The 56,455-nt window shown below is 72.1% G+C and carries 49 protein-coding genes and 2 pseudogenes (2 of these 51 cut by a window edge); 28 read left to right on the top strand and 23 right to left on the bottom strand.

Annotation, left to right across the window (positions count from 1 at the left end; translation table 11 throughout):
* On the top strand, window positions 1-127 hold the 3' portion of the coding sequence (locus ACFVYS_RS23315) for a transglycosylase family protein (RefSeq protein WP_389504797.1). 596 nt of this gene lie to the left of the window's left edge; only the last 127 of its 723 coding nucleotides appear in the window; its start codon lies off the left edge, out of view; it ends in the stop codon at window positions 125-127.
* 84 nt (window positions 128-211) lie between these two features.
* Complete coding sequence (locus ACFVYS_RS23310) at window positions 212-1,252, top strand: helix-turn-helix transcriptional regulator (RefSeq protein WP_389504795.1); 1,041 nt, start codon at window positions 212-214, stop codon at window positions 1,250-1,252.
* Window positions 1,253-1,292: 40 nt separating this feature from the next.
* Here ACFVYS_RS23310 and ctaD read toward each other — a convergent pair.
* Window positions 1,293-2,825, bottom strand: a pseudogene (ctaD, locus tag ACFVYS_RS23305) (cytochrome c oxidase subunit I); the annotation flags it as partial.
* Window positions 2,826-3,188: 363 nt separating this feature from the next.
* Between ctaD and ACFVYS_RS23300 the strand changes: the two are divergent.
* Window positions 3,189-3,404: an I78 family peptidase inhibitor gene (locus tag ACFVYS_RS23300; protein WP_054237935.1), complete on the top strand. Its 216-nt coding sequence runs from the start codon at window positions 3,189-3,191 to the stop codon at window positions 3,402-3,404.
* A gap of 115 nt (window positions 3,405-3,519) precedes the next feature.
* Here ACFVYS_RS23300 and ACFVYS_RS23295 read toward each other — a convergent pair whose 3' ends face one another.
* Window positions 3,520-4,566 carry a phosphatase PAP2 family protein gene (locus ACFVYS_RS23295; RefSeq protein ID WP_389504793.1) on the bottom strand — a complete coding sequence of 349 codons (1,047 nt, stop codon included), beginning with the start codon at window positions 4,564-4,566 and terminating at the stop codon, window positions 3,520-3,522.
* A 205-nt stretch (window positions 4,567-4,771) separates the two neighbouring features.
* Window positions 4,772-5,968, bottom strand: a complete 1,197-nt coding sequence (locus ACFVYS_RS23290) for a mannosyltransferase family protein (protein ID WP_389504791.1) — start codon at window positions 5,966-5,968, stop codon at window positions 4,772-4,774.
* A gap of 327 nt (window positions 5,969-6,295) precedes the next feature.
* Between ACFVYS_RS23290 and ACFVYS_RS23285 the strand changes: the two genes are divergently transcribed.
* Together ACFVYS_RS23285 and ACFVYS_RS23280 are read left to right on the top strand one after the other, a co-directional pair.
* A complete protein-coding gene (locus ACFVYS_RS23285) occupies window positions 6,296-7,897 on the top strand; it encodes an MFS transporter (RefSeq protein ID WP_389504789.1) in 1,602 nt (533 codons plus the stop codon).
* Between the two features lie 206 nt (window positions 7,898-8,103).
* Complete coding sequence (locus ACFVYS_RS23280; RefSeq protein ID WP_389504787.1) at window positions 8,104-9,294, top strand: acyl-CoA dehydrogenase family protein; 1,191 nt, start codon at window positions 8,104-8,106, stop codon at window positions 9,292-9,294.
* Window positions 9,295-9,336: 42 nt separating this feature from the next.
* Here the strand turns inward: ACFVYS_RS23280 and ACFVYS_RS23275 are convergent, their stop codons facing one another.
* Complete coding sequence (locus ACFVYS_RS23275) at window positions 9,337-9,774, bottom strand: cell division protein SepF (RefSeq protein WP_389504785.1); 438 nt, start codon at window positions 9,772-9,774, stop codon at window positions 9,337-9,339.
* Window positions 9,775-10,086: 312 nt separating this feature from the next.
* Here ACFVYS_RS23275 and ACFVYS_RS23270 point away from each other — a divergent pair, with 312 nt between their 5' ends.
* The 11 genes and pseudogenes from ACFVYS_RS23270 to ACFVYS_RS23220 all read left to right on the top strand — a co-directional run bounded on the left by ACFVYS_RS23270 (window position 10,087) and on the right by ACFVYS_RS23220 (window position 25,987).
* Window positions 10,087-11,289 (top strand): DUF5685 family protein, encoded by a 1,203-nt coding sequence (locus ACFVYS_RS23270; RefSeq protein ID WP_389504783.1) that lies wholly within the window; start codon window positions 10,087-10,089, stop codon window positions 11,287-11,289.
* A 183-nt stretch (window positions 11,290-11,472) separates the two neighbouring features.
* On the top strand, window positions 11,473-12,075 hold the full coding sequence (locus ACFVYS_RS23265; protein WP_389504781.1) for an ATP/GTP-binding protein: 603 nt from the start codon (window positions 11,473-11,475) through the stop codon (window positions 12,073-12,075).
* 427 nt (window positions 12,076-12,502) lie between these two features.
* A complete protein-coding gene (locus ACFVYS_RS23260; RefSeq protein WP_389504779.1) occupies window positions 12,503-14,287 on the top strand; it encodes an FAD/NAD(P)-binding protein in 1,785 nt (594 codons plus the stop codon).
* A 43-nt stretch (window positions 14,288-14,330) separates the two neighbouring features.
* Window positions 14,331-15,404 carry an LLM class flavin-dependent oxidoreductase gene (locus tag ACFVYS_RS23255; protein ID WP_389504777.1) on the top strand — a complete coding sequence of 358 codons (1,074 nt, stop codon included), beginning with the start codon at window positions 14,331-14,333 and terminating at the stop codon, window positions 15,402-15,404.
* On the top strand, window positions 15,401-16,774 hold the full coding sequence (locus ACFVYS_RS23250; protein WP_389504775.1) for an NtaA/DmoA family FMN-dependent monooxygenase: 1,374 nt from the start codon (window positions 15,401-15,403) through the stop codon (window positions 16,772-16,774). Before ACFVYS_RS23255 ends, ACFVYS_RS23250 begins: the two co-directional genes overlap by 4 nt.
* A pseudogene (locus ACFVYS_RS23245) lies at window positions 16,771-17,612 on the top strand (DUF1684 domain-containing protein). Before ACFVYS_RS23250 ends, ACFVYS_RS23245 begins: the two are co-directional and overlap by 4 nt.
* A 226-nt stretch (window positions 17,613-17,838) precedes the next feature.
* A complete protein-coding gene (locus tag ACFVYS_RS23240; protein ID WP_267020680.1) occupies window positions 17,839-18,750 on the top strand; it encodes a S1 family peptidase in 912 nt (303 codons plus the stop codon).
* A gap of 200 nt (window positions 18,751-18,950) precedes the next feature.
* Window positions 18,951-19,799, top strand: coding sequence for a slipin family protein (locus tag ACFVYS_RS23235; protein ID WP_389504773.1), 849 nt, complete (start codon window positions 18,951-18,953; stop codon window positions 19,797-19,799).
* 246 nt (window positions 19,800-20,045) lie between these two features.
* Entirely contained in the window at window positions 20,046-21,128 is a 1,083-nt protein-coding gene (locus ACFVYS_RS23230; RefSeq protein WP_389504771.1) for a S1 family peptidase, read from the top strand.
* 258 nt (window positions 21,129-21,386) lie between these two features.
* The gene (locus tag ACFVYS_RS23225; protein WP_389504769.1) at window positions 21,387-24,986 is read left to right on the top strand and encodes a DNA polymerase III subunit alpha; all 3,600 of its coding nucleotides are present in this window, start codon (window positions 21,387-21,389) and stop codon (window positions 24,984-24,986) included.
* Window positions 24,983-25,987 (top strand): hypothetical protein, encoded by a 1,005-nt coding sequence (locus ACFVYS_RS23220; protein WP_389504767.1) that lies wholly within the window; start codon window positions 24,983-24,985, stop codon window positions 25,985-25,987. The genes ACFVYS_RS23225 and ACFVYS_RS23220 overlap by 4 nt, the downstream gene beginning before the upstream one ends.
* Before the next feature lie 22 nt (window positions 25,988-26,009).
* On the opposite strand, the gene ACFVYS_RS23215 is transcribed toward ACFVYS_RS23220, so the two are convergent.
* Window positions 26,010-26,384, bottom strand: coding sequence for a cupin domain-containing protein (locus ACFVYS_RS23215; RefSeq protein WP_389504765.1), 375 nt, complete (start codon window positions 26,382-26,384; stop codon window positions 26,010-26,012).
* A 138-nt stretch (window positions 26,385-26,522) separates the two neighbouring features.
* On the opposite strand from ACFVYS_RS23215, the gene ACFVYS_RS23210 reads away from it, so the two are divergent.
* Window positions 26,523-26,966 carry a MarR family winged helix-turn-helix transcriptional regulator gene (locus ACFVYS_RS23210; RefSeq protein WP_389504763.1) on the top strand — a complete coding sequence of 148 codons (444 nt, stop codon included), beginning with the start codon at window positions 26,523-26,525 and terminating at the stop codon, window positions 26,964-26,966.
* Between the two features lie 174 nt (window positions 26,967-27,140).
* On the top strand, window positions 27,141-28,010 hold the full coding sequence (locus ACFVYS_RS23205; protein WP_389504762.1) for an esterase/lipase family protein: 870 nt from the start codon (window positions 27,141-27,143) through the stop codon (window positions 28,008-28,010).
* 91 nt (window positions 28,011-28,101) lie between these two features.
* Here ACFVYS_RS23205 and ACFVYS_RS23200 read toward each other — a convergent pair whose 3' ends face one another.
* Window positions 28,102-29,160, bottom strand: coding sequence for a lytic polysaccharide monooxygenase (locus ACFVYS_RS23200; protein ID WP_389504760.1), 1,059 nt, complete (start codon window positions 29,158-29,160; stop codon window positions 28,102-28,104).
* Between the two features lie 152 nt (window positions 29,161-29,312).
* On the opposite strand from ACFVYS_RS23200, the gene ACFVYS_RS23195 reads away from it, so the two are divergent.
* Window positions 29,313-29,774 (top strand): GNAT family N-acetyltransferase, encoded by a 462-nt coding sequence (locus ACFVYS_RS23195; RefSeq protein ID WP_389504759.1) that lies wholly within the window; start codon window positions 29,313-29,315, stop codon window positions 29,772-29,774.
* A 12-nt stretch (window positions 29,775-29,786) separates the two neighbouring features.
* On the opposite strand, the gene ACFVYS_RS23190 is transcribed toward ACFVYS_RS23195, so the two are convergent.
* On the bottom strand, window positions 29,787-29,921 hold the full coding sequence (locus tag ACFVYS_RS23190) for a hypothetical protein (protein WP_020128204.1): 135 nt from the start codon (window positions 29,919-29,921) through the stop codon (window positions 29,787-29,789).
* Window positions 29,922-30,061: 140 nt separating this feature from the next.
* On the opposite strand from ACFVYS_RS23190, the gene ACFVYS_RS23185 reads away from it, so the two are divergent.
* A complete protein-coding gene (locus ACFVYS_RS23185) occupies window positions 30,062-30,676 on the top strand; it encodes a class I SAM-dependent methyltransferase (RefSeq protein ID WP_389504757.1) in 615 nt (204 codons plus the stop codon).
* 80 nt (window positions 30,677-30,756) lie between these two features.
* On the opposite strand, the gene ACFVYS_RS23180 is transcribed toward ACFVYS_RS23185, so the two are convergent.
* Window positions 30,757-31,260, bottom strand: coding sequence for a DUF402 domain-containing protein (locus ACFVYS_RS23180; RefSeq protein ID WP_389504755.1), 504 nt, complete (start codon window positions 31,258-31,260; stop codon window positions 30,757-30,759).
* Window positions 31,241-32,167 (bottom strand): GNAT family N-acetyltransferase, encoded by a 927-nt coding sequence (locus tag ACFVYS_RS23175; protein ID WP_389504753.1) that lies wholly within the window; start codon window positions 32,165-32,167, stop codon window positions 31,241-31,243. The genes ACFVYS_RS23180 and ACFVYS_RS23175 overlap by 20 nt, the downstream gene beginning before the upstream one ends.
* Before the next feature lie 94 nt (window positions 32,168-32,261).
* Between ACFVYS_RS23175 and ACFVYS_RS23170 the strand changes: the two genes are divergently transcribed.
* A complete protein-coding gene (locus ACFVYS_RS23170) occupies window positions 32,262-32,630 on the top strand; it encodes a GntR family transcriptional regulator (RefSeq protein ID WP_389504751.1) in 369 nt (122 codons plus the stop codon).
* Here ACFVYS_RS23170 and ACFVYS_RS23165 read toward each other — a convergent pair whose 3' ends face one another.
* The 6 genes from ACFVYS_RS23165 to ACFVYS_RS23140 form a co-directional block, all read right to left on the bottom strand.
* Complete coding sequence (locus ACFVYS_RS23165; RefSeq protein WP_389504749.1) at window positions 32,631-33,410, bottom strand: DUF72 domain-containing protein; 780 nt, start codon at window positions 33,408-33,410, stop codon at window positions 32,631-32,633.
* A gap of 16 nt (window positions 33,411-33,426) precedes the next feature.
* The gene (locus tag ACFVYS_RS23160; RefSeq protein ID WP_389504747.1) at window positions 33,427-34,521 is read right to left on the bottom strand and encodes a DUF5925 domain-containing protein; all 1,095 of its coding nucleotides are present in this window, start codon (window positions 34,519-34,521) and stop codon (window positions 33,427-33,429) included.
* 144 nt (window positions 34,522-34,665) lie between these two features.
* Window positions 34,666-35,451, bottom strand: a complete 786-nt coding sequence (locus ACFVYS_RS23155) for a polysaccharide deacetylase family protein (RefSeq protein WP_389504745.1) — start codon at window positions 35,449-35,451, stop codon at window positions 34,666-34,668.
* A complete protein-coding gene (locus ACFVYS_RS23150; RefSeq protein ID WP_389504743.1) occupies window positions 35,448-36,446 on the bottom strand; it encodes a glycosyltransferase family 2 protein in 999 nt (332 codons plus the stop codon). The genes ACFVYS_RS23155 and ACFVYS_RS23150 overlap by 4 nt, the downstream gene beginning before the upstream one ends.
* Window positions 36,443-37,273, bottom strand: a complete 831-nt coding sequence (locus ACFVYS_RS23145; protein ID WP_389504741.1) for a glycosyltransferase family 2 protein — start codon at window positions 37,271-37,273, stop codon at window positions 36,443-36,445. Before ACFVYS_RS23145 ends, ACFVYS_RS23150 begins: the two co-directional genes overlap by 4 nt.
* 500 nt (window positions 37,274-37,773) lie before the next feature.
* A complete protein-coding gene (locus tag ACFVYS_RS23140; RefSeq protein WP_389504739.1) occupies window positions 37,774-38,982 on the bottom strand; it encodes a S8 family peptidase in 1,209 nt (402 codons plus the stop codon).
* A 312-nt stretch (window positions 38,983-39,294) separates the two neighbouring features.
* Between ACFVYS_RS23140 and ACFVYS_RS23135 the strand changes: the two genes are divergently transcribed.
* Window positions 39,295-40,101, top strand: a complete 807-nt coding sequence (locus ACFVYS_RS23135; RefSeq protein WP_389504738.1) for an SGNH/GDSL hydrolase family protein — start codon at window positions 39,295-39,297, stop codon at window positions 40,099-40,101.
* 22 nt (window positions 40,102-40,123) lie between these two features.
* On the opposite strand, the gene ACFVYS_RS23130 is transcribed toward ACFVYS_RS23135, so the two are convergent.
* From ACFVYS_RS23130 to ACFVYS_RS23115, 4 genes are all read right to left on the bottom strand, one after another.
* Window positions 40,124-41,749: a serine/threonine-protein kinase gene (locus ACFVYS_RS23130; protein ID WP_389504737.1), complete on the bottom strand. Its 1,626-nt coding sequence runs from the start codon at window positions 41,747-41,749 to the stop codon at window positions 40,124-40,126.
* Window positions 41,750-41,809: 60 nt separating this feature from the next.
* The gene (locus ACFVYS_RS23125; protein WP_389504735.1) at window positions 41,810-43,498 is read right to left on the bottom strand and encodes a sulfite exporter TauE/SafE family protein; all 1,689 of its coding nucleotides are present in this window, start codon (window positions 43,496-43,498) and stop codon (window positions 41,810-41,812) included.
* Window positions 43,495-45,510, bottom strand: coding sequence for a tetratricopeptide repeat protein (locus tag ACFVYS_RS23120; protein WP_389504734.1), 2,016 nt, complete (start codon window positions 45,508-45,510; stop codon window positions 43,495-43,497). The genes ACFVYS_RS23125 and ACFVYS_RS23120 overlap by 4 nt, the downstream gene beginning before the upstream one ends.
* 175 nt (window positions 45,511-45,685) lie before the next feature.
* On the bottom strand, window positions 45,686-47,194 hold the full coding sequence (locus ACFVYS_RS23115) for a DUF4331 domain-containing protein (RefSeq protein ID WP_362528355.1): 1,509 nt from the start codon (window positions 47,192-47,194) through the stop codon (window positions 45,686-45,688).
* A 210-nt stretch (window positions 47,195-47,404) separates the two neighbouring features.
* On the opposite strand from ACFVYS_RS23115, the gene ACFVYS_RS23110 reads away from it, so the two are divergent.
* The 3 genes from ACFVYS_RS23110 (at window position 47,405) to ACFVYS_RS23100 (ending at window position 49,170) form a co-directional block, all read left to right on the top strand.
* Entirely contained in the window at window positions 47,405-47,947 is a 543-nt protein-coding gene (locus tag ACFVYS_RS23110) for a sigma-70 family RNA polymerase sigma factor (RefSeq protein ID WP_054239311.1), read from the top strand.
* Window positions 47,944-48,762 (top strand): anti-sigma factor domain-containing protein, encoded by an 819-nt coding sequence (locus tag ACFVYS_RS23105; protein WP_389504732.1) that lies wholly within the window; start codon window positions 47,944-47,946, stop codon window positions 48,760-48,762. Before ACFVYS_RS23110 ends, ACFVYS_RS23105 begins: the two co-directional genes overlap by 4 nt.
* 126 nt (window positions 48,763-48,888) lie before the next feature.
* On the top strand, window positions 48,889-49,170 hold the full coding sequence (locus ACFVYS_RS23100; RefSeq protein WP_389504730.1) for a hypothetical protein: 282 nt from the start codon (window positions 48,889-48,891) through the stop codon (window positions 49,168-49,170).
* Window positions 49,171-49,205: 35 nt separating this feature from the next.
* Here ACFVYS_RS23100 and ACFVYS_RS23095 read toward each other — a convergent pair whose 3' ends face one another.
* Genes ACFVYS_RS23095 through hmgA form a run of 4 tightly spaced genes read right to left on the bottom strand, consistent with a single transcriptional unit; the run spans window position 49,206 to window position 53,724 of the window.
* On the bottom strand, window positions 49,206-50,414 hold the full coding sequence (locus tag ACFVYS_RS23095) for a CaiB/BaiF CoA transferase family protein (RefSeq protein ID WP_389504728.1): 1,209 nt from the start codon (window positions 50,412-50,414) through the stop codon (window positions 49,206-49,208).
* A 10-nt stretch (window positions 50,415-50,424) separates the two neighbouring features.
* Entirely contained in the window at window positions 50,425-51,570 is a 1,146-nt protein-coding gene (locus ACFVYS_RS23090) for a type ISP restriction/modification enzyme (RefSeq protein ID WP_389504726.1), read from the bottom strand.
* A 25-nt stretch (window positions 51,571-51,595) separates the two neighbouring features.
* Entirely contained in the window at window positions 51,596-52,345 is a 750-nt protein-coding gene (locus ACFVYS_RS23085) for a GntR family transcriptional regulator (protein WP_389504724.1), read from the bottom strand.
* 26 nt (window positions 52,346-52,371) lie between these two features.
* Window positions 52,372-53,724 carry a homogentisate 1,2-dioxygenase gene (gene hmgA / locus ACFVYS_RS23080; RefSeq protein WP_389504722.1) on the bottom strand — a complete coding sequence of 451 codons (1,353 nt, stop codon included), beginning with the start codon at window positions 53,722-53,724 and terminating at the stop codon, window positions 52,372-52,374.
* 176 nt (window positions 53,725-53,900) lie between these two features.
* Here hmgA and ACFVYS_RS23075 point away from each other — a divergent pair, with 176 nt between their 5' ends.
* The 3 genes from ACFVYS_RS23075 to ACFVYS_RS23065 all read left to right on the top strand — a co-directional run.
* On the top strand, window positions 53,901-54,422 hold the full coding sequence (locus tag ACFVYS_RS23075) for a hypothetical protein (RefSeq protein WP_389504720.1): 522 nt from the start codon (window positions 53,901-53,903) through the stop codon (window positions 54,420-54,422).
* Window positions 54,423-54,515: 93 nt separating this feature from the next.
* On the top strand, window positions 54,516-55,133 hold the full coding sequence (locus ACFVYS_RS23070) for a TetR/AcrR family transcriptional regulator (RefSeq protein WP_057602080.1): 618 nt from the start codon (window positions 54,516-54,518) through the stop codon (window positions 55,131-55,133).
* 83 nt (window positions 55,134-55,216) lie between these two features.
* Window positions 55,217-56,455 carry the 5' portion of a molybdopterin oxidoreductase family protein gene (locus ACFVYS_RS23065; protein ID WP_389504718.1) on the top strand. Its footprint extends 999 nt past the window's final position, so the window shows 1,239 of its 2,238 coding nt (coding positions 1-1,239); the start codon lies at window positions 55,217-55,219; its stop codon lies beyond the right edge, outside the window.

Genomic DNA, 56,455 nt, shown 5'->3' with positions numbered 1-56,455 from the left:
GGGCGACACCCTCAGCACCATCGCGACCCGCCACGGGCTGAGCTGGCAGCGGGTCTACGCCGCCAACAAGGCCGTCGTGGGCGGCGACCCCGACCTGATCGTGCCCGGACAGCGCCTCACGCTCTGAGCCGTTTCCCCTCCGGGACACGGTGACCCCATCCGGCGGGACGGCCGGGTGGGGTCCACCCACCTCGTGGGACACACTGGGCGCATGCTGGAGACCTCCGCCCGACTGCTGCGCCTGCTCTCCCTGCTCCAGGCCCATCGCGAGTGGTCCGGCGCCCAACTCGCCGACCGGCTGGGAGTCACCTCGCGCACGGTGCGCAGGGACGTGGACCGGCTGCGCGAACTGGGCTACCCGGTCAACGCCAGCCCCGGCACCGGAGGCGGCTACCAGTTGGGCGCCGGTGCCGAGTTACCGCCGCTGCTGCTGGACGACGACGAGGCCGTCGCCGTCGCCGTGGGGCTGCGGACGGCCGCCGGGCAGGGCATCGAGGGCATCGGTGAGACCTCCGTACGGGCCCTGGCCAAGCTGGAGCAGGTGCTGCCGCACCGGCTGCGGCGCCGGGTGGGCGCCCTGAACGCCTTCACCGTGCCGATGCTGCGCGGCCCGGGGTCCCCGGCCGTCGACCCGGCCGCCCTCACTGAGCTCGCCCATCTCTGCCGGGACGCCGAACGCCTGCGCTTCGACTACCGGGGGCACGACGGCACGGCGACCCGCCGCACGGTCGAACCGCACCGCCTGGTGTGTACCGAGCGCCGCTGGTACCTGGTCGCCTGGGACCTCGACCGCGCCGACTGGCGTACGTTCCGGGTGGACCGCCTCACGCCGAGGCCGCCGCACGGGCCGCGCTTCGCCCCGCGCGAGCCGCCCGCCGAGGACCTCGCCGCGTACGTCTCGCAAGGCGTCTCCACGCGCGCGTACGCCACCCGGGCCACCGTCCGGCTGTTCGTGCCGCGGGCCGAGGCCGCCGAACGGATCTCACCCTCGGCCGGCACGCTGGAGCCCGACGGCGACCGGGCCTGTGTGCTGCGCACCGGGGCCGCGAGCCTCGACGTGATGGTGATCCACGTGATGATGGCGGGCTTCGAGTTCGAGGTGCTGGAGCCCGTGGAGCTGATCGAGGCAATCAGGACGGCCCGTGACCGGCTTGATGGCGCTTTGGCTCGGGCTGCGGGGTCTCGGCCGCGTACTGCGGATGGTGCAGGTCGAAAGCCGGTGACTCCGAGCGGACCCTCGGCAGCGTCGTGAAGTTGTGCCGGGGCGGCGGGCAGGACGTCGCCCACTCCAGGGAACGGCCGAAGCCCCAGGGGTCGTCGACCTCGACCTTCGTGCCGTACTTGGCGGTCTTCCAGACGTTGTAGAGGAACGGCAGGGTGGAGAGGCCGAGCAGGAACGAGCCGATCGTCGAGACGGTGTTGAGCGCGGTGAACCCGTCGGCGGCGAGATAGTCGGCGTACCGGCGCGGCATGCCTTCGGCGCCCAGCCAGTGCTGCACCAGGAACGTGGTGTGGAAGCCGACGAACAGCGTCCAGAACTGGATCTTCCCGAGCCGCTCGTCGAGCAGCTTCCCGGTGAACTTCGGCCACCAGAAGAAGAAGCCGCCGAAGATCGCGAAGACCACCGTGCCGAAGACGACGTAGTGGAAGTGGGCGACCACGAAGTACGAGTCGGAGACGTGGAAGTCCATCGGCGGCGACGCCAGGATCACTCCGGTCAGGCCTCCGAACAGGAAGGTCACCAGGAAGCCCGTCGCCCAGAGCATCGGGGTCTCGAAGGAGATCGATCCCTTGATCATGGTCCCGGTCCAGTTGAAGAACTTCACGCCCGTGGGGACGGCGATCAGGAAGCTCATGAAGGAGAAGAACGGCAGCAGCACCGCGCCCGTGACGAACATGTGGTGCGCCCACACCACGATCGACAGCCCGGTGATCGCCATCGTCGCACCGACCAGGGTGAGGTAGCCGAAGATCGGCTTGCGGCTGAAGACCGGGATGATCTCCGTGATGATCCCGAAGAACGGCAGCGCGATGATGTAGACCTCGGGGTGCCCGAAGAACCAGAACAGGTGCTGCCACAGCAGCGCCCCGCCGTTGGCCGCCTCGAACACCTGCGAACCGAACCGCCGGTCCGCCTCCAGCACCAGCAGCGCGGCCGCCAGGACCGGGAACGCCATCAGGATCAGGATCGACGTGAAGAGCGTGTTCCAGGTGAAGATCGGCATCCGGAACATCGTCATGCCGGGCGCGCGCATCCCGATGATCGTCGTGATGAAGTTGACCGCGCCGAGGATCGTGCCGAAGCCGGCCAGCGCCAGACCCATGATCCACAGGTCGGGGCCGATGCCCGGCGAGTAGTGCCGGCTGTTCAGCGGCGCGTAGGCGAACCAGCCGAACGCCGCCGGGCCGTCCGGTGTCAGCAGTGAGCCCAGCACGGTCAGCCCGCCGAACAGGAACAGCCAGTACGAGAGCATGTTCAGCCGGGGGAAGGCCACGTCCGGGGCACCGATCTGGAGCGGCATCAGCTCGTTGGCGAAGCCCGCGAAGGACGGGGTCGCGAACAGCAGCAGCATGATCGTGCCGTGCATCGTGAACAGCTGGTTGAACTGGTTGCCGTCCACGATCTGCAGCCCGGGCCGGGCCAGCTCGGCCCGCATCAGCAGCGCCATGATTCCGCCGACGAGGAAGAAGGCGAAGGACGTGATCAGATAGAGGTGGCCGATCTTCTTGTGGTCGGTGGTGGTCAGCCAGTCGACGACCACCCGGCCACGGCCTCGGTGACCGATGTCCCCGGTTCGTGCCGCCGCCACGGTCTGCGTCCCCATCGCTCGCTCGCCCCTTCGTTCGCCCTGTCCCGGGCCCGCCGACGTCCCGGGTGCGTACGGAGGATGTGTGGGGGAGCCGTGTATTTCCTATGAGCAGTCAGCTCCCGCGGTCCCGCACGGAATCGTAATGCGGCGGGGTCCTGGGACGGTACCCAGCGAACTTTCCGACGGGTTATTCGGAGCGGCCGGACGACACGCGGGAATTGCGTTCGAATTCGCGCGGAAGGCGCACGAAACCGCTCGTCCGTGTGAGGGAGTTCGACCGAAACACGTGTCGTGATCCTGTGACAGAAGTGTGACCGGAGTGATCCGTATCGCCGGTCCGGGGTTCCCGGGGCGGGGCTCGCCGCCTAGCGTGGCGGTATGGCACCGAACCCCACTCCGCCAGCGGAGCCCCAGGACAATCCGGACGGATACGTCGGCCTCGAGGCCGCACGGGCCGAGCGGCTCGCGCGCGAACGGGGGTGGTCGACGGTACGTGAGCTGGCCCCCGGGACGATCATCACCATGGAGTACCGCTTCGGGCGGCTGAACTTCGAGATACGCGACGGGCTGGTGGCGCGCGCCTGGAAGGGCTGAAGCGCCCGAAGAGGCCGGGCGAACACGGCGAAGGCCCCGGTTCCCGTCTTCGGGAACCGGGGCCTTCGGGCGCGGAACCGGGTTGTGCGTACCGGGGTCCCGCTGTTCGGGGAGGTCAGCCGCCTGTCAGCGGTCGGGCCGCGGAGGTCGCGGCACCGCGTGGGAGGCGGTCGGCGTGCGGCGGCCGGCGGCTGCCGACCGGGGTGACCGGGGTGCGCTCCGAGCGGGTCGTGTGCGGGCCCGGCGCCAGATGGACCGGCGCGCGCGGTGAACGGGCCGGTTGCGCCGGCTCGCGGGCCGCGGAGGCCTCCTCCTGGGCCGGCGCGCCCGAGGCGAACGGCACGGGTACGGCGACGGGTGCGGCCGGGGCTGGAGCGGGGGCCGGAGCCGGGGCCGTACCGGCGCGGCGGTCGCGCCAGCGGTCGCGCAGGTCGAAGATGGCGACCTCGGCGCGCGCGATCAGCGGCTCGCACCAGGGCAGCGCCAGCAGGATCAGCAGACCCGCGGCCCAGCCGAGCACCACGTCACTGAGCCAGTGCGTGCCGAGGTAGACCGTGGCCAGGCCGACGCCGAGCGAGGTCACCGCGGAGAGCGCGGACAGCCAGCGGCGGGCCCTCGGGGTGGAGGCCAGATACGCCAGGATTCCCCAGGTCACGACCGCGTTGGCGGTGTGGCCGCTGGGAAATATATCGCCGCCGAGACCCATCTCGTTCGAGCCGATGGTGGTCGCGTAATGCGGTCCGAGCCGGCCCATGCCGAGCTTGGCGGCCCCGACGGTGAGGTTCAGCAGCAGCAGCGAGGCGCCGAGCGTGAGCAGCGGGCGCAGGGTGTGCTGCCGCCACGATCTCCAGCCGAGCCAGGCGGCGACCATCACGGCGGTCGGACCACGCTGGCCGAGGACCACGTAGTAGTCGACGAACCAGTGGATGCCGGACCACTGCTGGTACGGCCGGAAGAACATGACCAGCCAGTCGAGGCGGACCAGCCACGAGGTGATCACCACGAGCCACACGATCGCCAGATAGAAGGCCAGGGTCGCCAGGAACAGCGCGACCCGGTGCCTGCTCATCTTCGGCACATCGATGTGGGCCGGGCGTTCCGGCTCCCGGTCGAGCCTGGCGAACACCCGGTCCAGACGGGTGAGGTTTTGTTCGGTACGCACCTAAACGACGTTACAGCGAGTGAGCTCGAGACCCGGCCGATTCCGCTGGTTTGTGATGACGATGTGATGTGGGATTGCTCTCAGAAGGGCATTTATTCCTGTGGAATCGCTAATGGTCGAACAGTGTTCCCTTCAATTCCTTTGATCATTCCAGGGGATTGTTTTAGGGAACGTATGAAAGGGTTCACCGAAAAGGCGGATTCTCTTACGGCGGACCGCTGCCGTTCAGCCACCACGCCCCGTACACGGCCGATGCCGCCGCGAGGCACCCCACCACCAGCGCCGACCTGGACGTCCGCAACCTGGCCAGGGCCAGGGCGAGCGGCAGCAGCAGCGGGAAGGCGGGCAGCAGCAGGCGCGGCTTGGAACCGAAGTAGCTCGACGCGCACAGGGCGAGCGCGAGGACCACACCCGCGTACACCAGCGGCGCAAGGGGCTGGCGCTGCCGTACGCAGACGACGTACAGCCACAGCAGCAGGGCGACGCCGACGATCAGCCCGAGGCCGGCGAGGGCGGACGGGAATGACGTGAACTTGTCGGCGACGAAGCGGGCGAAGGCGTAGCCGCCGTCGAAGCCGTTGCGCCAGCCCGCCTGGACGTCGAAGTAGCCGAGCGGACCCTTGCCGGTGTGGTGGCCGACCCACAGGACGTATCCGGCGGCGCCGAGGGGCGCGAGGAGCATGCCGAGGGCGCGTGGCGCGAAGCGGGCAGCGGCCGTCCCGGCCCCGCGCCGGGGAGAGGTGTCGGCGGTCGGGGCCCGCCGGTCACGGACGAAGGACGCCACGGCCGCTGCCCACACCGCCGCGACCACCGCGAGCCCCACCGGGCGGGTCAGCCCGGCCAGCGACGCGAGCACTCCCGCGGTCACCCAGCGGCCGGTGAGCACCGCGTACAGCGACCAGGCGGCCAGCGCGGTGAACAGCGACTCGCTGTAGGCCATCGACTGCACGATCCCGACGGGCAGGACGGCCCACACCAGCACCGCGCACACCCCGGCCCGGCGCCCGTACACGTGGTCGGCGACCGCGAAGACGCCCCAGGCCGCGGCGAGTGACGCGAGCAGGGTCACGACGAAACCGGCGTCGGCGTACGACAGCGGGGTCACCGCGTGCAGGAGCCGTTCCAGCCAGGGCAGCAGCGGGAAGAAGGCGAGGTTGGAGTGGACGTCGCCGTTCGGCAGACGGACCTCGTAGCCGTATCCCAGCTCGGCGACCCTGGTGTACCACAGGGCGTCCCAGCGGGCGGTCAGCAGCGTGTACGCGCTTTTGTCGCGGGCGGCGCTCCACCCGGCCAGCGCGAGCAGACCGAGGGCACGCACGGCCACGTACCCCAGGAGGGCGGGGGCCGCCCGGCGCGGGGTCGCGGAGCCGGGGGGCGTCACGCGCGTCTCAAGATCGGTCACGGGCTCGATTATCGACGGCCCGCCCGCCGACCGGGTCCGCCGGGGCGGTCGGGCCTCGGGAGGAGGTGTACGGAGGCGGCACGGGGAGGGGCGCCGGGAAGGGGTACGGGGGGTGGCCCGGACATGTCGCGGGAGTGGCGTACGCCACATGGGTTGCCCGTGGGTGGTGAGAGGTCCGCCACGTGGCCCTGGCGCGAACTCGCGTACGCTGCGTTCCACTCGTGTTCGTCTGCGCGGGCCGGAGACACCGCTCCTCTCCGGCCGAGCCGCGGGGAGTCCCCACCCCGTGAGCCCGCCGAACCGGGGGATCACCTGGGAGGTGTGTACATGTCCGGGACGACCACGGCCGCCGCTGGGCTGCGCCGTCGGGCGGCCGGGGCCGGTGCCAACCGCTGGGTCGTCCTGGTGGTGCTGTGCGTCAGCCTGCTGCTGGTCGCCGTCGACGCGACCGTGCTGCATGTGGCGGTGCCGGCGGTCACCGAGGACCTGCGGCCCGGCGCGATCGAGCTGCTCTGGATCGTCGACACCTATCCACTGGTCTGTGCCTCGCTGCTGATCCTGTTCGGCACGCTCGGCGACAAGGTGGGCCGCAGACGCATCCTGCTGCTCGGCTACGCCCTGTTCGGCGTCGCCTCCGCGCTGGCGGCGTTCGCCGGGACCGCGCAGACCCTGATCCTGGCGCGGGCGCTGCTGGGCGTCGGCGGCGCGATGATCATGCCCGCGACGCTGTCGATCCTGCGCCAGGTGTTCCCCGACCGGCGTGAGCGGGCGCTCGCGATCGGCATCTGGAGCGCGGTGGCCGCGGTCGGCGCCGCGGTCGGCCCGCTCCTGGGCGGCTTTCTGCTCGAGCACTTCTGGTGGGGCTCGGTCTTCCTCGTCAACATCCCGCTGATGCTGGTCAGTCTCCCGGTGGGACGGCTGCTGCTGCCCGAGTCACGGGGCGCGGCGAACGGCCCCTGGGACGTGGTCGGCGCGCTGATGGCGGCGGCCGGTCTCTTCGGTGTCGTGCTGGGCGTGAAGCGGCTGGGCGGCGGGGAGCTCGGGCTGTTCACCGTGGCGCCGCTGCTGGTGGGCGCGGTGCTGATCGTGCTGTTCGTCCGCCGTCAGCGGCGGCGCCTGCATCCGCTGGTGGATCTGGGGATGTTCGGGCGGCCGGCGTTCAGCACCTCGGTCGGGTGCATCGTGCTGGCGATGCTGGCGCTGGTGGGTCTCGAGCTGATCGCGGCACAGTACCTGCAGCTCGTGCTGGGGCTGTCTCCGCTGGAGACGGGCCTGCGTCTGCTGCCCCTGACCTTCGCCGCGATGGCGGCCGGGCTGGCCGGGGCGCGGCTGCTCCGGCAGTTCGGGCCGCGCCGGATGGTGTGCGGGGGGTTCGTCCTCACGGCGCTGGCGGTGCTGACACTGACCGCGATGGGCGGGTCGGACAACACGGGGCTGCTGCTGTTCGGGTTCCTGCTGCTGGGCTTCGGCCTGGAGACGACCTTGTTCGCGGCGTACGAGTCGATGCTGAGCGAGGCGCCGCCGGAGCAGGCGGGCGGGGCGGCGGCGATCGGGGAGACGTCGTACCAGCTGGGGGCGGGGATCGGGATCGCGCTGCTGGGAAGCGTGATGAACGCCGCGTACGCGCCCGGGCTGAAGTCCGTGCCCGGGGTGCCGGCGTCCGCGTCGGACGCGGCGGGGCATTCGTTGGGGGAGGCGTACGAGGTCGCCGGGCAGTTGGGCGGGCCGGTCGGGGTCGCGCTGCGGCGGGTCGCGCGGGACAGCTTCGTGCACGGCTTGCATGTCACGCTGCTGGTGAGTGCGGGGTTGTTGCTGCTGGGGGCGCTGATGGCGTTGCGGTTGCCGCGGGTCATGCAGTGCGAGGCGCCTCCGACGGGGGTGGAGCTTCCTTCGCCCCGGGAAGTCACGGAGTCCCGCGTCTCCGCCTGAGGTCTCCGACCCACGCACCGTCTGTTCGGTGTCGGTCGAGGGGTGAGCGTTTCCGGTGGGAGCGCATCGGCGTCGGCCTCGGCGGCTTGCGGCTTGCGGCTTGCGGCTTGCGGGTCGCGCGGCGCGTACTGGACGTGCGCGACGGCGCGTCGTAACGTCTCGGGCGATGGTGTAACTAGCGGTGCTAGTTTTTCGGAGGCTCTCTCATGTCCGCGTCCTCGAAGTTGCCCCCGTTCGACCCCGCCGACCCCCTGGGGATCGACGATCTGCTGGAGCCGGAGGATCTCGCGATCCGTGACACCGTGCGGAACTGGGCCGCGGACCGGGTGCTGCCGCGGGTCGCCGACTGGTACGAGCGCGGGGAGCTGCCGGAGATCCGGGAGCTGGCGCGCGAGCTCGGCGCCATCGGGGCGCTCGGGATGTCGCTCAGCGGATACGGGTGCGCCGGTGCCAGCGCCGTGCAGTACGGCCTCGCCTGTCTCGAGCTCGAGGCCGCCGACTCCGGCATCCGGTCCCTCGTCTCCGTGCAGGGTTCCCTCGCCATGTACGCCCTGCACCGTTTCGGCAGCGAGGAGCAGAAGCGGACCTGGCTGCCGGGGATGGCCGCGGGCGAGATCATCGGGTGCTTCGGGCTCACCGAACCCGATCACGGCTCCGACCCGGCGGGCATGCGGACGTATGCCAAGCGGGACGGCTCCGACTGGGTGCTCAACGGCCGCAAGATGTGGATCACCAACGGATCCGTCGCCGGGGTGGCCGTCGTCTGGGCGCAGAGCGACGACGGGATCCGCGGCTTCGTGGTGCCCGCCGGCACTCCGGGGTTCTCCGCGCCCGAGATCAAGCACAAGTGGTCCCTGCGGGCCAGCGTGACCAGTGAGCTCGTGCTCGACGACGTGCGGCTGCCCGCGGACGCCGTCCTGCCGGAGGTCACCGGGCTGCGCGGACCGCTCAGCTGTCTGTCCCACGCGCGCTACGGCATCGTGTGGGGCGCGATGGGGGCGGCGCGCTCCTGTTTCGAGACCGCCGTCGAGTACGCGAAGACCCGCGAGCAGTTCGGGCGGCCCATCGGGGGGTTCCAGCTCACCCAGGCCAAGCTCGCCGACATGGCGGTCGAGCTGCACAAGGGGATTCTGCTCGCCCATCATCTGGGGCGGCGCATGGACGCCGGCCGCCTGCGTCCCGAGCAGGTCAGCTTCGGCAAGCTCAACAACGTACGGGAGGCGATCGAGATCTGCCGGACCGCCCGTACCGTCCTCGGTGCCAACGGGATCTCGCTCGAATACCCCGTCATGCGGCACGCGACCAACCTCGAGTCGGTGCTCACCTACGAGGGAACCGTCGAGATGCATCAGCTCGTGCTGGGCAAGGCGCTCACCGGACTCGACGCCTTCCGCTGACCCGGCCCGGGGGCCGAGGCAGGGCCGGTGAGCGGCCCTGCCTCAGCTCTGGTTGAAGAAACCGTCCGTCCGGTGCGCGGACGGGTCTCCGTTCACGATCTCCGTGTTGGCGGGGGACAGCAGGAACACCCGGGTGGACACCCGCTCGATCGAACCCCGCAGGCCGAAGATCAGCCCGGCCGCGAAGTCGACGACGCGCTTGGCGTCCCCGGCCTCCATGGCCGTGAGGTTCATGATGACCGGCACGCCCTCGCGGAACAGTTCACCGATCGCCCGCGCGTCCCGGAAGCTGTCCGGGGTGACGGTGCCGATCCGGCGGCCCTTCTCCTCGGCCGTGTCCGTCGCCACCTTCACGCGGGGGTCGGTGACCCAGGCCTCTCCGGAGTCGGTCCCCTCGGAATAGTCGTCGTCGTAGTAACGCTCGTCATCGTTGTCGTCGACGAGGCCAAGCCAGGCACTCGCCTTGCGCACCGATCCCATGGACGCCTCCTCTCACAGCGGTCTTTCTGCTTTCCGCATTCCCCATGGTCGTCCATGATGCGGATGTCGCGCCAAGTGGATAGACGCCGCGCGGGGGGTTTGTGACGGTACTGGTGCACAGCGAATACGTCGAGAGCCCGCGTCTCCCAAGGGTCGTACCGCATACGGCTGCTGACTGTGAGTGAAATATGATTCTTCGTGGCGAACGAGTGACGCACGGTGCGTCCGGGTGAACCGGGTGCCCCCGATCCGGCGTGACAATCGGCCGATAGCATGCCGCAGCTCAATGTCCCAAGGACGACGGGGGTTGTCGTGTTCGGAATAGTCAGGCCATGCAGTCACCGGCTCGGAGAGGGCCTCAAGACCCAGTGGATGGCGCACCTGTGCGGGCTGTGTCTCGCGCTGCGCGGCGACCACGGGCAGTTCGCGCGGGTCGTCACCAACTACGACGGCCTGCTGATATCGGTTCTGACGGAGGCTCAGGCCGACCGGGTGCCGGCCGACGGATGGCGGCGGACGGCGGGACCGTGCCCGTTGCGCGGGATGCGCACCGCGTCCGTCGCGCAGGGCGAGGGCGCCCGGCTCGCGGCCGCCGTCTCGCTGGTGCTCGCCTCGGCCAAGGTGCGCGACCACGTCGCAGACGGGGACGGGCTGCTGGCGCGGCGGCCCGTCGCCGTCGCCGCGCGCAGGGTCGCCGCGAGCTGGGGCCGGGCCGGGGAACGCGGCGGGGCCGCCGTCGGGTTCGACACCGCAGTCCTCGTCGACGCGGTGGAACGGCAGGTGGGCATCGAGGCGCTCGCCGGGCCCGGCACCCCGCTGTGCGCCGTCACCGAGCCGACCGAGAGCGCCACCGCCGCCGCCTTCGCGCACACCGCGGTCCTGGCGGGCCGGCCGGGCAACGCCGCGCCGCTCGCCGAGGCCGGCCGGCTCTTCGGGCGGCTGGCGCATCTGCTGGACGCGGTCGAGGACCGGGAGTCCGACGCGGCGGCCGGTGCCTGGAACCCGCTGACGGCCACCGGCACCCCGCTCACCGAGGCCCGCCGGCTCGCCGACGACGCCCTGCACGGCATCCGGCTCGCGCTGCGCGACATGGAGTTCGTGGACGGCAGACTCGCGCACCTGCTGCTGGCGCACGAGCTGGAGCGGTCGGTCGACCGGGCGTTCGGGACGCAGTCGTGCGGGCACGCGCACGCGCCGGAGGGCTCCTTCGGACCGCCGACCGGCCCGTACGCCCCCCGGGGGCCGGTGGACCCCCACGCGCCCGGCAACCCCTACGGCGGCAACCCCTTCGGCGGTGAGCCGCCACGGCCCGGGAAGCGGGGCTTCTGGGCCGGGTGCGCGGTCGCGCTCGGGCTGTGCTGCACCTGCCAGGTCTGCTGTGCCGACGAGTTCGAGGGGCCCTGGTCGCGCAAGAAGCACGAGGGCTGGTGCCGCGACGGCTGTGACGGCTGCGATTGCTGCTGCGACGGGTGTCAGTGCTGCGAGTGCTGTGAGTGCTGCTCCTGCGACTGCTGACGCGGCGTCATCGTTTCGGCCCGTGGCGCCCCGTGTGGGGCGCCACGGTGAGCGACGGGCATCCCCGGAACGTATCCCTGGTCGAGGACGCGGACTTCGCAGGGCCGTCCATCGGGACGGGCGGTCGGCCGTTCGCGTGCCGGCAACCCGCGGAGCCACCGCTCCGGATGCTCGAAAGGATCAATGATCATGCCCGGGCGCTCTGACAAAACCGTTCCGCTCGCCGTGAAGATCGTGGTGAGCGGTGGGCTCGGGGTCGGTAAGACGACCTTCATCGGGGCCGTCTCCGAGATCGACCCGCTCGACACCGAGGCGCCGATCACCCAGGTGTCGGTCGGGGTCGACTCGCTCGAGGGGGTGGAGTCCAAGACCACCACCACCGTCGCGCTCGACTTCGGACGGATCACGTTCGACCATGCCATCGCGCTGTACCTGTTCGGCACACCCGGGCAGGACCGGTTCGCCTTCCTGTGGGGCGACCTGGTGGAGGGAGCGCTCGGAACGGTGGTCCTCGCGGACACCCGGCGGATCGAGGAGTGCTTCCCGGCCGTCGACTACTTCGAGGCCCAGGGCGCGCCGTTCGTCCTCGCGGTGAACCGCTTCGACGGGGCCGAGCACTTCGAACTGGAGGAAGTCCGGGCGGCGTTGGGACTGAGCCCAGAGGTGCCCGTGCTGGAGTGCGACGCGCGCGAGCGCGGCTCCGTACGGGACGTGCTGGGGGCGTTGATGGATCGGGTGGTCGGGTTTCGCGCCGCTCCGGGGCGGCGGGCGGTCGGGGCGCGCTGATCGCCGTAGGGCGGACGTGAGGTGGGGCGAAAGCGAGGGAAAAGGCGCATATCGAGGGGAGAGCGCGGAGGTGAAGGCGGAGCTGGGGGAGGGGAGAACGCGAAGAGGGCGCCCCGGGAACGGGGGCCGCAGTGGGTCAGCTCAACAGGAACAGGACCACACGCGACCGAAGTCGATGTGGGAGCGGGTGACCAGACACTGCTGCGGATGCATGGGCCAAGTGGAACAGGTCTCCGATTACGCGTCAACCGACTTGAGACGTACGGCTCACAGTGTGGACGGCCTTGACAGTGAGGGGAAACGCCCACGTACTCTCGCTGCACGGCCCTGCTGAGGGGCTCGGCCGTATCTGCGCCGCGCGGCGCGCCCCATTCGGTGTGTGAAGGCACCTACCCGTGTTCGATCCCAGCTGTCACGGAGCCTTCGCATGTCTTCCGAAACCCTCGACCCCGAAGCGCCCGCCACCCTCGTGATCGTCGGGGCCGGGCCGCGGGGGACCGGCCTCATCGAGCGGATCGCCGCCAACGCCCCTGAGCTGTACGCCGGTTCGGGACTCGACATCCATCTCGTCGACCCGCATCCGCCGGGTGCCGGACGCATCTGGCGGGCCGCCCAGTCACCGCTGCTGTGGATGAACTCGCACGCCGAGGACGTCACCATGTTCACCGACGAGTCGGTGGAGATGGCCGGGCCGGCCCGGCCCGGCCCGACGCTGCACGAGTGGGCGGGCATCGACGGGCGTACCTTCGCCGACCGGCAGCTCCAGGGCTCCTATCTGCGCTGGGTGCACGAGCAGGCGGTCGCCGCCCTGCCCGCGGAGATCACCGTCCACCACCATCCGGGGCGCGCTCTGCGGGTGAGCGGCCCCCGTACGGGACGCCAGCAGGTGTGGCTGGAAGGCCGGGACCAGCCCCTGCCCGCCGATCTCGTCGTCCTCGCGCACGGTCATCTGGATGCCGAACTCGACGAGGAACAGCGTGAGTTGGCGGCCTACGCGGCGGAGCACGGGCTCGTCCACCTGCCGCCGGACTTCACGGCCGACAGCGACCTGTCCGCGCTGCCGGCCGGCGAACCCGTGCTGGTGCGTGGTTTCGGGCTCGCCTTCGTCGACCTGATGGTGCTCCTCACCGAGGGGCGCGGCGGGCGGTACGAGGGGGACACCTATGTGCCCTCGGGGCGGGAACCGGTGCTGTACGTCGGCTCGCGGCGCGGGGTGCCGTACCACTCGAAGATCGGCTACGACTGGACCGGCGAACGGCCGCCGCTGCCCCGGTTCCTGGGACCCGCCGAGATCGACGGGCTGCTCGCGCGGCCCGGGGGCTTCGACTTCCGGCGGGATGTCTGGCCGCTGGTGGAGAAGGAGCTGGGCTTCGCCCACTACCACCGGCTGTTCACGGTCCACGCCGAGCGGACCGCGATCGCCTGGACCGACTTCGAGGAGAAGTACGAGGCCGCGTCCGAGGGCGCCGAGCGGGAGGCCCTGGTGGCGTCCGCCGTGCCCGACCCGCGGGACCGGCTCGACCTGGCCGCCCTCGACCGGCCGTTGGCCGGGGTGACGTACGGATCCTTCGCGGAGTTCCAGGAAGGGCTGCGCGGCTATGTGGAGGACGACCTGAGCCGCCGTCACGACGCCGCACACAGCACCGACCTGGCCGTGTTCCTGGGACTGCTGTCCGTCTACGGACAACTGGTCCGCCTCGGTGACATCGGCTCCTGGTGGCACGGGTTCTTCAGCTACCTCGCCTCCGGGCCGCCGGGGCCCCGGCTGAGACAGCTGATCGCGCTGTCCCGGGCGGGGGTGCTGAAGTTCGTCGGCGCCGACATGGCCGTACACGCGCGGGACGGGGTGTTCCGGGCGTCGAGCGCCACCGTGCCGGGCTTCTCGGTCGAGGCGCGGGCGCTGGTGGAGGCCCGGCTGCCGGAGCCGACGCTCCGGCGCGCCCTCGACCCGCTGCTGCGGGAACTGCACGCCGACGGGGCCGGCGAGACCCCGGACGGGCTGCTGCGGGTGGACCGCGCCGACGGGCGGGTCCTGGACCGGGCCGGCCGGCCGCACCCACGGCGCTTCGCGCTCGGACCGCACACCGACGGCCGTACGCCGGGCGCGTTCACCCGGCCGCGCACCGGCGGCCCCGCGTTCCGGCAGAACGACGCCACCGCCCGGGCCGCCCTGGTGTTCCTGCGGGATCTGGGCGCCGATGCCGTCGGGTGAACCGCTCCACTTCGAAGCGTCACGGAAGAAAGGGTTCTCCCCCATGACCTCATCGCACGGCCGGGGCCCGCTGCACCTGGCGGCCGCCGTCGACCAGCCGGGGGTGTACGACGCCGGCCCCTACGTCGAACTGGCGCGGCTCGCCGAGCGGGGCGGACTCGACTTCGTGACGCTGGACGACACCTTCGCCCGGCCCGGGCCCGACGCGTCGGCCGTGCTGTCCCGGGTGGCGCCCGCCACGCACCGCGTCGGACTGGTGCCCACCCTCACCACCACCCACACCGAGCCCTTCCACATCCAGGCCACGGTCGCCACGCTCGACCGGGTCAGCCGGGGCCGGGCCGGCTGGCGGATCGACGTCTCCACCACGGAGGGGGAGGCCCGGCTCTTCGGCCGCCGGCACACCGCGCCGCTGGACGCGCTGTGGCGGGAGGCCGGTGAAGTGGCCCACGTGGCCGCGAAGTTGTGGGACAGCTGGGAGGACGGCGCCGTGGTACGCGATGTGCCGACCGGCCGTTTCCTCGACCGCGACAAGCTGCACCACGTCGACTTCACCGGCGAGGCCTTCTCGGTGCGGGGCCCCGCCCTGGCACCCAGACCTCCGCAGGGACACCCGGTGCGCGTGGTCGACGCCACCGAGGGACCCGCCCGGTCCACCGCCGCCCGCCACGCCGACGTGGCCCTCGTACGCGCGGCGAGCCCCGCACAGGCCCGCACCGTCCGCGACCGGCTGCGGGCCGACGTGGCCGCGGCGGGGCGCGACCCCAACTCCCTGCTCGTCCTGGTGAGTCTGCTGATCGACCTCGGGGACGGCGAGCACGCCGCCGAACCCGGCCACGGCGGAGGCGGCCCCCGGCAGACCGCGCAGGGCCCGCTCTACCGGGGCGGCCCCGTCGACCTCGCCGACCTGATCGCCTCCTGGTACAAGGACGGCATCGCCGACGGCTTCCACCTCACCCCCGTCGAACCGCGCCGTGATCTGGAACGGCTGGTCAACGGCACGGTGGCGCTGCTCCAGCACCGTGGTCTGTTCCGCACCTTCTACCCGGGCAGCACGCTCCGCGAGCACCTGGGGCTGGCCCGGCCCGCCAACCAGTACGCGGGGGGAGCGGCATGAGCGGACACCGACCCCGGGGCCCGAGGCCGCCCGGCAGGCAGTGCCACCTGGCCCTGTACTTCCCCGGCGCCGACACCACCACCGTCTGGACCGGCCCCGACGCGAAGTCGCCGATCGAGTTCTCCTCCTTCGAACACCTCGCCCGGACCGCCGAACGCGGTCTGTTCGACTTCTTCCTCCTCGCCGAGGGGCCGCGACCGCGCGACCACCAGGGCCGTATCCATGACCTGGACGTGGCCGGCCGCCCCGAGCCGCTCACCGTCCTCAACGCGCTCGCCGCCGTGACCGAGCGTCTGGGGCTGGCCGCCACGGCCGACGCCACGTACCACGAGCCGTTCGAACTCGCCCGCAGACTGGCCACCCTGGACCATCTCAGCGGCGGCCGGGCGGCCTGGCACGTGGTGACCTCCTCGGACGCCCGCACCGGCGAGGACTTCCGCCGAGGGGGCTACCTGGACCGCGCCGACCGGTATCCGCGGGCCGCCGAGTTCGTCGCCACCGCGAGAAGGCTGTGGGACTCCTGGACACCGGACGAGGCGCCCCGGCCGTTCGCGCACCGGGGCCGGCACTTCGACATCGCCGGGGAGTTCACCGTGCCGCGCTCACCGCAGGGGCACCCGGTGGTGATCCGGACGGGGGACTCGGGGGAGGGCCGGGAGGCCGCGGCCGCCACCGCCGACGTCGTCCTCGCGCGGCCCGGCACGCTGGAGGCCGGGCGCGCCTTCTACGCCGACGTCAAGGGACGGCTGGCCAAGTACGGCCGTACCGCCGACGATCTGAAGATCATGCCCGCCGTCACCGTCGTCCTCGGGGACACCGCCGCCGAGGCACAGGAGCGGGCCGCCACGATCAGACGCCGGCTGGTCTCCCCGCAGCGCGCCCTCCTCACCCTGGAGCGGCTCTGGGGCGTCGACCTGTCGGCCCACGACCCCGACGGGCCGCTGCCCGAGTTCGACCCGGTGGCCGACCCGCGGCGCACGGGGGGCCGCGCCCGGCACGGCGACGCGGTCGCGACCGCCGGGAAGCTGCGTGCGCTGTCGAGGGAGAAGGGGCTGTCCATCCGGCAGACCGTGATCGAGACGAGCGCCCGGCAGTCCCTCGTCGGCACACCCGAGGCGGTCGCCGCCGAACTGGCTCGGTTCGTGCGCGAGGACGCCGCCGACGGCTTCGTCCTCGTACCGCAGCTCACGCCCGGCGGGCTCGACGAGTTCGTCGACCGGGTGGTGCCGCTGCTGCAGGAGCGCGGTGCCTTCCGTACGGAATACGAGGGACACACCTTGCGCTCCCACCTCGGACTGCCCGACCCGGTGGGGACGGGCCAACCCCATGACGACAGGACAGATCCCATGACGACAAGGCCGACCCTATGACGGCGAAAGCGGCGAGCGCGGCAGACGTCGTGACGGTCGCGGCGGACGCCTGGCGGCAGTGGCACGGGCGCCGCCTGGAGACGGTCGCGGCGCCCTACGGCCCGCTCGCGCTCACCGGCACCCTCCCCCAGTGCCTGAAACGGCCTGGGGGGACCCCCAGCCCGAGGACTTTGCGGACGGTCGACTTCCGGACACCCCGGGGACCTGGGTGGCCGATGAGGACGCCGTGGTGCTCACCGCGACCGGCTCCGACGGGCTGACCGTGGACGGGAAGCCGTTCAGCGGGGAGGTACGGCTCGGCGCCGACACCGGACCGACGGGACGCGGCCCGGGTCGCGCTCGGTGACCGGCGGCTGGTCGTTCTGGTCCGTGAGGGGGTCTGGGGGGTACGCGACTTCGACCCGGACTCCGCGGCCCCGGCACCGCTTCCCGGGCATCGACGCGACCCCCTACGACGCGCGCTGGGCGGTGCCCGCCCGCTTCACCCCGTACGACGAGGACCGTACCGTCCGGGTGCCGAACGCCGACGGGCGTGAGCGCGGTCTCGGGCTCGGCGGGGAACCGGCGTTCGTCCTGGCCGGGCAGCGGCTCACCCTCCGCGTGAGCGTGCAGGGCGACGGTTCGCTGTGGGCCGTGTTCGCCGACGCCACCAGAGGGGTGACCAGCTACCGGTTCCTGTACTCCGGCGCACCCGACGCGGACGGACGCACGACGGTCGACTTCAACCGGGCCGTACTGCACTCCGTGCGCCTTTGCGGATGCTTTCCTCTGCCCCTTCCCGCCGCCGGGGAACACATATGACGTGGCGGTCGAGGCAGGGGAGCGCAACCTGGTCTGAGCTGGGGCAAGAGGCTGCAAGAGGGCTCAACTCACGCAGTTCGTTGAAGGTCTGACGGCCGAAAGGCGCCCTTGCGCCGACCGGCCGTTCGGCCGAATACTCCCCCTCAGCGCTTGTCAGGGTCACGGCGTGTCCGGAATCCGGACGAACGTCGGTCCCTGGCTGCGCCTCACGGGCCCCGACCCCACACCACGGGCCCCCGACTTCCCCTGGGAGGGAACGAAACGTGAGGATCAAGCGCACCACCCCCACCACCCCCACGAGCGGCATCTCGAGACGGACCCGGCTGACCGCCGTGACCACCGGACTCGTGGCCGCCGCCGCCATCGCCATCCCCCAGGCGAGCGCGGCCGACACCGCCACCTTCAGTACCGCCGAACTGAAGAGCGCCGGCGACTCGGTGCTCCAGGCGGACATCCCGGGCACCGCCTGGGCGGTCGACAGCAAGACCAACCGCCTCCTGGTCACCGTCGACAGCACGGTCTCGGACGCCGAGATCGCGCAGATCAAGGAGCAGGCGGGCGACAACGCCGGCGCGCTCACGATCAAGCACACCCCGGGCAAGTTCAACAAGCTGATCGGCGGCGGCGACGCCATCTACGGCGGCGGCTACCGCTGCTCGCTCGGCTTCAACGTCGTCAGCGGGAGCACCTACTACTTCCTGACCGCCGGGCACTGCGGCGAGGTCGCCTCGACCTGGTACTCCAACTCCGGTCAGACCACCGTGCTGGGCACGAACTCCGGCTACAGCTTCCCGACCAACGACTACGCGCTGGTCCGCTACACCAACACCTCGGTCGCCAAGGCGGGCACCGCGGGCAACACCGACATCACCAGTGCCGGCAACGCCACGGTGGGCCAGTCGGTCATCCGGGACGGCTCCACGACCGGTATCCACACCGGCCGGGTGACCGCCCTCAACGCCACGGTCAACTACGGCAGCGGCGACGTGGTCTACCAGATGATCCAGACCAACGTCTGCGCCGAGGGCGGCGACTCCGGCGGAGCGCTCTACACCTCCGGTGGTGTCGCGCTGGGTCTGACCTCCGGTGGCAGCGGCAACTGCACCTCGGGCGGTACGACCTTCTTCCAGCCCGTGACCGAGGCCCTGAGCCGCTACGGCGTCAGCGTCTTCTAGTCCTCACGCGAGCGTCCTGACGAAGGAGCCCTGACGAGGGAGTCCTCACGCGGGACCGCTTCACCCGGCCTGTGGCCGATCGCGGGCGAGCCCCCGTACGCAACCGGCGTGCGGGGGCTCGCCCTTGCCGGAGGGCGGGGTTACCGTCGGGGTACAGGCAGTGATGCGCGGGCAGTGCTGTGGACCCCTGGGGGCCGGCCATGGTCGAGGAGCTGGTGGTGGCGGGCGTCGCGCTGGTGTCCGCCGGAGCGGTGTACGTGGCGGCGGCGGCGCGGGTCGTCAAGCAGTACGAGCGGGGCGTGGTCCTCCGGCTCGGGAAACTCCGGCCCGAGGTACGCGGCCCCGGACTCACCCTGATCCTTCCGGGCATCGACCGGCTCCGGAAGGTCAACATGCAGATCGTCACGATGCCGGTGCCCGGGCAGGAGGGCATCACCCGGGACAACGTCACCGTGCGCGTGGACGCCGTCGTCTACTTCAAGGTGACCTCGCCGGCCGAGGCGGTCATGCGGGTGGAGGACTACCGGTTCGCCGTCTCGCAGATGGCGCAGACCTCCCTGCGTTCGATCATCGGCAAGAGCGATCTGGACGATCTGCTGTCCGACCGCGAAAAGCTCAACCAGGGGCTGGAGTTGATGATCGACAGCCCGGCCGTGGAGTGGGGTGTCACCATCGACCGGGTGGAGATCAAGGACGTGTCCCTGCCCGAGACGATGAAGCGGTCGATGGCCCGGCAGGCCGAGGCCGACCGCGAGCGGCGGGCCCGGATCATCAACGCCGACGCCGAACTCCAGGCGTCGAAGAAGCTCGCCGAGGCGGCGAAGGAGATGTCCGAGCAGCCCGCCGCGCTCCAGCTGCGGCTGCTCCAGACGGTGGTGGCGGTCGCCGCCGAGAAGAACTCCACGCTGGTGCTGCCGTTCCCGGTGGAGCTGCTGAGGTTCCTGGAGCGGGCCCAGCAGCAGCAACCGCTTCCCCCGACGTCCTCCACACCCCCGACGACTTCCACACCTTCGCCGCCCGAGGCGACGTCGGGTTCCGGCCAGGACTAGACCTCACCGCCACGTAAGTGGTTACTCACGCGTAGCGTTTGCAGTGCGAATTCTCCTGCGGTGGCCAGGGGATGTTCCGGGGTGGTGAAGGCGTGGAGGGCGCGCGGTGTTCACCCTGTGCGCGTCCTGAAGTCGACCTTGTGTGTCCCCTGTGCCGTTCGGAAGAGTGGGCGCCCGTCAACCAGCCTTCCGGCCCGGAGCTGCCCCCATAACCGCTCGGGCCGACCCCCCACAGGAGGACGCGAGTTGAAGCACCGACGCATACCCGGGCGGCGGATGGTCATGACGGGCGCGGGCATCGCCGCGCTCGTCGCAGCCGGAGTGACCTTCCAGACTGCGAACGCCAGCGAGCCTGCGAAGACCTCGCAGCCCGCCCCCCTCTCGGCCCTCGCGGCCGGAAAGCTCGCCTCGACGCTCGGCCAGGACCTCGGCGCCGACGCGGCGGGCACGTACTACGACGCCAAGAGCAAGAGCCTCGTGGTGAACGTCCTCGACGCGACTGCCGCGAAGACCGTCGAGGCGGCCGGCGCCAAGGCCAGAATCGTCGAGAACTCCCTCGCCGAACTGACCGGCGCCCGTACGACGCTCAAGGCGGACGCGTCCGTCCCGGGCACCGCCTGGGTGACCGACCCGACCACCAACAAGGTCGTCGTCACCGCCGACCGCACGGTCTCCGACACCGAGTGGGCCAAGCTCACCAAGGTCGTCGACGGGCTCGGTCAGGTGGCCGAACTCCAGCGCACCAAGGGGGAGTTCAAGCCCTTCATCGCCGGCGGTGACGCCATCACCGGCGGCACCGGGCGCTGCTCTCTCGGCTTCAACGTGGTCAAGGGGGGCGAGCCGTACTTCCTGACCGCCGGGCACTGCACCGACGCCATCTCCACCTGGTCGGACTCCTCCGGCACCGAGATCGGCGCCAACGAGGTGTCCAGCTTCCCGGACAACGACTACGGCCTGGTCAAGTACACCGCCGAGGTCGACCACCCGAGCGAGGTCGACCTCTACAACGGCTCGGCCCAGCAGATCACCGGCGCCGCCGAGGCCACCGTCGGCATGAAGGTCACCCGCAGCGGCTCGACCACCCAGGTGCACTCCGGCACGGTCACCGGCCTGGACGCCACGGTGAACTACGGCAACGGTGACATCGTCAACGGCCTCATCCAGACCGACGTCTGCGCCGAGCCCGGCGACAGCGGCGGCTCCCTCTTCTCGGGCAGCAGCGCGGTCGGCCTGACCTCGGGGGGCAGCGGCGACTGCACCGCCGGCGGGGAGACGTTCTTCCAGCCGGTGACGGAGGCGCTGTCGGCGACGGGGACGCAGATCGGCTGACGGTCCCGCAGCGCAGCCCTTCGAGCAGCTGAAGTCCCGCCCCGCACGAGAGGGGCGGGACTTCCTGCGTGGAGGGGGCGTCGGGGGCCGCGGGGCGCGTCGGCGCCGGTGGTCGGTGTCATGTCCCCGCAGTCCGGGGGTACGGGGTGTTTCCGCAGGTGGGAGGCGTCCGAACGGTTGTCGTACAGACGTTCGGGAATTGGTCTATGGTGGGGGTGAGCGAGTAGGGAACTGATGTTCGATTAGTGGGAGGTGCGGATGTCAGGGTTCACGCATCTGCACACCGTCTCCGGGTTCTCCCTGCGCTACGGCGCCTCGCACCCGGAGCGGCTGGCCGAGCGCGCCTCGGAGCGGGGGATGGACGCCCTCGCTCTCACCGACCGCGACACCCTCGCCGGCTCGGTCCGCTTCGCCAAGGCCTGCGCGAAGGCGGGTGTGCGCCCGCTGTTCGGAGTGGACCTGGCGGTGGCGCCCCCCGAGCGGCCGCAGAGCGACGCGTCCGTACGGCGGGACAGGCGCCGCACCCCCGTGCGCGGCGGCGCCTTCATCGACGAGTCGGCACCCCGTGTCACCTTCCTCGCCCGCGACGGCGCCCGGGGCTGGGGCGACCTGTGCCGGATCGTCACGGCCGCGCACGAGGGCGAGGGCACCCCGGTACTGCCCTGGGCCGAGAACCACGGCGCGGGCCTGACCGTCCTGCTCGGCCCCGCCTCCGACGTCGGCCGCGCGCTCGCCGCGGGCCGGCCGGACCGCGCGGCGAGGCTCCTCACCCCCTGGCGGGAGGTGTACGGCGACGCCCTGCGGCTGGAGGCCGTCTGGCACGGGCGCACCGGCACCGGACCCGGCTCCCTGCGGCTGGCCGCCCGTACCGTCGGCTTCGCCGCCGAGCAGCGGATCCGGCCCGTCCTCAGCAACGCCGTCCGGTACGCCGACCCCGGCCAGGGCCCGGTCGCGGACGTGCTGGACGCCGCCCGGCGGCTGGTCCCGGTCGACCCGGCGAAAGGGCTGGACTCCGGGGAGGCCTGGCTCAAGGACGCGGGCGCGATGCTGCGCACGGCCGAGCGGATCGTCGAGGCGGCGGGCTACCGGCGCGACACCGCGCACCGTCTGCTGGAACAGACGCGGGCGACGGCCGCCGAGTGCCTGGTCGACCCCGAGGACGACCTCGGCATGGGTGCAGTCCACTTCCCCGAGCCGCACCTCGTCGGCGCGGGCCGCCGCACCGCCCAGCGGACACTGGCCTCCCGGGCGGCGGCCGGGATGGTGCTGCGCGGCCACTCCGGCAAGCGCGCCTACTGGGAGCGGATGCACCGGGAGCTGGACATCATCGCCCACCACGGCTTCGCCTCGTACTTCCTGACGGTCGCCCAGGTCGTGGACGACGTGCGGGGGATGGGCATCCGGGTCGCGGCCCGCGGCTCCGGCGCGGGATCGCTGGTGAACCACCTGCTCGGCATCGCGAACGCCGATCCGGTCGAGCACGGGCTGCTGATGGAGCGCTTCCTGTCCAAGGAGCGGGTCGTGCTGCCCGACATCGACATCGACGTGGAGTCCGCGCGCCGGCTGGAGGTCTACCGGGCGATCATCGGCCGGTTCGGCACCGAGCGGGTCGCGACGGTCGCGATGCCGGAGACGTACCGGGTCCGCCACGCCATCCGGGACGTCGGCGCGGCCCTGTCCATGGACCCGGCCGACATCGACCGCATCGCCAAGTCCTTCCCGCACATCCGGGCGCGCGACGCCCGGGCGGCGCTGGAGGAACTGCCCGAACTCAGGTCGCTGGCGGGGGAGAAGGAGCGGTACGGGCGGCTCTGGGAGCTGGTCGAGTCTCTCGACGCCCTCCCGCGCGGAGTCGCCATGCATCCGTGCGGGGTGCTCCTCTCCGACGCCTCCCTGCTCTCCCGTACGCCGGTCATGCCGACCAGCGGCGAGGGGTTCCCCATGGCCCAGTTCGACAAGGACGACGTCGAGGACCTCGGGCTGCTCAAGCTGGACGTGCTGGGCGTGCGGATGCAGTCGGCGATGGCGCACGCGGTGGGCGAGGTGGAGCGGGCGACGGGGGAGCGTATCGACCTGGACACGCTGAAGGGCGGCGATCCGGCGACGTACCGGCTCATCCGGTCCGCCGAGACGCTGGGGTGCTTCCAGATCGAGTCGCCGGGCCAGCGGGACCTGGTGGGGCGGTTGCAGCCGGCCACCTTCCACGATCTCGTCGTCGACATCTCCCTCTTCCGGCCCGGGCCGGTCGCCGCCGACATGGTGCGGCCGTTCATCGAGGCGCGGCACGGGCGGGCGCCGGTCCGGTATCCGCACCCGGATCTGGCGGAGCCGCTGCGGGACACCTACGGGGTCGTCGTCTTCCACGAGCAGATCATCGACATCGTCGCCGTCATGACCGGCTGCGGGCGCGGTGAGGCGGACCGGATCAGGCGCGGGCTGTCGGACCCGGAGTCGCAGGGGCGGATCAAGGTGTGGTTCGCCCAGCACGCGGCGGTCGGCGGATATGACGCAGAAACGATTCAGCGGACCTGGGAGATCATCGAGGCGTTCGGCTCGTACGGTTTCTGCAAGGCGCACGCGGTCGCCTTCGCCGTGCCGACGTACCAGTCGGCGTGGCTGAAGGCGCACCACCCGGCCGCCTTCTATGCCGGGCTGCTCACCCATGACCCCGGGATGTACCCGAAGCGGCTGCTGCTGGCGGACGCGCGGCGGCGGGGGGTGCCGGTGCTGCCGTTGGACGTGAACCGGTCGGCGGTCGCCCACCGGATCGAACTGGTGTCTGATTCAGGGCCTGATTCCTCCGGTGTATCCGGTGCATCCGGTGCAGGCTCTGATCCGTCCGGTTCCGGTGTCTGGGGGCTGCGGCTCGCCCTCTCCGACGTGTACGGCATCACCGAGGCCGAGGCGGCGCGGATCGCGGACGGGCAGCCGTACTCCTCGCTGCTGGACTTCTGGGAACGGGCGCGGCCGAGCCGTCCGCTCGCCGCGCGGCTCGCACAGGTCGGCGCGCTGGACGCGTTCGGCGCCAACCGGCGCGATCTGCAACTGCACCTGACCGAACTGCACCGGGGCGCCCGGGGCGCGGGCGGCGGTCAACTCCCGCTGGCCGGCGGGCGGAAGACCACCCCGGCCGGGCTGCCCGACCTGTCCTCCGCCGAGAAGCTCAGCGCCGAACTGGGCGTGCTGTCCATGGACGCCTCGCGCCATCTGATGGACGACCACCGGAGCTTCCTCGACGAACTGGGCGTGCTGTCGGCGCGCCGGCTGCGCGACACCCGGCACGGCGAGACGGTCCTGGTGGCGGGCGCCAAGGCGGCCACCCAGACCCCGCCGATCCGGTCCGGCAAACGGGTCATCTTCACCACCCTGGACGACGGCACCGGCCTGGTCGACCTCGCCTTCTTCGACGACTCCCACGACGCCTGCGCGCACACCGTCTTCCACTCCTGGCTGCTGCTGGTGCGCGGGGTGGTGCAGCGGCGCGGCCCGCGCAGCCTCAGCGTGGTGGGCGCCGCCGCCTGGAACCTCGCCGAACTGCTGGAGGTGCGCCGGGACGAGGGGCTGGAAGGGGTCGCGGCCCGGCTGGCCGACCCCGGCGGCGCCCCGGACGCGGGCGCCCCTGACACGAGTGCCCCGGACGCGGGGGTCGACGGCGACGGCCCGGCGCGTAGCCGGCTCGCCGGTTCGGACGGGCTGCCCGCGCCGGCGGGCTCGGCCGCCCGGGACGCGAGCGAACAGCGTCGCATCCGCATGCCCACGGGGTACGAGATGCACCCCTGGGCCGATCTGCGCCCCGCGGGCGAAGGGCCCGCGGTGGGAAGGAAGTTGTGGCACCAGAGTCCGGGGAGTGCGGGATGACCATCCTCTGCGTACGTTTCCAGCTGCCTTCGACGGACGAGGCCGCTCTGCCGGCGCTGCTCGGGCTGCTGGAGGAGTTCACGCCGGTCGTCGAGGCGTTGCCGCCGGACGGGGCGCTGGCCGATCTGCGCGGCGCCGAACGGTACTTCGGGCGCAGCGCGGTCGAACTGGCGTCGGTGATCAGGGTGCGCGCGCTCGCGCTGCACGGGGTCGACTGCGTGATCGGCGCGGGCCCCGGCCCGATGTCGGCCCGCGTGGCGCTGCGCGGCGCCCGGCCCGGGGTGACGTGCGCGGTCCCCGAGGGCGGGGTACGGGAGTTCCTCGCCGATAAGCCCGTCGTGGCGTTGCCCGGTGTGGGTACGGCGACCGCCCGCACCCTGTGCGAGTACGGCCTCGACACCCTCGGCAGGGTGGCCTCCGCACCCCTTTCCACGCTCCAGCGCCTGGTCGGCGCGAAGGCGGGCCGGGAACTGCACGACAAAGCGAACGGCGTCGACCGCGGCCGGGTCGTACCGAACGCCGTCTCGCGCTCGCTGGCCACCGAACGCCCCTTCACCCGGGACGAGTTGGACCCCGACCGGCATCGCCGCGCGCTCCTGTCGGCCGCCGGGGAACTGGGCGCCCGGCTGCGTGCCATGGAGAAGGTCTGCCGCACCCTGACCCTCACCGTGCGCTACGCCGACCTCCCCCACTCTCGAACAGGCTCGAGCGGGGGGACCCCCACCGCCACCACCCGCAGCCGCACCCTCGGGGAGCCGACCGCGCACTCGGCGGCCCTGACGAGGACGGCGTACGGCCTGTACGAGGCACTCGGTCTCCAGCGCGCCCGGGTCCGCGCGATCGCCCTGCGCGCCGAGGCGCTCGGCCCCGCCGACCAGGCCTCCCACCAGCTCACCTTCGATCCCGTGGACGAGAAGGTCCGCCGGATCGAGGAGGTGGCCGACCGGGTGCGGGCGAAGTTCGGGCCGGGAGCGGTGAAGCCCGGGACGCTGGCGGCGTGAGGCGACGGCGGCCGGGACGGGGTCAGTTGGCCCATGGGGGAGTGATCCGGGTCCCGTCGGCCAGCTCCGCCTCCAGGCCGATGGACGTGGTGACCCAGGAGAGTGCGGTGTGATCGGTCGGGTTCTCGACGGCCAGGGTCGCGCCCGGATTGACGATCACCGTGTCGCCGGCCCTGATCCGCTCGGCGTGGCCGTCGAGCGTGAGGATCAGTTCGCCGACGAGCAGATGGAAGATCTCCTCCCGGTTGACGGTGTGCGCGGGCGCCTTCGTCCCGGCGGGGATCTCGCCCCTCCAGGCGCACAGCTCCTTGCTGCCGGTGCGGGGAGTGGCGTACGAGACGAAGCGGGCGCCGTGGATCTCGTGGGTGACGGCGTCGGACGAACGGATGACGGGCATGGGTGTCTCCTGTCGGTTTCGGCTTCCGGTGGGCGTCGTCGCTGCCGGACACCCGCCCGAAGATGGTCAAGCAGCTTGACCATCTGGCCCTATGGTCAAGCTGCTTGACCAATCTGTCAAGAATGTTTCAATGCGGATGTGCAGAACTCCGAAGCCCTCGCCCTCAGCGCCGTCCTGCTCGCCGCCGCGGGTGAGCTCACCCAGCGCATCAACGACGGTGTCCTCGCCCGTGGATTCGAGGCGCGGCCCGCCTACGGCTTCGCCTTCACCCGGCTCGCCCCGGACGGCGCCACGGTCACCGAGCTGGGCGTCCATCTCGGGGTCACCAAGCAGGCGGCGAGTCAGCTCGTCGAGGAGCTCGTGCGGAAGGGGTATGTCGAGCGCCGGCCGCACCCCGAGGACGCGCGGGCCCGGCTGATCGTGCTCACCGGGCGCGGCTGGGAGTGCACCCGGGCGGCGGAGGAGGCGGCCGCCGAGGCGGTGCGGGCATGGGTCGCCGTGCTCGGCGAGGAGCATGTGCGCGTGCTGCGCGACCAGTTGTCTCGCATCGCCCCTCATGGCCCCATTCGGCCCGCTTGGTGACGTCATATCAGTGATCCCGGGTCGGCACCGGCTATCACTGGAAGTTTTTACTGACGCGTAACTTCACAGTTCAGCTACTCGCCCGTAACTTGACGAGTGAACAGCATCCTCGTGATCCGGGTCACAGGGCGTAAGGCCATCGCATCCTCCCTTGAGCCGCAAGGAGATCACCCGATGCTGCCCTGGAAACGCGCGCTCAGACCCCTCGCCGCACTGCTGCTGGCCGCCGCGGCCGCCACCGTCCCCGCCACCGCCGCCCACGCCGACTCCGCCGCCACCGCCTCGGCGAGCGGCTGGAACGACTACCGCTGCAAGCCCTCCGCCGCCCACCCCCGCCCCGTCGTCCTCGTGCACGGAACCTTCGGCAACTCGGTGGACAACTGGCTGGCCCTCGCCCCCTACCTCACCGTCCGCGGCTATTGCGTCTTCTCCGTCGACTACGGCCAACTGCCGGGCGTCCCGCTCTTCAACGGCCTCGGCCCCATCGACAAGTCGGCCGCGCAGCTCTCCACCTTCGTCGACAAGGTGCTCGCCGCGACCGGCGCCGCCGAGGCCGACCTCGTCGGCCACTCACAGGGCGGCATGATGCCGCGCTACTACCTGAAGTTCCTCGGCGGCGCCGCCAAGGTCAACGCGCTCGTCGGCGTCGCCCCCGACAACCACGGCACCACGCTGAGCGGACTCGCCAACCTGCTGCCCTACTTCCCGGGCGCCGAGGACCTCCTCTCGACCGCCACCCCCGGCCTCGCCGACCAGGTCGCCGGATCGGCCTTCCTCACCAAGCTCAACGCGGGCGGCGACACCGTCGCCGGTGTCCGCTACACCGTCATCGCCACCAAGTACGACGAAGTGGTCACGCCGTGGCGCACCCAGTACCTCAGCGGGTCCGACGTGCACAACGTCCTGCTCCAGGACCTGTGCCCGGTGGACCTCTCCGAGCACCTGGCGATCGGTCTGCTCGACCGGATCGCCTTCCATGAGGTGGCCAACGCCCTTGACCCGGCCCGTGCCACCGCCACCACCTGCGCGTCCGTCTTCAGCTGACCGGTCGACGAGCTGACGCACAGGTGTTCCGCCGGGGCCTGTCCGACCTGAGCCGCCGGTCAGGCCCCGGAGTTCCGAAGGGGACGGCGGCTCAGCGGCCGTGCCGTCCACCGTTCACCGCGCGCCTGCGCACCGACCCGAACAGCAGCGCCGCGCCCAGCGCCAGGACGGCCGCGCCGCCCACCGCGAGATACGGGGCGCTGCCGTCGCCACCGGTCTCCGCGAGGCTCTCGCCCGAACCCGAACCCGAACCCGAACCCGAACCCGGACCGGCACCGGCCGCGCTCGGCTCGTTGGCCGTGACGGGCGACTCGGCCGCGGCGGAGGGTTCGGTCGTCGGGTCGGTCGTCGGGTCCGTCGTCGTGGTGGCGTCGTCGTCCCCGTGACCGTGGTGCTCGATCGTCGACTTGCCGGCACCGTCCTCGATCTGTTCCTCGGAGGGCGCGGAGGCGGACGGCGCGGTACCGGTACCGGCCCCCGCTCCTGTGCCGGTGTTCGTGTTCGTGCCCGCGAACGTCACGTCCGAGCAGGAGTAGAACGCCTCCGGGCTGTCCGAGCGCTGCCAGATCGCATACAGCAGCTGCCTGCCCGAACGCTCGGGGAGGGTCCCGGAGAAGGTGTAGAAGCCGCCCGCCGCGACCGGGTCGGTGGCCGTCGCCACCGGGTGCTCCAGATCGAGGTCGGACCACGCCAGCGGCCCGGCGGGGTCGTAACCGGCCTTGGTGAGATAGACCTTGAAGGTGCCCTTGTGCGGGGCGGTCACGCGGTACTTGAAGGTGTACGAGCCGCTGCCGACGCCCGTCGCCGGCCAGTCGGCGCGGGCCAGGTCCAGCCCCTTGAACTCCTCGTTGTTCGCGCTGCACAGCCTGCCGTCCGGAATCAGCTCCTGGTGGCGGCCGTTCGCGTCGCCGATGCGGATGCCGTTCCAGTCGTACAGCGCCTGCGTCCCGCCCGCCGCGACCGCGGCCCGGCACGCGTCCGAGTTCGGGCTCTCCGGACCTTCCGCGTAGCACTGGGCGACCCGGCTGACCGGATCGCCCATCGACCCGTGCGCGGCCGCGGGCGCGGCGGACAGCAGGGTCAGGGCCGCCGGGACCAGCCCGACGGAGGCGACGGCGGCGACGGCGGCGGCCTTGCGGCGTGCGGGCATGGGGGAACTCCTCGGAACCGGAACAGGTGGTGGCCTGATGTGTGCCGGAACCAAGAAACCGCGAATTCGCCTGCTCGGGACGGCCCGTGGCGATCTTTAGGGTGGCCTTAAGGAAGCGCTGAGACTGGGATCAGGTAGGTAACGTCCACGGCATGAAGAGCGAGGAGATCCGGCCCGCCACGGCGGCCGACCTGCCGGCCGTGAAGGCCGTGACGGACGCGGCGTACACGCCTTACATCGAGCGCATCGGGCAGGTGCCGCAGCCCATGGAGGCGGACCACGCGGCCGACGTGGCCGCGGGGAAGGTGTTCGTGACCGGCGACCCGCTCGGTGGCGGGGTGGTCGGCCTGGTGGTGGTCGAGGCGTTCACCGACCACCTGTTCCTCGACAGCATCGCCGTCCGTCCCGACGCCCACGGCAAGGGCGTCGGGCGGCGGCTGCTGCACTTCGTGGACGCACACGCGCGTGCGCTGGGCCTGCCCGAGGTCAGGCTCTACACGAACGCGATGATGTGGGAGAACCAGGAGATCTACCCGAAGTACGGCTACGTGCTCGTGGAGCGACGCGTGGACGGGCCGTACGACCGCGTGCACTACCGCAAGCGACTGGCCTGAAGGCCGCGTCGCTCAGCCGTCCGGCCACCAGGTGCGTGCGATGTCCTTGCGCACCTCGGGGCGCCCGGCCGGCCGTTCGTCGACCTCGTCACGGATCCGGCGGGAGTCCGTCTTCTTCAGGGGCTTCTGCACGGTCGTACGGCGCATGGCTGCCTCCTTCAGGAGCTACCGGGTTCCGCGTTCGCACGGAGGTAGACCCTTTGGGGGAGAGTTCCTCATCGGCACCCCTTCTGTCAGTGGCGACTGTCACGATTCGATTGTCAGTGGTGGGTGTCACTCTTGGGCACATGAGGAAAAAGAGTGACGAACCGACTGCGCCGGGTGTCGACTGGGACGCGGCGGCGGCCGCCTTCGACGAGGAGCCGGACCACGGCCTGGGCGACCCGGGGGTGCGCGCCGCCTGGGCCCGGCGGCTGCGCGCCTGGCTGCCGGAGCGCGGCTGTGACCTCCTCGATCTCGGCTGCGGCACCGGCAGTCTGTCGCTCCTCGCGGCCGAGCAGGGACACCGGGTGACGGGGGTCGACCTGTCGTCGGCCATGATCGACCTGGCCCGCGCCAAACTCGCCGGGCGTGACGCGGTGTTCCTCCTCGGTGACGCGGCGGCGCCGCCGGTCGGTGAGCAGCGCTTCGACACCCTGCTGGTACGCCATGTGCTGTGGACCCTGCCCGACCCCGCCCGGGTCCTGCGGCACTGGCGCGGCCTGGTGCGACCGGGCGGGCGTCTCGTGCTGGTCGAGGGTGTGTGGGGGACCGTCACCCCGGTCGGTATACCTGCGGACCGGCTCACCGCCCTGCTGGCCCCGCTGACCGAGCACGCCCGCGTCGAACGGCTGTCGGAGGACGCGGGACTGTGGGGCGGGGCCGTGACGGACGAGCGGTACGCGGTGGTGGCGACGGTGTGAGAGGCAGCGTGCGGCGGTGCTGTGAAGGGTGGTGCCGTGCACGGCGTCGCTGGGCAACGCGGCGGCGGGCCGACGGCCGCTCAGTCCAGCAGCGACTCCAGGCCTCCCTCGGCGGTGGCCAGCGCCTCCAGCTCGTCGAGGGCGGTCATCGCGGCGGCCGCGGCCGCCGGGTCCCGCTCCGCCAGCCCGCTCTCCTCGAACTCGTCCTCGTCCAGTCGCCGTACGTCCGTCCCGTCGGCGGAGCGCCACAGGTCCAGGTCGAGGTCCTCGACGACCAGTTCACCGCCGGACAGCGTGGCGGGGCGGGTGATGTCGCAGTACCAGCCCTTCAGGGCGCCCGTCGCGTCGCGGACCTCCTTCACCGCGTACCAGCGGTCCCGCCAGAAGTACTCGGTGAAGACGTCACCCGCCTCGAAGCGGACGAAGCCGAAGTCGCGTACCGCGTCCCCGGCCCAGGGGGCGCGCACGGCGATCCGGGTGCCGTCGTCGGACAGCAGCTCGGCCGCGTATCGGATCTTCGTCCGGCCGCCCTTGACGAGGACCACGTCCACCGCACCTGCCGACTCAGCCGAGTTCCCGGACATGCCGCACCTCCGTCGCGCAGATCTCGTACCCGAACCACTTGTTGATCGCGAGCATCGGCCCGTTGTCCGCGTCGTTGCCCGTGTAGGCCTCCCTGTACCCCGCCGCGCGGGCCCGGTGCAGCGAGTCGTTCTTGACGAGCTTGGCCAGGCCCCGGCCGCGGTGGTCGCGGGCGGTGCCGGTCATGCCCGTGGTGTACAGGCCGTCGTGGCTGTGCGCCACGCTGAAGGCGACGGGGCGGCCGTCGGCCACGGCGACCGAGGTCAGCTCCCGGTCCAGATGAGGGTGCTGCCAGTACTCGTCGAGCCAGGCCGCGTAGTCCGTGAACTCGGTGGCGATGTCGCCGGGTTCGTCCGAACCCGCCTCCGCGTCCAGGGTGAACAGGGGGTACGGGTCGTCGGCGAAGTCGGCGGCCGTGCGCAGCTCGACGCCGGGCGGGGGGTCCTGGAGCGGTGGCAGCGCGGTGCGGGCCAGGTCGAGGCGGAGGAAGTGCGCGGAGCGGCTCGACCGGTAGCCGTGTCGTGCGGCGAAGGCACGGTCGGCCGGCTCGTCCAGCACCCAGGCGAACAGTTTCGTCGCCCCGTGGGCCGTCAGATGCTCCTCGGCGGTGCGGACCAGCAGGGTGCCCGCGCCGCGCCGGGTGCGCGCGGGGTCCACGTACACGTTGAGGGACCCCTGGCCGGGCTCCGGGCTGTCCTGGGCGAGGCCCAGCTGGGCCGTGCCGATGATCTCCCCGTCCTCCACGGCGACCAGCTTGCGGGCGTGGGCGTCGGGGCGGGACAGCGAGAGGCCGTGCAGCACGGAGGCCGGGCTGAAGAACACATAGGGCAGGGCGCGGTGCCGGACCCGGATGAAGCCCTCGATGTCGGCGGGCGTCTCGGGGCGCAGGTCGCGCACGATGACGGTCATGTGAGCGCACGCTACGGTCGGGCGGCGCCCGTCTGCCTCCCATTTTCGGCTCCGTCGCACTCCCGTTCCCCGGCGGGTGCGGGACAATCGGCCCGTGACCTTGAAGATCCACATCGATGAGAGCGCCGCCCCCTACGAACAGGTGCGGGCGCAGATCGCCGAGCAGGCGCGGTCGGGAGCGCTGCCGGTCGGGTACCGGCTGCCGACGGTCCGGGGGCTGGCCGAGTCGCTCGGCCTCGCCGCGAACACCGTCGCCAAGGCGTACCGGGCGCTGGAGGGGGACGGGGTGATCGAGACCCGGGGACGCAACGGCACGTTCGTCGCCGCGTCCGGACCGGCGGCGGAGCGGGAGGCGGCGGGTGCCGCGCAGGCCTACGCCGAGCGGGCGCTGCGGCTGGGACTCACCGAGGAACAGGCGTCGGCCGCCGTGCGGGACGCCCTGCGGGCGGCCTACGAACGGTGATCAGCGGTGTGCGGCGAGCGTGCCCGGTGTGCGGGTCACGTTCAGCGCCGCCCGCCGCGCCGTCCGCCCGAACAGTGCCGCGTCCTCCACCGCCGCGCCGCCGGGGTCGTTGTTGAAGTAGGCGTAGACGTCGTTGCCGCCCTCGACCGCCCAGGTCGTCGCGATGCGGTCCAGCCAGGTCTCCAGGGCCCGGCGGCCGTAGTGCGGCCAGGGGTGGGCACGGCCCTGGTGGAAGCGGACGTACCCCCAGTCGGCGGTGCGCCACAGCGGGGTGACCGGGCGGGAGCCGACGTCCGCCCAGCACAGGGCGGCGCCCCGGGCCCGCAGGACGTCCCGCACGCCGGGCGTCCACCACGACTCGTGCCGTGGCTCCACCGCGACGCGCGTGCCGGACGGGAAGCAGGACAGACAGGCGTCCAGGAGCCCGGTGTCGGCCCGCAGGGTCGGCGGCAGCTGGAGCAGCACCGGGCCGAGACGGTCGCCGAGACCGGCCGCGTGGGTCATCAGGCGCCGTACCGGCTCCTCGGGGTCCTTCAGCCGCTTGATGTGGGTCAGATAGCGGCTCGCCTTCACCGCGACCACGAAGTCCGGCGGGACGCGCTCGGCCCAGGACGCGAACGTCTCCCGCGACGGCAGCCGGTAGAAGGCGTTGTTGATCTCGACGGTGGCGAAGTGCCCGGTGTACTCCTCCAGCCACCGCCGCACGGGCACGCCCGCCGGGTACAGGACGCCCTTCCAGTCCTTGTACTGCCAGCCGGAGGTGCCGACGTACAGTGTCATACCTCCATCAGAACACCTACAGGTACAGTCCCGCGTCCGACCGCCCCCGGGGTTCCGGCAGCGAGGTCGGGGAGGTGCCCCGGCGCAGGGCGTACAGCTCGGCCAGCGTCGCGCCCTCGCGGCCGACCCCCTCCTCCGTACCGAGCCAGTCCACGGCCTCCCGGCGGGTCAGCCCGCCGACCTCGATGCGGGCCAGACAGCGGCCGGGGCGGACGACGGCGGGGTGCAGGCGCTCCAGGTCCTCGTTGGTCGTGACCCCGACGAGGACGTTGCGGCCCTGGCCGAGCAGGCCGTCGGTGAGGTTCAGCAGCCGGGACAGGGCCTGGCCCGCGGTGTGCTTGGCCTCGCCGCGGATCAGTTCGTCGCAGTCCTCCAGGAGGAGCAGCCGCCAGCGGCCCTTGCCCGTGCTGTCGTCCTCGCCGATCGCGATGTCCATCAGATAGCCGACGTCGGAGAAGAGCCGCTCGGGGTCCAGGACGCAGTCCACCTGGCACCACTCCCGCCAGGAGCGGGCCAGCGTGCGCAGCGCCGAGGTCTTGCCGGTGCCGGGCGGGCCGTGCAGCAGGAGCAGCCGGCCGGCGATGTCCTCCGGGGTCGTCCCCATCAGGTGGTCCATCGCCTCGGCGACGGGCGCCGTGTAGTTGGAGCGCACCTCGTCCCAGGTGCCCGCGGAGATCTGCCGGGTGGTGCGGTGCGGGCCGCGCCGGGGGGAGACGTACCAGAAGCCCATGGTCACGTTCTCCGGCTGCGGTTCGGGTTCGTCCGCCGCACCGTCGGTGGCCTGGTCGAGCACCTGTGCGGCCAGTTCGGCGGTGGTCGCGGTGACCGTGACGTCGGCCCCGCGGTTCCAGCGGGAGACCAGCAGGGTCCAGCCGTCGCCCTCGGCCAGGGTGGCGCTGCGGTCCTCGTCCCGGGCGACCCGCAGCACGCGGGCGTGCGGCGGCAGCAGGGTCGCGCCGGAGCGCACGCGGTCGATGTTCACCGCGTGCGAGTACGGCTGCTCGCCCGTCGCGAAGCGGCCGAGGAACAGCGCGTCGACGACATCGGACGGGGAGTCGGAGTCGTCGACGTTGAGCCGGATCGGCAGTGCGTCGTGCGGGGGTACGGACATGCCGCCATGATCCGGCACAAGAGCGTCGCCCGCACCCGGTTTCCGCAGTGCGCGAGGTGCGCCCGGTGTGTCGGGCGTGCCCGATGCCGGGAACCGGTCCCGCCGGGCGGGCATGGCCCCGGCGGGACCGGCCGGGGCCACCCCTCAGACCAGTTGCCGGAGCCGGCGGGTCCGCCGCACCACGGCGTACCCCTTGGTGAGCGCCCGGTCCCTCGCGAACGTCCGGCCGATCGCCCGGCCGTCGACGAGCCGTTCGAACTCCTCGGCGTCCGTGCTGCGCCGTACCGTCACGCGCCGCAGGGCGTACGGCCCCTGGGCGCGGTGGGCGAGGGAGTTGCCCACGGCGAGCGCCTGGGCGAACCCGTGTCCGCGTACCGCCGTGCGCACCCGGCGGCTGGAGTAGCCGTACGGGTAGGCGAACGACACGGGCGGGCTGCCCAGTTCGCCGGCCACGATGTCCCGGCAGCGGATCAGCTCGGCGCGCAGCCGGGCGTCGTCGAGCTGGTCGAGCTGCGGATGGGTGTGGCTGTGGCCGCCGATCTCGACGCCGCTGTCCGCCAGTCCGCGCACCTGCCGCCAGTCCAGCATGGTGTCCAGGCCGCCCCCGGTGTCGTAGGCGCCCCGGACCCAGCCGGTGGTGACGAACAGGGTGGCCGGGAAGCCGTGCTCGGCCAGCGCCGGGAGGGCGTGCCGGTGCACGCCCTCGTAGCCGTCGTCGAAGGTGATCAGGACCGGGCGGCCCGGCAGCGGCCGGCCGGACCGCCAACGGGCCGCCAGTTCGGCGGTGGTGAGCGGGGTCAGACCGCGGTCCGCGAGCAGGGCCATCTGTTCGGCGAACGCCTCGGGCGTGACCGAGAGGGTGCGGGTGGCGGCGTTCGGGTCGGCGGCCACCGCGTGGTACATGAGGATCGGTACGCCCGCCCCCGTCACGCGGCCCGCTCCACCTGGTCCGCCGGGATCGGCACCACGGCGAACGTCGTCCCCGCCCGCCGCGCCCGCGCACTGCCGACCAGATACCCGCCGGCCGCCGTCAGCACCCCGGCGACGATCGCGGCCGCCCGCCGGGCCCCGCCGGGCCGGGCCAGCAGCTGGTCGCGCAGTCCGCGGAGCACACCGGCCGGCAACACCCGGGTGGCGTACCGGCGTTCGGACTCCAGCCCCTTGTCTACGCCGACGCTGCGCGCGACGAGCGCTTTGGACAGGCCCTCGGCGTAGGTGCGCGTGCGGAAGTACCCGAAGTGCTCGCGCGCCTCGGGCACCTTGTGGTGGATCACCGCGCGGTCGTCCATCAGCAGGATCGCGTCGGGTCTCGCGCGGCTGAGCCGGATGCACAGATCCGTCTCCTCGCCACCCATCGGCCGTTTGCTGCCGTCGCGTCCGATGCCGGTGGCGAAGCCGCCCACGAAGTCGAACGCGGTACGCCGGAAGGAGGCGTTCCCGCCGAGGATGTTGCGCACCCGGACCCGGCCGGGCGGCAGGCCCCGGTAGGAGCAGCCCACCACCCAGTCGAACTCCTCGGGGAACCAGTCGGGCCGCCGGCCGGAGGACCAGACGGGCATCGCTCGGCCGCCCACGGCCAGCACCCGGGGATCGGAGTACGGGTCGGCGAACCGGCGCAGCCAGTCCCGCTCGGCGACGGCGTCGTCGTCGAGGAAGGCGACCACCTCGCCCCGGGAGACGGCGATGCCGGTGTTGCGGCCGGCCGACAGACCGCGCGGGCCCGCGTTGGGCAGCACCCGCACCCCGCCGGTCTCCTTGTATTCGCTCCTCAGCCGGTCCAGGAGCGTCGGGTTGTGGTCGACGACGACCAGGGTCTCCAGGGCCGGGTGGGTCTGCGCCCGCACCGAGGCGACCGCCGCGAGGATGTCCTCCCAGCGGTCCTCGGTGTACACACAGATGACGACCGAGACGTCGATCGTGCTCAAGACGCCTCTCCCCGGCCCGAGTCGAGCATCGGCGAGCGGCGGACCATGCGGCGCAGCGCCCGCCGGTTGGACCGCTCCCCGAGGATCACCCGCAGCACGCGCAGCCCGTCGCGGACGGCGCGCAGATTGCTGACGCCGTGGATGCGCAGGTACTCGTGGCTGGGGATCTCCTGCACCTTCAGCCCGGCCTTGACGACCCGGATGTTCATCAGGGTCTCGACCTCGAAGCCGGTGCAGTCCAGCTCGATCTTGTCCAGGCAGTGCCGCCAGAACGCGTTGTAGCCGTAGCACAGGTCGGTGTAGCGGGCGCCGAACTTGCGGTTGACGAGGGCGCACAGGACCCCGTTGCCGAGCCGGCGGATGAAGGTCATGTCGTCGGTGCCGCCGCCGTTGGCGAAGCGGGAGCCCTTGGCGAAGTCCGCGCCGGAGACGAGGGCGGAGACGTACGACACGATCTCGTTGCCGTCGGCCGAGCCGTCCGCGTCGACCATCACGATGATGTCGCCGCTGCACGCCTCGAAGCCGGTGATCAGGGCGTCGCCCTTGCCGCGGCCCTGTTGTCCGACGACCTTGACGCCCGGCCACAGGTCACGCGCGACCTGCACGGTGTCGTCGGTGGAGTTGCCGTCGACCAGGACCACCTCGTGGATCCAGCCCGGCAGGGTCTTGAACACGTACGGAAGGTTCTCGGCCTCGTTCATCGCGGGGATGACCACGCTCACCGGTGGCGTGATGGCCAGGTGAGAGGAGATGGGCCGGTAGGTGCCGACGGTCGACGGGCTTTCGAGATCCTGGCCCGATGTCGCCGGTTGCAGAACGGAACTCATGAGTCTGGTCCCTCTCGTCCGGTGGGCCGCCCGCCCCTGGGCGGCCCGGAATCCACGTCCGGTTCGAAAGGGGGGTTTCTCACCCATGGCGGAGTGATCTCCGCGCAGACACGGGTGAGCTGGCAGAACTGACCGGCCACCGTCGAAGGACGGCAGCCGACCGCGCGCGGAACGGCCCGGTCACCAGTGCGGTCACCGAGCACGGCACCCCCCTACCGCGCTCCCGCCCCGATACCGCCGCGGTCCCTGAGCCCTCCCCTGGAGCCGTTGCCGACGGTCCGATGCGAGTGAGATGTATGACGGTATTGATGATTACGCCCGGATGGCAAGCCCTTGGCGGCTCACTTACCTTTTTGTTCGTTTGACCGTTACAGAATGATGCGTCCCCTCGAAAGGAAGCGGCACAGGAACGGACACGGGGGCGAAAAAAGTGTTCCCCGGGGGCCGCGGAGGCCTCCGGGGAACGGTGGTTCAGATCAGTGCCGCATGGTCCGCGAGGGTCACGGGACGATCTTGAGGAGCTTGTTCGGTGAGCCGGTGCCCGGGCTGGTGACCACGTTCGAGGTCGCGCCGTTCACCAGGGCCGTGGCCACCTGGGCCGGGGTGGCCGAGGTGTGGCCCGCCAGGTAGACCGCGGCCGCGCCCGCGACGTGCGGGGTCGCCATCGACGTACCGGAGATGGTGTTCGTGGCGGTGTCGCTGGTGTACCAGCCCGCGGTGATGGAGGAGCCGGGGGCGAAGATGTCCAGCACAGAGCCGTAGTTGGAGTAACTGGCCCTGGCGTCGGTGCTGGTGGTGGCGCCGACGGTGATGGCCTGGGTGACGCGGGCCGGGGAGTACGAGGAGGCGTTGGCGCTGCTGTTGCCCGCCGCCACCGCGTAGGTGACACCGCTGGCGATGGAGTTGCGCACCGCGGTGTCCAGCGTGGTGGACGCGCCGCCGCCGAGCGAGAGATTGGCGACCGAGGGGCCCGAGTGGTTGTTGGTGACCCAGTCGATGCCCGCGATGACGCCCGCGGTGGTGCCGGAACCGGCGTTGTCGAGCACCCGCACCGCCACGATCTTCGCCTTCTTGGCGACGCCGTAGGTGGAGCCCGCGATCGTCGTGGCCACGTGGGTGCCGTGACCGTTGCCGTCGGAGGCGGTGGTGTCGCCGTCGACGGCGTCGTAGCCGTAGGAGGCCCGGCCGCTGATCTGGGAGTGGGTGATGCGGACGCCGGTGTCGATGACGTACGCGGTGACGCCGGTGCCGGCGGTGTCCGGGTAGGTGTACGTGCCGGACAGCGGGAGCGCGGTCTGGTCGACGCGGTCCAGGCCCCAGGGGGCGCTCGACTGCGTCGTGTCGCTCACCCGGACGGTCTGGTTCTGCTCGACGGTGGCGACCGCCGGGTCCGCGGCGAGTCTCCTCGCCTCGGTGGCGGAGAGGGTGGCGGTGTAGCCGTTCAGCGCGGAGCCGAACGTCTTCCCGACGGTGCCGCCGTAGTCCTTGACGAGGTTCTTGCCGGTGGCCGAGGACGCCTTGAAGCCCGCCTGCGACTTCAGGGTGACGATGTAGCTGTCCTTGACGGCGGTGGGGGAGCCGGCCGCGAGGACCTTGCCCTCGGCCGGTGCGGCCTGGGCGGGGAGCGCGGTGAGCCCGCCGACGAGGGCGGCGGCCGCCACGGTGGCGGCGGCGGTGATGCGGGCCTTGTTGCTACGCAGTTGTGCCATTACGAGGGAGTCCTCCTCTAGGCAGCCCGCGCCTGGGTCGGGCGCACGGCTGTGGGGGAGTGCGCGCGGTCGCGCACACGGCCTCGAACGTCGCGTTCCGTTCGCGGCTGAGGTAAAGCCTCAGCCGTCTACGTGCGTAGAACAAGGGAGTTGAGGGGCTGTCAACAACCTTGACATGACCACGCAACATCCGTCCCACAAAGAGGTGCGGACGATCCCGTTAGCGGCCAGAAAGTCTTGGCATGGACACTTCCCGTCAACACGCGTAGTTGCTACGAACGTTGTGGCAGAGATCCTGCTAAGGGAGGTTCCATGAGACGTTCCCGACTTGTCGTATTCGTGAGCTCGCTCCTCCTCGCCCTCGGCACCGCCCTCACCGGGGCGGCCTCGGCGCAGGGCGCCCAACTCGCAGCCGCAGGTGGCTATGTGGCGCTGGGGGATTCCTACTCCTCCGGAGTCGGCGCGGGCAGCTACATCAGCTCCAGCGGCAACTGCAAGCGCAGCACCAAGGCGTATCCGTACCTCTGGAACGCCGCCCACGCCCCCTCGTCGTTCACCTTCGCGGCTTGTTCGGGCGCGCGAACGGATGAAGTTCTGGCGAGTCAGCTCGGCGGCCTGAACTCCTCGACCGGCCTGGTCTCCATCACGGCCGGCGGCAACGACGCGGGCTTCGCCGACGTCATGACGACCTGCGTCACCGGCTCCGACAGCACCTGTCTGTCCCGCATCAACACGGCCAGGGCCTACGTCGACTCGACGCTGCCCGGCAAGCTCGACACCGTCTACTCCTCGATCCGCGCCAAGGCGCCCAATGCGCGCGTCGTCGTCATCGGCTACCCGCGCTTCTACAAGCTCGGCACGGTCTGCCTGGGCCTGTCCGAGACCAAGCGCTCCGCCATCAACAACGCGGCCGACTACCTGGACGCCGCCACCGCCGGGCGCGCCGCCGCCCACGGCTTCGCCTTCGGCGACGTCCGCACCCCGTTCGCCGGCCACGAGATCTGCTCCGGCAGCTCCTGGCTGCACAGCCTCAACTGGCTGAACATCGGCGAGTCGTACCACCCGACCGCGTCCGGCCAGTCGGGTGGCTACCTTCCGGTCCTGAACAGCGCCGCCTGATCCGTCGGCTCCACCAGCTCCGTCACTCCGAGGCAGAAGGTGAGGGGGAGGCCCCGTCCGTCGGGGCCTCCGTCTCGCAGGTGACCGAGAACGGCACCGAGTTGGACGTCGTCTTCACCGGATCACGGACCTCGACGGCGATCGAGTTCTGGTACGTCCCGCTCTCGGCGTACGTCGACACGATCACCTGGTCCTGCTTGGACTTCCCACCGCCGGACGCGAAGTCCAGCGTCTTCCAGGTCTGTCCGGAGAGCTCACCGTCCTTCGACACCCAGCGGTAGGACACCGTCGCGGGCAGCCGCCCCACCGTGATCGTCGCGGTGAAGGCGGGCGCGTCCCCGTCCGCCGGCGGACAGCTGCCCGAGTAGTCCGTGTGCGCGCCGGCGACGGTGACCGAGACGGTCTGCGCCGGTGCCTCGGAACTCTCGCTCTCGCTCGGACTCGGGCTCGGCGACTCGCTGGCCTCCTCGCTCTTCTCCGGCTGCGTCGGAGGCGAACTCAGAACGTCCGTCGCGCTGTTGGTGACCCCGCCACCGCCGGCGTCGTCGCCGCCGTCGTCGCGGTTCAGCAGCCCGTACGTCAGCCCGGCGACGGCCAGCGCCAGCACCACCACACCGGTGGCGAGGACCACACCGGCGCGCCGGCTCCGGTGCGGCTCCACCGAACCGGTCGTCGTCGCCGGGGCGGCCGACCAGGACCGGGGCGGAGTCGGGGACGACGGCTCCTGACGGAACGGCTCGGCCGGGGTCGAGGCCGTCGGCGGATACGGCGCGAACGGCGCCGGTGGCGTCGAGCGGACCGTGTCGCCGCCGCGAGGGGCACCGCCCGCCGCGACGAGCCGCAGGTCCTGCTCGGCCCGGTCGGCCGGCAGCCGCTCGGCCGGGTCCTTGCGCAGCAGGCCCTCGATCACGGGCGCGAGCGGCCCGGCCCGGCGCGGCGGCGGCAGCTCCTCGTCGACGATCGCGCGCAGGGTGCTCAGCGGAGTGTCGTGGCGGAAGGGCGAGTTGCCCTCCACCGCCGCGTACAGCAGCACGCCCAGCGACCACAGGTCCGACTCGGGCCCCGGGGTGCGCCCCAGCGCCCGCTCCGGCGCGAGGAACTCGGGTGAGCCGATGACCTCGCCGGTCATCGTCAGCGCGGAGGTGCCCTCGACGGTCGCGATACCGAAGTCGGTGAGCACCACCCGGCCGTCGTTCGACATCAGCACGTTCGCCGGCTTCACGTCCCGGTGCAGCACCCCGGCCTCGTGCGCGGCGCGCAGCGCGGACAGCACCTCGGCGCCGATGTGCGCGGCCCGGGCCGGTTCGAGCGGCCCCTCGGCGTCCAGCAGCTCGGCGAGGGAGATCCCGCGCACGATCTCCATGACGATCCACGGCCGGCCGTCCTGCGTGGCCACGTCGTACACCGTGACGACGTTCCGGTTCGCGACCCGGGCCGCGGCCCAGGCCTCGCGCTCCAGCCGTGCGTACATCCGCTCGACGTCCGAGGCCGCCAGTCCGTGCGGCGCACGCACCTCCTTGACGGCGACCTCGCGGTGCAGCACTTCGTCACGGGCCCGCCACACCGTGCCCATGCCGCCCTCGCCCAGCGGGGTCAGCAGGCGGTAGCGGCCCGCGATCAGACGTTCACTGCCCGGTTCTTCGAACACCGCGCCCCCATTTCGCTCTTCGTATCCGGGCGAAAACCTCCGCAACCCCACAAACGTAGCTCAGCCGAGTACGGATGCGGCCCCCTTGAACACCAGTCCGGCGCCGAGGGCGACGACGAGGAACGCGGACCACAGGGGCAGGTTGCGGCGGACCAGCGTCACGACCGGGTGGGTCGTCCAGCGCGGCTGCCGGTCCAGCAGCCGGGTCGCGCCGGCGCCCAGCCTGACGACGGCGAACCCGGCGGCGGTCAGGGTCAGCGCGAGCCCGACGCCGTACGCGACGACGAGCAGCAGCCCGAACCAGGCCTGCCCGAGCGCCGCCGCGCCGACCAGCACGACCACGGCGGACGGACTGGGGACCATGCCGCCGGCGAAGCCGAGGAGGAGGGTGCCGCGGAGCGTGGGGGCGACGGCGTGGGTGTGGGTGTGGCCGCCGTGGGTGTGCGTGTGGGGGCGACCGTGCTCGTGACCGTGACCGTGAGCGTGGTCGTGCTCGTGGTGGCGGTCGCCGTCGTTGTCGTGGCCGTGGTCGGGACGGTGTCCGTGCTCATGCCCGAGGTCGTGATGGGCATGGGTGTGCGGGGTGGGGGCGCCGACGAGGGCGAGTTGACGTGCGGGGGCCTTCGCCGGCTCGTGGGTGTGCGGGTCGTCGCCGTGCGGGTGCGGGTGCGGGTGGGTGTGTCCGTGTCCGTGGGGGCTGTCGGGGCCCCGGCCGCGCCAGGCCCGTCGAGCGAGGGTCGCGCCCGCGAAGAGCACCAGCGCGCCGCTGGCCAGACCCAGCCAGGCGATCACCGAAGGCGCCGCGGCCGATCCGGCGGTGACGAGCAGGCCGAGGGCGACGACGCCCAGGGTGTGGGTGACGGTGACGGAGGCGGCCAGGGGGAGGACGTCCTTCATCCGCGCCCTGCCGCCCCGCGCGGCGGCCGTCGCGGCCATGATGGTCTTGCCGTGCCCCGGGGCGACCGCGTGCATCGCGCCGAGGCCGACGGCGATCACCAGGGCCAGCGCGGCGAAGCCGACGGTGAGGTCCTGCCGCGCGACCAGGTTGTCCAGGGCCCGCGTCCAGCGGTCGGCGCCCCGCGGCAGCACGGACGCGGCCGGCGCGTCTCGGTCCTCCTCGACCAGGGCCGCGCCACCGGGCCGCACCCGCACCGACGCGGTCGAGGTGTCGGCGGGGGAGGAGAGCAACTCCTTGGGATAGCTGGTGAGTTCCGACGAGACCGACTTCCTCGCCACGTCGGAGTCGGCGAGCGTCATGCGGTCGCCGCGCGCGGTGATCTCGCGCCAGCCGGGCCCGGAGGAGGCGCCCTCGCTGTGGAAGGTGAGGGAGAGGGTGTCCTCGCCGGACACGGCGGGCAGCGGAGCCGTCAGCCGGCACTCCACGCGCAGGGTGTCGAGCCCCGCCTGGCCGGGCCGTACGACCGCGTTGGCGGCGCCCGCCGTGAGGCTGACGGCACGGCCGTCCACGGTCAGCCTGCTGCCGGTCGCGGCCGTCGCGCAGCGCTGCCGGGCCCACTCGGTCATCCCGAGCCGTTCGATGTCCGGCTTCGCCTGGGTCGCCGGGATCTCGGCGAGGTCCTCGACGTGGTCCACGCGGAGCTGCCCGGGGGCGGCGACGAGACCGTCGTAGCGGTTGACGGTGAAGTTGCCGAGGGGGTGCGCGCTCGCGTTGGCGGAAGGGACCAGCGCGAGCGCGCAGCCGGCCGTGAACACGGCCGCGCAGGAAGCGAACAGACGACGGGAAATCACTTGTTCGCCTCCAGCGTCTTGAGTGCCGTACGGGCCTCGCGGGCGCCCAGCGGGGAGAAGCCGGGGTTCAGCTTCAGGGCGGCGGCGAGATGCGTACGGGCGTCGGCGGGGTGTCCTGTGGCCTTCTCGATCACCCCGCGGTGGTAGAGGAAGGACGCGTTGCGGTAGCCGGTGGCCGTGGCCTGCCGGGCGTAGGGGAGGGCCTCGGCGTCCTTGCCGTTGACGTGCAGGGCCCAGGCGAGCGCGTCCGCCGTGTGCACGGTGTGCCGGCGCGACCAGTCGTCGCGGGCCGCGCGCAGGGCCGTCGCCCGTTCGCCGTGATCGGCGGCGGCGAGCGCGGTGTCGAGGTCGGCGTTGACGCCGTTGGCGCGGGCGATGGCCGTCCACGCGTCGACGAGGAGGTACTGGTTCTCGGCCTTCGCCGTGTCGCCCTCGCCGCCCCGGGCCTCGTACAGCTCGCCGAGCTCCACCAGCGGTCCGGGGAGCGGATAGCGGGCGACGATCAGCTCCAACCCCTTGATCGCCTCCGCCTGTTGCCCGCTCGCCGCCTGGGCGCGGGCACGGCCCTCCAGCGCGGGGAGGTAGTTCTCGTCGGCGGCGAGCGCGCGGGCGTAGTGGGTGAGCGCGGTGGTGTAGTCGCCCTGGTTCCAGGCGAGTTGACCGAGCTGGGCGGCCACGTAGGCGATGTCGCCGGGTGAGGTCGACGCGGCGAGTGCCCGCTCCAGGACCCGGCGGGCGGTGGTGACGTCGCCGCGCAGTTCGTGCACGTACGCGTAGCGGGTGAACACCGGTACGCCCGGGCGCCGTTCGTCGGCCGTCCTCGCGGCCTCCTCGGCGTCGTCGTAGTGGCCGAGTTCGACGAGGGCGTCGATACGGGAGCACAGGGCGCGCTCGCTGTACGGGTTCTGCTTCAGCGCCTGGTCGGCCAGGTCCAGGGCGTTCGCGAAGTCGTGCCGGGCGGCGGCGAGGGCGGCCCGGCCGGCGAGCGCCTGGTCGTTGTCGGAGCGCAGCGCGAGGGAGCGCTTCAAGGCCTGCTCGGCCTGCGGGTAGCGGGAGGGGTCGCCCTTCGTGCGGGCCTGCTCGACGTAGGCGAGCCCGAGGGTGGCCCAGCCGCCGAAGTCCCTCGGCTGCGAACGGAGATGGGCCTGGAGCGCGGTGATGCTCGAGTCGAGGTCGCCACTGGCCAGCAGCCCGGGGGAGACCGCCGCGGCGGTCGACACGGGCACGTTCCGGCCGTCCCGCGCCGCCCCGAGCGCGACCGCCCCGGCGGTGAGCGCGACGGCCAGCATGGCGGCGCAGGCGCTGAGTTGAGCGGCTCGCCACCGACGCCCGGCGGCGCCCGCCCGCCGCACCGCGGCGACACGCTCATCGCCACCGACAACGAGTTCGCCACCGTCACCGGTACCGGCGCCGCGATCACCGGCGCCGTGGCCAGGGGCGCCGTGGCCGAGCTCGGCAGCGGCACCCGCATCGCCGTCGGCCTCGGCCCCGGCCTGGGCGGTGTCTGCCCCGGCTTCGGCGGTGTCTACCTCTGCCTCGGCGGTGCCTGCCCCGGCCTCTGCCTCGGTGTCGGCACCGGTCTCCGTGTCGGTACCGGTCTCGGCATCAGCGCCGGTCTCGGTGTCGGCGCCGGCTTCTGCCTCGGCGCCGGCCCGGGGCCCGGCCTCGGCCCCCGTCCCGGCCTCGGTCTCCGTCCCGGCCTCTGCCTTCGCCCCGGCTTCGGCATGGGCGACCGCGTCGGCGACCGTGTCTGTGTCGGCAGGGGCGTCGGCTCGGGTGTCGGCTTCCGCCGGGTTTCCGGGCCCGGGCTTCGCCTCTGCCGTGGTCTTCGTGTCTGAGGAGGCTTCCTCGGAGGCCTGGCCCGGGCCGGGGTTCGGCGCCGGTCGGCCGGGGTTCGCGAGCGGTCCGCCGGAGGCCGGTGCGCCGGGAACCGGTGTGCCGGAGGCCGGTACCGGTCGGGCGGAGGCCGGTCGGGTGGGCTCCGGTTCGCCGTCGTTCGTCCGCGGGGACATGCCCTCTCCTAGGTCGCCTGGGGTCGTTCAGCCTGCTCGCACGGGGATGGCGCGGCCCGCGCCGTGGGGGATGAGTACGCGGGCCGCGCCAGTCTGTGAGGCGGGCCGGGGAGCGCAGGATTCTCCCCGGCCCGCTCAGGAGGAGGGCCCGGTGGGCCCTGCTCAGGAGGAGGGCCTAGTAGGCCCGCCGCCGGCCTCGCCACCACATCAGGCCGCCGCCGATGAGGAGGATGCCCGCCGCGCCGGCGCCCGCGGAGGACGCGATCAGCGTGGTGTTGCTGTCGGAGCCCGTGAGGGCGTCGCCGAGCTGGCTGCGGGTGGCCGCGTCGGTCTTGGCGGTCGCGCCGCGCGAGCCCTCGGTGGGCAGGGCCACGTACGGGAAGTACTTCTCGAAGGACTTGTCGTTCTTGTCGACCGCGTCGCCCAGGTCGTTCTTGGAACCGACCAGCTCACCCTCGACGACCTGGAGCGAGGCGTCGATCACGTCGTCGGTGAGGCGACGGCCGTTCGGGAAGCCCGCGTTGTCGCCGTCGAGGACACCGAGCCGCTTGGGGCTGGCGGTCGGCTTGATCGAGGTGTTGAGGCGCAGTTCCTCCGAAGGCGTCACGTAGGGCGGCTGGTTGAGGCCCTTGACGCCCTTCAGGAACACGTCGACGAGGTCGTTGCGCGGCTCGGCCGGCGCCTTGATCTTGTAGATCGCCTCTATGAGCTTCGGCAGCTCGGGGTTGGTGACGTTCTTCAGGAACTGGCCGTCGTCCTTGGGCTCGGACGCGTTGAACTTGTCCTTGTCCTTGATCGGGTTGACGACCTCGTTGACCAGCGGCATGCCGAGCCGCGAGACCTGCGAGTAGTGACCCTGGGCGTTCTCGCGCTGGGTCGTCGACCAGATGCCGACGATCGGCTGGTGCTCCGACTCGGCGATCATGTCGTTCGGGACCTGAAGCGCGATCGAGTTGACGTTGTAGCCCTTGAGCGTGTCGTTGCCGACCTCGGAGAGGTCACCGCCGTACAGCAGGTCGAAGACGCGCAGGTCGAGGAAGAACGGGTCGTCGGCCTGGCCCGCGAAGGTCTTGGCGCCGCTGGAGAGCTTGTAGATCGCCTGGTCGCGCAGCTTCGAGTAGTGCGGCATCGAGGCCTTGCCCACGTTCGACGGCGCCACCGGCACGTCGTCCGCGATCTTCGTCTCGTGCTCGACCTTCCCCTTCTTCGACTTGATCAGTTCGAGGTCGTACGTCTGCGTGATGTTCAGGTCGGCGTCGTCCAGGCTCTCGACGACACCGGTGTTGTAGAGGAACGTCTTCTTGTTCTTCACATGCGTCTTGAAGGTGTAGCGGAAGGTCAGATCCTCCTTCGCGTCACCGTTGTTGTCGATGTGCAGGTCGTACTGGGCGTCCTCGGCGAACGGGAAGAAGTTGGGACCGCCGGCCGGCTCCTCGAAGGGGATCCAGTTGGCGACGATCGTCGTCGTGTCCGGGTGGTCCGGGCTGACGAAGGCGTACACGTCGGTGTTGTCGTACTGCGGGGTGCCCGAGATGAGGGGGGCCTCGCGGTGGCTGGAGGCGTAGGCCGCCCCCGGCACCAGCGTGGCCACGCCGGCGGCTGCGAGCCCCCCGGCGGCCAACGCACCGCAGACGAGGGTCGCGACGCTCCTGCGTCCGTTGCCGCTCCTGGAGAAAGCTGTCATGCCGTCCGTCCTCTGTGCCAAGTTGCCTGACGGACAGTGATACGGAGCGGGAGGTGGTTTCGGATTGGTCCAAACCCAAAAACTTTTTATTTCCTGCTCACCCGCGTTTTCGGCGCTTCGATACGTACCCCCCATCCGGAGGTGTGTTCGTTGCGAATGCCTGGTGTGACGGGGCGGCCCGGGTGTGACGGCCGCAGGGAGGGGGACCGCATGGAGGCGGACGAGCTGCTGGTGCTCGTGGCTGGGGGCGACCAGCGCGCATTCGAACAGCTCTACGGACTGGTGTCGGGGCCGGTGTTCGGGCTCGTACGCCGGGTCGTCAGGGATCCCGCGCAGTCGGAGGAGGTCGCCCAGGAGGTGCTCCTGGAGGCCTGGCGCTCGGCCGGCCGGTTCGACCCGAACCGCGGCAGCGCCCTCTCCTGGATCCTCACCCTCGCGCACCGCCGCGCCGTCGACCGGGTGCGCAGCGCCCGTGCGGCCGTGGACCGTGAGCAGCGCGAGGCGTCGCGCTATCACGACCCCGCCTTCGACCAGGTGGCCGAGGAGGTCGAGGCGGGCCTGGAACGCCAGTTGGTCCGCCGCTGCCTCGACCGGCTGACGGCGCTCCAGCGCCAGTCCGTCACCCTCGCCTACTACGACGGCTACACGTACCGTGAAGTGGCCGACCGGCTGTCGCTGCCGCTGGGCACGGTGAAGACCCGGATGCGTGACGGACTCACGCGACTGCGCGACTGCCTGGGAGGTGCCGCATGAGTGTGCTCGGCCTGTTCCGCCGCGAGGACCTGCACTCGCTGGCCGCCCCCTTCGCGCTCGACGCCCTCGAACCCGACGAACGCCGCCGCTTCGAGAAGCATCTGACGGGCTGCGACCGCTGCGCCGCCGAGGTGCGGGCACTGGCCGAGGACGCCGTCCGGCTCGCCTGGTCCCAGGCCGCGCAGCCACCGGCCCACCTGCGCAGCCGGGTACTGGCGGCCGTGCAGAGAACGCCGCAGGAGTCCTCCCGCGCGCCGGCGAGGGAGCGCGCTCCCCAACTGCCGCCGCACGTCTGGGGCACGCAGCCGCCGCCGGGACGCGCCCGTGCGCCCCGCGCGCGCCGCCCGCTGTTCGTACCGTTCGCCACGGCCACCGCCGCGGCGGCCCTCGTCGTCGCCTCGCTCTTCGCCGTGCAGGCGGGTCGCGCCCAGGACGAACTGAACGCCGAGCGCGCCCAGGCGCGTGAGATCGCCCACGTTCTCGCAGCTCCCGACGCGCGCGCGAGCACCGGCAAGGATGCGCAGGGCCGCAGTATCGGAGTGATCGCCTCCGCCGGCGAGGGGGAGGCGATCGTCACCCTGAGCGGATACGGCGAGCTGCCCACCGGACAGGTGCATCAGCTGTGGCTCATGCGCCCCGACGCGCAACCGCGCTCCCTCGGGCTCTTCGACGGCGACACGCCCTTGGTCGCCACCGGTCTCGACAAGGTCGCGACATCACTCGCTGTGACCGTCGAGCCCGACGGGGGATCACCACAGCCCACTACACAGCCAGTTGTCCAACTCACCCTGAAATCGGTTGGATTCGGAGAGTGATCGGGGAGGCGTCGTCAACCCCCTTACGGGGAAGGTGAATCCTGTGAGCTCGATACACGTGTGCCTCGACGGGACGATAGGGTTACCCTGCCCGGGCCGGGTGGACTCGTACGGGTGGGGAGTGACATGGAACAGATAACGATGCACAGCAGGGCGCGGGTCCCTGCGATCACCTGCGGGAGCAGTGCGACCAGTTCGCGCCTCGACCGCCATCTCTCGGTGCTGGCGGGCCCCGCCATACCGCAGCGCGAGACGCTCGAGGCGACCTCGCTCATGCGGGAGCTGACCGCGCGTGAACCCGCGCGTGACCACGGCCCCAAGACGGCGCGGGCACGGGTGAGCCGCGTCTCGCTCTTCGCGCCGCTGCGCCGACTGCGGCGTTCGCTGTTCGGAGGCAACAAGCACTGACCGGCCGGCGCGTCTTCACGTACTGAGTCCCGCGCTCAGGCGGCCACACCGTCCCGGCGCAGCGCTGCGATCTCCTCGTCCGTCATCCCCACGGCACGCAGCAGCGCTTCGGTGTGTTCCCCGAGCGCGGGCACGTCTCCCATCCGTGCCTCCGCCCCGCCCGGCAGCGTGATCGGGGGCAGCAGCGCCCGCAGCGGTCCGACCGGCGTCCCCACCTCCCGCCACCGCTCACGGGCCGCCAGCTGCGGATGCTCCGCCAGCTCGTGCAGATCCCTCAGGCGTGCGCACGCGATGCCCGCGCCCTCCAGCCGCGCGAGTGCCTCGTCGGCGTCCAGGGCACCCAGCGTGGCAGCCACCAGCGCGTCCGTACGCTCTCGGTTCATCACCCTTGCCGCGTTCGTCGCGTACGCCGGATCCGTCCCCGCGTCGGGTCGGCCGAGGACCTGTTCGGCCAGCCGGCGCCATTCACGGTCGTTCTGCACGGAGAGCAGCACCCGCCCGCCGTCGGCGGTGGGGTAGGCGTCGTAGGGCGCGATCACCGCGTGCGCGAGGCCGGTGCGGGCCGGAGCGGCGCCGCCGTGCATCGTGTGGTGCAGCGGATGCCCCATCCACTCCGCGAGCGCCTCCAGCATCGAGACCTCCACCGGCCCGCCCCGTCCGGTCGTGCCCCGCCGCACCAGCGCCGCCAGCACGCCGGAGAAGGCGTACATGGCCGCGGCGATGTCCGCCGCCGGGATCCCCGCCTTCACCGGCTGCTCGGGCGTCCCGGTCACCGACACCAGGCCCGCCTCGCACTGCACGAGCATGTCGTACGCCCGCTTGTCCGCGTACGGCCCGCTCGCGCCGTACCCGGAGATGTCGACGGCGACCAGCCGCGGGTGCGCCGCGCACAGGGTGGCCGCGTCCAGACCCAGCCGGGCCGCCGCCCCCTGCGCGAGGTTCTGCACGAACACGTCCGCGTCCGCGATCAGCCGCCGTACGACGTCCAGACCGCGTGGGTCCTTGAGGTCCAGCGCGATGGACTCCTTGCCCCGGTTGCACCACACGAAGTGCGAGGCGAGGCCGGCGGCGGCCGTGTCGTAGCCACGGGCGAAGTCACCGCCGTCGATCCGCTCGACCTTGATCACCCGGGCGCCGAGATCGGCGAGCTGGCGGGTGGCGAACGGGGCCGCGACCGCCTGCTCGACGGCGACGACGGTGAGGCCCTCCAGGGGCGGCGGCAGCGGCGGGGGGCTCTGGTCCATGGGGTGGATGCTAGATCAGGGCGAACTGGCCCTCCGGGCCCTCCTCGTGGTGGTCGAGGACCGTCGCCGGGTGCCGGACCCGGTCCGGGACCGGCAGGACGCCCGCCGCGCGCAGCTCCTTCGCGGTGATCGTGTCCGGCACCGTCAACTCCTCCTGCCGGTCGCGCACCTCCGCGAACAGCGCCAACACCGTGATCAGTTCGAGGAGTTCGGAGGTCCAGGCCTGCGGCCAGTTCGTCGGGCGGATCGCGGCCAGGGCGCCCGCACCGGGCTCCGCCGTCCGGGCCGTGAACCACTGCTCCAGGACGCGGACCCCGCCCGCCGTGAAGTCCCAGGCCGCGGGCGGGACCGGGGAGACCCGGCCGCCGTCGAGGTGCAGGGTCTCCTCGTCGCGGTCGTAGTGCAGCGTCAGGGGCCGGCTGGGCAGCGGGGCGCGGACGTAGGGGCGGCGGCCACCGGGGAGCCGGGGGCGGTCGCCGTCGCGGCGGAGCAGCCACAGGGCGCGGCGGCCCAGTTCCACACCCCGGGCCCAGAGCCCGGGGTCCCGGGTGAGCGGGACGGTGAGATCGGGGCGGACGGCGGTCAGGGTCCAGGCCAGGAAGTCCACCGGATCGGGGGAGTGGCCGAGGTGCTCCAGCAGACCCGGCGCCAGATTGGGTTCAGCGCCGCCGGGGCGCCGGTACAGCGGGCGGATCCGGCCGGGGCGCGCCAGCGGGATCAGGGCGGTCGCGAGCAGCGGTGGGCCCGGCGGGGACGCCGTCTCCAGCACGAAGACCTGGTGCTCGTCCGCCACCCGCCACAGCTCGGGGCGGGCCGCGTCGATCAGCCGGTGGTCGGGGATGAGCCAGTGCTCGTCGAACGGCCCGGTCAGTACCCGCACCGGTTCGGGGCAGGGGCCCGAGGCGCGGACGAGTCGCCCGGTGCCGCCGAGGTGCCCGGGCAGTTGCCCGACCGCCGTGTGCAGGGTGCGTGAGCGGGTCGGCTCGAACAGGGCCTCGCGGGCCGGGCCCTCGGCCTTCACCAGGGCGTCCCAGCGGGCTTTCAGGGAAGCCGGGTCGGGGTCCGTCGGCCACCCCCGGCCGAGCCGCGGCGGTGCGACGGACCACGGCATGAGGTCCGCCAGCGGCGGAGCGTCGTCGGGCGTCACGCTGGGCATCGTACGACGGGTCGCCCGTGGCGGGTCACGTCGCGTCGAGGGTGACCGTGAAGGAGAAACGGTCGCCCCGGTAGTGGATGACGGCCACGTCGAGGACCTGTCCGCCGGTGTCGTAGATGACGCCCGTGTAGCGCAGGATCGGGCTGAGCAGCGGGACCCGGAGCAGCTGGGCGGTCTCCGGGTCCGCCAGCCGGGCCTCGACCGTGTCCGTGATCCGGCTGATGTCCACGCCCGTGAGGTCCCGCAGCACCTTCGTCATGGGCCGGCGGACCAGGTCCTCGGGGTCGATCCGGGCGGCGATCTCGGGACGGACGTAGTTGCGGGCGTGGTTGGTCGGCTCACCCGTGTTCTCGTCGCTCCTCAGCCGGTGGTAGGTCGCCACCTCGGTCAGATCCGGGAAGTGCTCGGCGACTTCGGCGGGGACGGACGTACGCCCGTGGTCGAGGAGTTCCGTCGTCATGGCGGACTGCTGGGCCACGATCGCGTCGACCGAGCCGAGGAGCCGGACCGGAGCGCCCCGCCGCGCGCTCGGCTCGATGAACGTGCCGCGCCGGCGGTGCCGGCTGATCAGCCCCTCGTCCTCCAGCTCCTTCAGCGCCTGCCGCATGGTCAGCACGCTCACCCCGTAGTGACCCGCCAACTGCTCCTCGGTGGGCAGTCGGAGCGGGTCCTGCGGCGAGCGGCCGAGTATCGAGGCGCGCAGCGACTGCGACACCTGGTACCAGAGCGGCAGCTTTCGGGTGAGGACGATCGAGTCCGGGGCGAAGGAGGTCACGGGCTATCCGTACCGGTCGGCATCGTTCAGTGCAATGTTGCGTCGGACGTTCCGCCGGACGGACGGAAGTGGCGTTCGAGGCCCTGCCAGACGTCGTCGTAGCGCTGCTGGAGGTGGTCCGCCCCGGCCGCGTGCGGGGTGAGGGTGACCGGCCAGCGGGTCTCGAACATGAACGCCAGCCCGTCGTCGATCTTCTGCGGCCCCAGCTCGGCGGCGCTCGCCCGGTCGAAGGTCTCCCGGTCCGGGCCGTGCGCCGACATCATGTTGTGCAGCGAACCGCCGCCCGGCACGAAGCCGCCCTTTCCGGCCGTCTTGGCGTCGTACGCGCCCTCGATCAGGCCCATGTACTCGCTCATCACGTTGCGGTGGAAGTACGGCGGCCGGAAGGTGTCCTCGCCGACCAGCCAGCGCGGGGCGAAGACCACGAAGTCGACGCCGGCCAGACCGGGGGTGTCGGAGGGGGCGGTCAGCACCGTGAAGATCGACGGGTCCGGGTGGTCGTAGGAGATGGTCCCGATGACGTTGAAGCGGCGCAGGTCGTAGACGTACGGCACGTGGTTGCCGTGCCAGGCGACCACGTCGAGCGGGGAGTGGTCGTACGTCGCGCTCCAGAGGTGGCCGCAGTACTTGTCGACCACCTCCACCGGGCCCTCGACGTCCTCGTACGCGGCGACGGGCGCGCGGAAGTCACGGGGGTTGGCGAGGCCGTTGGCGCCGATCGGGCCGAGGTCGGGGAGGCGGAAGGGGGCGCCGTAGTTCTCGCAGACGTAGCCGCGGGCGGAGGCGTCCAGCAGGTCGACGCGGAAGCGGACCCCGCGCGGGATCAGCGCCACCTCGCCGGGCTCGGCGTGCAGCTGCCCGAACTCCGTGCGCAGCAGCAGTCCGCCCTGCTCGGGGACGATCAGCAGCTCGCCGTCGGCGTCGCTGAACACGCGTTCCATGGAGGCGTTCGCGTGGTACAGGTGCACGGCCATGCCGGTGCGCTGGGTGACGTCGCCGTTGCCGCCGAGGGTCCACAGGCCGGCAAGGAGGTCCGTGCCGGCCGGCGGCTCGGGCAGGGGGTCCCAGCGCAGCCGGTTCGGATCGGGGACCGTCTCCGTGAAGGGGCCGGTGCACAGCGCGCCGTCGTCGACGCGGGTGAACGCCGGGTGCGCGGCCGAGGGGCGGATCCGGTAGAGCCACGAGCGGCGGTTGTGGGCGCGCGGCTCGGTGAACGCCGTACCGCTGAGCTGTTCCGCGTACAGGCCGAGGGGCGCGCGCTGCGGCGAGTTCCGGCCGTCGGGCAGGGCCCCCGGCACGGCCTCGGAGGCGTGCTCGTTGCCGAATCCGGAGAGATAGGTCAGGCCCTCGGCCGTCTTGCGTGCGTCCCCGCTGCTCATGATCGCTCCCTCCGGCGCCCCGCGGGTGCGCCTGCTGATTCCTATGTATCACCGTAGGATTGCGATTTCCCCGGCGCAAGAGGTGCGCCGGTCCTCCTCCTGAAGGACGATCAAGACGGCCGGAACCAGACTCCAGGGGGATCCGCGTGTCGGTCCGTTGTTCTACGCTCCCCCGCATGTCGTGGACGCGCGGAAGCCTCGCCGTGCCCGCGGTCTGTGTCCTGCTGCTGACCGGATCCGCGGGCTGTGGCACCAGTGATGCCCAGGAGCGGGGGGACGCGTCGACCGCGGCGTCGGTCTCCCCCTCACCCGTGGGCAAGGTCCTGAAGGACACGGACGACGAAGGGCGGCACTACCGCGAGGTGGAGAAGAAGGGGGCACCCGAGGTCGGTGTCGAGGTGGAGCCCGAGGCCGACGGCAGCTGGGACGTCCGCCTGAAGGTGGAGAACTTCCGGTTCACGCCCACCGCGGCGAAGGCGGGGGCGGCCCACGGCCGCGGCGCCGCCCGGCTCTACGTGGACGACCAGCCGGTCGCCGACCTGCGCACCCCGGCCTACCGCATCCCGGCCGGCTACCTGCCGCACGGCACCCACCAGGTCACCGCCCGGCTGTACGCGGACGACGGCACGGTGTGGGCGGTGGACGGCAAGCCGGTGGAGAGCACGGCGTACATCACGGCGTCGGAGCCCTCGCCCTGAGCGGCTTCCCCCGGTGAGCCCGCCGTTGAGTGCATCAGGCATCTTTCTCCGTACCGAGGGGTGAGGTTCACCCCACCGCGACGGAAAGGCATCATGAGCTCCGTGCCCCAAGCGACATCGCTCCGTCGTGCGCCCGTGCAGCGGCGTAGCGCCGAACGGCTGACCAGAATCCTCGACGCCTGCGCCGACCTGCTGGACGAGGTCGGCTACGACGGCCTGAGCACCCGGGCCGTCGCTGAGCGCGCCGGTGTCCCCATCGGCTCCGTCTACCGCTTCTTCGGCAACAAGCGGCAGATGGCCGACGCGCTGGCGCAGCGCAACCTCGAGCGCTACTCCGAGCGCGTCACCGAGCGGCTGAAGGGCGCGCGCCGGGGCGACTGGCGGGCCGCCATGGACGCCGTGCTCGACGAGTACCTGGCCATGAAGCACACCGCTCCCGGGTTCTCCCTCGTCGACTTCGGCAACCAGATCCCGGTCGGCGCCCGGCACGCGGAACCCAACCACCGGGTCGCCGACCGCCTCACCGAGCTGCTCTCCGACTATCTCGTCCGCGAGCCCGACGACGACCTGCGCCGCACCTTCCTGATCGCCGTGGAGACCGCGGACACCCTCGTCCAGCTGGCCTTCCGGGTGGATCCGGAGGGTGACCCGAAGGTGATCGACGAGACGCGGGAGCTGCTGCGGGCGTATCTGGCGCGCACCCTGGACTGACGGTCGCGGCCGCCCCCCTCCCCATCGGCCATACCGCTCGGTATGCTCACCGGGAGATGGCAATGCCGCCCCCAGGAGGACCCGTGTCCCGCACCGCCCTGCGAATCTGCCCGTTGTGCGAGGCCACCTGCGGGCTGACGCTCACCATCGAGGGGACGAAGGTCACCGGCGCCCGCGGCGACCGGGAGGACGTCTTCAGCAAGGGCTTCATCTGCCCCAAGGGCGCCTCCTTCGGTGCCGTCGACGGCGACCCCGACCGGCTGCGCACCCCCCTGGTGCGCCGGGACGGCGAGCTGCGCGAGGCCACCTGGGAGGAGGCCTTCGACGCCGTGGCCGCCGGGATCCGGCCGGTCGTCGAGCGGTACGGGGCGAACGCCGTCGGAGTCGTCCTCGGCAACCCCAACGTGCACACCATGGCCGGCGCGCTCTACCCGACCGTCCTGATCGCCGGCCTCGGCACCCGCAGCCTCTTCACCGCCTCCACGGTCGACCAGATGCCCAAGCACGTCTCCAGCGGACTGCTGTACGGCGACGCCAACGCGATCCCCGTGCCGGACCTGGACCACACCGACCATCTGCTGCTCATCGGCGCCAACCCACTGGAGTCCAACGGGAGTCTGTGCACCGCCGCCGACTTCCCCGGCAAGCTCAAGGCGCTCAAGGCCCGCGGCGGCACCCTCACCGTCATCGACCCGCGCCGCACCCGCACCGCGAAGCTCGCCGACCGGCACATCCCGATCCGGCCGGGCACGGACGCGCTGCTCCTCGCCGCCATGGCCCAGGTGCTCTTCGAGGAACTCCTCGTGGAGCCGGGCGAGTCGGCCCCGCACCTCGAAGGCCTCGGGGAACTCGCCGAAGCGGTAAGGGACTTCACCCCCGAAGCGGTGAGCGCCGCCTGTGACGTGGACGCCTCGCTCATCCGCACCCTGGCCCGCGAACTCGCCGCCGCCCCCACCGCCGCCGTCTATGGCCGCATCGGCAGCTGCACGGTCCCCTACGGCACCCTCGCCAGCTGGCTCGTCGACATCCTCAACATCCTCACCGGCAACCTGGACCGGCCCGGCGGGGCGCTCTTCCCGCAGGCCGCCACCGACCGCACGCCCCGGCCGGCCGGCCCCGGCCACGGCTTCCGGCTCGCGCGCTGGCACTCCCGGGTGAGCCGGCACCCGGAGGCCAAGGGCGAACTGCCGCTGTCGGCGCTCGCCGAGGAGATCGACACCGCGACGGCGGAGGGCGAGCCGATCCGCGCGCTCGTCGCCGTGGCCGCCAACCCCGTCCTGTCCGCCCCGGACGGCGACCGGCTCGACAAGGCGCTCGACTCC

The sequence above is a fragment of the Streptomyces sp. NPDC058295 genome (genome assembly GCF_042880655.1).
Lineage (GTDB): Bacteria > Actinomycetota > Actinomycetes > Streptomycetales > Streptomycetaceae > Streptomyces > Streptomyces coriariae.
Note: the sequence above shows the minus strand (reverse complement) of the source record. Positions and strands in the feature narration are given on the sequence as shown.

Excerpts from the sequence above, each read along its gene's own strand:
- ACFVYS_RS23310 (WP_389504795.1), top strand. The coding sequence starts at position 212 with ATGCTGGAGACCTCCGCCCGACTGCTGCGCCTGCTCTCCCTGCTCCAG.
- ACFVYS_RS23300 (WP_054237935.1), top strand. The coding sequence starts at position 3,189 with ATGGCACCGAACCCCACTCCGCCAGCGGAGCCCCAGGACAATCCGGAC.
- ACFVYS_RS23285 (WP_389504789.1), top strand. The coding sequence starts at position 6,296 with ATGTCCGGGACGACCACGGCCGCCGCTGGGCTGCGCCGTCGGGCGGCC.
- ACFVYS_RS23280 (WP_389504787.1), top strand. The coding sequence starts at position 8,104 with ATGTCCGCGTCCTCGAAGTTGCCCCCGTTCGACCCCGCCGACCCCCTG.
- ACFVYS_RS23275 (WP_389504785.1), bottom strand. The coding sequence starts at position 9,774 with ATGGGATCGGTGCGCAAGGCGAGTGCCTGGCTTGGCCTCGTCGACGAC.
- ACFVYS_RS23265 (WP_389504781.1), top strand. The coding sequence starts at position 11,473 with ATGATCATGCCCGGGCGCTCTGACAAAACCGTTCCGCTCGCCGTGAAG.
- ACFVYS_RS23260 (WP_389504779.1), top strand. The coding sequence starts at position 12,503 with ATGTCTTCCGAAACCCTCGACCCCGAAGCGCCCGCCACCCTCGTGATC.
- ACFVYS_RS23255 (WP_389504777.1), top strand. The coding sequence starts at position 14,331 with ATGACCTCATCGCACGGCCGGGGCCCGCTGCACCTGGCGGCCGCCGTC.
- ACFVYS_RS23250 (WP_389504775.1), top strand. The coding sequence starts at position 15,401 with ATGAGCGGACACCGACCCCGGGGCCCGAGGCCGCCCGGCAGGCAGTGC.
- ACFVYS_RS23235 (WP_389504773.1), top strand. The coding sequence starts at position 18,951 with ATGGTCGAGGAGCTGGTGGTGGCGGGCGTCGCGCTGGTGTCCGCCGGA.
- ACFVYS_RS23225 (WP_389504769.1), top strand. The coding sequence starts at position 21,387 with ATGTCAGGGTTCACGCATCTGCACACCGTCTCCGGGTTCTCCCTGCGC.
- ACFVYS_RS23220 (WP_389504767.1), top strand. The coding sequence starts at position 24,983 with ATGACCATCCTCTGCGTACGTTTCCAGCTGCCTTCGACGGACGAGGCC.
- ACFVYS_RS23215 (WP_389504765.1), bottom strand. The coding sequence starts at position 26,384 with ATGCCCGTCATCCGTTCGTCCGACGCCGTCACCCACGAGATCCACGGC.
- ACFVYS_RS23205 (WP_389504762.1), top strand. The coding sequence starts at position 27,141 with ATGCTGCCCTGGAAACGCGCGCTCAGACCCCTCGCCGCACTGCTGCTG.
- ACFVYS_RS23200 (WP_389504760.1), bottom strand. The coding sequence starts at position 29,160 with ATGCCCGCACGCCGCAAGGCCGCCGCCGTCGCCGCCGTCGCCTCCGTC.
- ACFVYS_RS23195 (WP_389504759.1), top strand. The coding sequence starts at position 29,313 with ATGAAGAGCGAGGAGATCCGGCCCGCCACGGCGGCCGACCTGCCGGCC.
- ACFVYS_RS23190 (WP_020128204.1), bottom strand. The coding sequence starts at position 29,921 with ATGCGCCGTACGACCGTGCAGAAGCCCCTGAAGAAGACGGACTCCCGC.
- ACFVYS_RS23185 (WP_389504757.1), top strand. The coding sequence starts at position 30,062 with ATGAGGAAAAAGAGTGACGAACCGACTGCGCCGGGTGTCGACTGGGAC.
- ACFVYS_RS23180 (WP_389504755.1), bottom strand. The coding sequence starts at position 31,260 with ATGTCCGGGAACTCGGCTGAGTCGGCAGGTGCGGTGGACGTGGTCCTC.
- ACFVYS_RS23175 (WP_389504753.1), bottom strand. The coding sequence starts at position 32,167 with ATGACCGTCATCGTGCGCGACCTGCGCCCCGAGACGCCCGCCGACATC.
- ACFVYS_RS23165 (WP_389504749.1), bottom strand. The coding sequence starts at position 33,410 with ATGACACTGTACGTCGGCACCTCCGGCTGGCAGTACAAGGACTGGAAG.
- ACFVYS_RS23160 (WP_389504747.1), bottom strand. The coding sequence starts at position 34,521 with ATGTCCGTACCCCCGCACGACGCACTGCCGATCCGGCTCAACGTCGAC.
- ACFVYS_RS23145 (WP_389504741.1), bottom strand. The coding sequence starts at position 37,273 with ATGAGTTCCGTTCTGCAACCGGCGACATCGGGCCAGGATCTCGAAAGC.
- ACFVYS_RS23140 (WP_389504739.1), bottom strand. The coding sequence starts at position 38,982 with ATGGCACAACTGCGTAGCAACAAGGCCCGCATCACCGCCGCCGCCACC.
- ACFVYS_RS23135 (WP_389504738.1), top strand. The coding sequence starts at position 39,295 with ATGAGACGTTCCCGACTTGTCGTATTCGTGAGCTCGCTCCTCCTCGCC.
- ACFVYS_RS23120 (WP_389504734.1), bottom strand. The coding sequence starts at position 45,510 with ATGTCCCCGCGGACGAACGACGGCGAACCGGAGCCCACCCGACCGGCC.
- ACFVYS_RS23115 (WP_362528355.1), bottom strand. The coding sequence starts at position 47,194 with ATGACAGCTTTCTCCAGGAGCGGCAACGGACGCAGGAGCGTCGCGACC.
- ACFVYS_RS23110 (WP_054239311.1), top strand. The coding sequence starts at position 47,405 with ATGGAGGCGGACGAGCTGCTGGTGCTCGTGGCTGGGGGCGACCAGCGC.
- ACFVYS_RS23105 (WP_389504732.1), top strand. The coding sequence starts at position 47,944 with ATGAGTGTGCTCGGCCTGTTCCGCCGCGAGGACCTGCACTCGCTGGCC.
- ACFVYS_RS23100 (WP_389504730.1), top strand. The coding sequence starts at position 48,889 with ATGGAACAGATAACGATGCACAGCAGGGCGCGGGTCCCTGCGATCACC.
- ACFVYS_RS23095 (WP_389504728.1), bottom strand. The coding sequence starts at position 50,414 with ATGGACCAGAGCCCCCCGCCGCTGCCGCCGCCCCTGGAGGGCCTCACC.
- ACFVYS_RS23090 (WP_389504726.1), bottom strand. The coding sequence starts at position 51,570 with ATGCCCAGCGTGACGCCCGACGACGCTCCGCCGCTGGCGGACCTCATG.
- hmgA (WP_389504722.1), bottom strand. The coding sequence starts at position 53,724 with ATGAGCAGCGGGGACGCACGCAAGACGGCCGAGGGCCTGACCTATCTC.
- ACFVYS_RS23075 (WP_389504720.1), top strand. The coding sequence starts at position 53,901 with ATGTCGTGGACGCGCGGAAGCCTCGCCGTGCCCGCGGTCTGTGTCCTG.
- ACFVYS_RS23070 (WP_057602080.1), top strand. The coding sequence starts at position 54,516 with ATGAGCTCCGTGCCCCAAGCGACATCGCTCCGTCGTGCGCCCGTGCAG.